Raw genomic sequence first — 55644 nt, 5'->3', positions numbered from 1 at the left:
TTCCGCCGGGTGTGGATGAAGCTGCCTACGTCAAAGCCGCCTTCCTGTCTGCGGTAGCCAAGGGTGAAGCCACCTCGCCGCTGCTGAACAAGGTACGCGCCGTTGAACTGCTCGGCACCATGCAGGGTGGCTACAACATCGCCACCCTGGTGGAACTGCTGGATAACGAAGAACTGGCCGCCACCGCCGCCGAACAGCTCAAACACACCCTGCTGATGTTTGATGCCTTCCACGACGTGGCCGAACGGGCCAAGAAGGGCAATCAGTACGCCAAAGCCGTGCTGGAGTCCTGGGCCGCCGGCGAGTGGTTCACCGCCAAGCCCGCAGTAGCCGAAAAGATCAGCCTGACCGTTTTCAAGGTCCCCGGCGAAACCAACACCGACGACCTGTCGCCTGCTCCTGACGCCTGGTCGCGCCCCGACATCCCGCTGCACGCTCTGGCGATGCTGAAAATGTCCCGCGACGGCATCGAGCCGGTCGAGCCGGGCGTCATCGGCCCGCTGAAGCAGATCGAGGAAATGAAGGCCAAAGGCCTGCCGGTTGCCTACGTCGGCGACGTGGTGGGTACCGGTTCCTCGCGCAAGTCCGCCACCAACTCGGTGCTGTGGTTCTTCGGTGACGACATCCCCTATGTGCCGAACAAGCGCGCCGGTGGCTTCTGCTTCGGCACCAAGATCGCCCCGATCTTCTACAACACCATGGAAGACGCCGGCGCCCTGCCGATCGAATTCGACTGCACCAACCTGAACATGGGCGACGCCATCGACGTCTACCCGTACGAAGGCAAGGTATGCAAGCACGGCACCGATGAAGTCATCACTACCTTCGAACTGAAGACCCAGGTCCTGCTCGACGAAGTACGCGCCGGCGGCCGTATTCCTCTGATCATCGGCCGTGGTCTGACCGAGAAGGCGCGTGCCGAACTGGGCATGGGTCCCTCCGACCTGTTCCGCAAGCCCGAAGCGCCTGCCGAAAGCAACAAGGGATACACCCTGGCACAGAAGATGGTCGGCAAGGCCTGTGGCGTCGAGGGCATTCGCCCCGGCACCTACTGCGAGCCGAAGATGACCACCGTCGGTTCCCAGGACACCACTGGCCCGATGACCCGCGACGAGCTGAAGGACCTGGCCTGCCTGGGCTTCTCCGCCGACCTGGTGATGCAGTCCTTCTGTCACACTGCCGCCTATCCGAAGCCGATCGACGTCAACACCCACCACACCCTGCCCGACTTCATCCACAACCGTGGCGGTGTCTCGCTGCGCCCGGGTGACGGCATCATCCACAGCTGGCTGAACCGCATGCTGCTGCCCGACACTGTCGGCACCGGCGGCGACTCGCACACCCGCTTCCCGATGGGCATTTCCTTCCCGGCCGGTTCCGGTCTGGTAGCCTTTGCCGCTGCCACCGGCGTCATGCCGCTGGATATGCCGGAATCGGTACTGGTGCGCTTCAAGGGCGAAATGCAGCCGGGTATCACCCTGCGTGACCTGGTCCATGCAATCCCCTACTACGCCATCCAGGAAGGCCTGCTGACCGTCGAGAAGAAGGGCAAGAAGAACATCTTCTCCGGCCGCATTCTCGAGATCGAAGGTCTCACCGGGCTGACCGTTGAGCAGGCTTTCGAGCTGTCCGACGCCTCTGCCGAGCGCTCTGCCGCAGGTTGCACCATCAAGCTGCCGGAAGAGGCGATTGCCGAGTACCTGAAGTCCAACATCACCCTGCTGCGCTGGATGATCGCCAACGGCTACGAAGACGCCCGTACCCTGGAGCGTCGCGCTCAGGCGATGGAAGCCTGGCTGGAGAAGCCGGAGCTGCTGGAAGCCGACGCCGACGCCGAATACGCTGCGGTCATCGAGATTGATCTGGCCGACGTCAAGGAGCCCATCCTGTGTGCGCCGAACGATCCGGACGACGCCCGCCTGCTGTCCGAGGTACAGGGTCGTCAGATCGACGAAGTGTTCATCGGCTCCTGCATGACCAACATCGGTCACTTCCGCGCTGCCGGCAAGCTGCTGGAGAAGAACAAGGACGCCCTGCCGACCCGTCTGTGGCTGGCTCCGCCGACCAAGATGGACCAGTGGATGCTGACCGAGGAAGGCTACTATGGCATCTACGGCAAGGCTGGCGCGCGCATGGAAATGCCCGGCTGCTCGCTGTGCATGGGTAACCAGGCACGCATCAAGGCCAACTCCACTGCGGTCTCCACCTCCACGCGGAACTTCCCGAACCGCCTGGGTGACGGCGCCGACGTGTTCCTGGCCTCCGCCGAGCTGGCCTCGGTAGCGGCGATTCTGGGCCGTCTGCCGAACGTTGACGAATACATGAGCTATGCCCGCGACCTGGACAGCATGTCCAGCGAGGTGTACCGCTACATGAACTTCAACGAGATCGAGTCCTACCAGAGCGCTGCAGCCAGCATTCCGGTGGTTGAAGTCTGATTATCCATAATCAGTGAAAAAGCCCCGCCCGGGTAACCGGAGCGGGGCTTTTTTGTGCCTGATCAGGTGTGTAGAGAAGCCATGGCGCGACGGATGGATTCTGCATCGGTGGGCCTCACCAACCGCCCCACCTCTTCGCCGTCACGCAGGAAGATGAGTGTTGGCCAGAGCTTTACCCTGAAGGAGCGGCCCAGCCGACGGCCGGGGCCATCTTCCACCTTGATATGGTGCAGTTCGGGATAGTCGCTGAAAGCCTTCGCCAGATGGGGCTGGGCCGCCTGGCAATGGCCGCACCAGTCGGTGCCGAATTCCAGCAGCGCTGGTCCCCGTAATGCGTCCACATCATCGCGGGTGGGTGCGTTGTCTGAATAGTTGGTCAGCATCGGCATGGGATCCTCCTAAGCATGAACAGAGTCGTTATCCGTTGGACTTTACCCTGCTGTGGAGGTGCCGTGCCCTTTTACGCCGGGAACACCCAGTCTGCGACACGCCGTGAATACGTCCCTGTAGGCTCATTGATGCCATCCATGGCATCAAACGGTCGCAGACCGGGTGCTCTCGGCGTAAAGGAATGAGCATCGGCAGGGCTGCTATTAAACCATCAGCAACGCGGGACTATCCGGGTGAGGGTGGTCGGCAGGGGTGTGCCGACCGTCGGTTGTCAGGGATGACAACCGCGAGCTTACATGGACGTACTTGCAGCGTGTCGGCACGGCCCTGCCGGCCAGCCCCACCCCTGCACATCCCCACAATTCAGATGGCAGGTTATACCAGCTCCGCCCACAGATCATACTCATCAGCCGCAGTCACCCGCACACTGACGATATCCCCGGGATTCAGCGGCTCCTCGGTATCGATGTATACATTGCCATCGATCTCCGGCGCATCGGCCATGGAACGGGCAATCGGCCCCTCCTCGTCCACCTCATCGATCAGCACCTGAATCACCCGGCCGATCTTCTGCTGCAGACGCGCAGCAGAAATGGCTTGCTGGTGCGCCATGAAGCGATCCCAGCGCTCCTGCTTGATCTCGTCTGGCACTGCCTCCAGCCCCAGCTGTTCTGCGGGGGCTCCTTCCACCGGGGAATACTGGAAACAGCCCACCCGGTCCAGCTGGGCTTCGGTCAGCCAGTCGAGCAGATACTGGAAATCCTCTTCGGTCTCGCCCGGGAAGCCGACGATGAAGGTGGAGCGAATGGTCAGTTCGGGACAGATCTCGCGCCACTTGCGGATCCGCGCCAGAGTCTTGTCCTCGAAGGCGGGACGCTTCATCGCCTTGAGCACCTTTGGGCTGGCGTGCTGGAAGGGAATATCCAGATACGGCAGGATCTTGCCCTCGGCCATCAGCGGGATCAGTTCATCGACATGGGGGTACGGGTAGACGTAGTGCAGGCGCACCCAGACGCCCAGCTCGCTGAGCGCTTCGCACATCTCGGTCATGCGCGACTTGACCGGGCGGCCGTTCCAGAAACCGGTGCGGTACTTGATGTCGACGCCGTAGGCACTGGTGTCCTGGGAGATGACCAGCAGCTCCTTGACGCCAGCCTTGACCAGACGCTCGGCCTCGCTGAGCACCTCGCCCACCGGCCGACTGACCAGTTTGCCGCGCATGGAGGGGATGATGCAGAAGCTGCAGCTGTGGTTGCAGCCTTCGGAAATCTTCAGGTAGGCATAGTGCCGCGGCGTCAGCTTGATCCCCTGGGGCGGTACCAGATCGATCAGCGGGTTATGCTCGGTGCTGGGCGGTACCACCTCATGCACTGCATTGACCACCTGCTCGTACTGCTGCGGCCCGGTGACCGCCAGGACGCTGGGATGAACGTCACGGATCGCGCCTTCCTCCACGCCCATGCAGCCGGTGACGATCACCCGCCCGTTCTCCGCCAACGCCTCGCCGATGGCATCCAGGGATTCCGCCTTGGCCGAGTCGATGAAGCCGCAGGTGTTGACCACCACCACGTCCGCCCCTTCGTAGGTGGGGACGACCTGGTAACCTTCAGTGCGGAGCTGGGTGAGAATGCGTTCGGAGTCAACGAGGGCCTTGGGGCACCCCAGGGAAATGAACCCGACGCTGGGGGTTTTGGCGGGGGGAGTTGCGGTATCAGTCATCAGCTAGCCACGGAATAGGAAAAAACGTGGCGTATTCTAGCCGGCGACCTACCGCGGCGCTATAGCCGCGGCAAGCCGCCGGTCAGCGGTTATCTCCTTTTCCTGCGCAGGCGATCCATGAGCACGCCCCGCTCCCGCCATATCGCAATCTGCCGATCAAGAAACTGCAGATAGGCCCGTCTCCGCGCACGTCGTCGGCGGGATTTGCGGCGTATGCGTGAGCGTCGCAATCTTGGCATGGTTCATCGCCTCCGTGGTCAGCAGAATGTCCTTATACAGACCTGATGTGACAGATCAACGCTCCTTGATCTCGCGGATTTCACTCTGCGGCACCTGGTTCATACGGCCGCTGTGATCCTCGTATTCGATCATGCCGGTGTCCTCGTCGATCTCCGGCTTGTCGTCTGCCTCGATGAGCTGACCGTCGCTGGTGCGGATCAGGTGATCGTTGGAGCAGCCGACCAGAGTGAGCATGCCGGTAACGCAGAATACGGCCATCAGCCAGTTTTTCATGATGTACCCTCTTGTTTGCGACAGGTTTCCTGCCAGTACGCAAGTGTGACAAGAGTTTTATCGAACCGGTTCCGCCAGTTTCGCCATTGCCGGAGCGCGGGGCATCCGGCGGGCCTGAACTATCGGCCCTGCAGGAAGGTGGCCACAGCGCGGATGTCGTCATCATTCAGTGCGTTTGAAATGGCGATCATCACCGAGGCGTCCTGTGCAGGATTCTGCTGCTGGAAGCGACGCAGCGCGGTCTCCAGATATCTTGCCGGCTGGCCGGCCAGGCGTGGCATGTTGCTCACCCCCTGGGCCTCCGGACCATGGCAGGTAGCACAGGACCGGCGATAGAGGCGCTCACCCGCGGCCGTCTGCACCGGGTCTCCGGCCGGTCGTGGGGCAACCACCTGCTGGCTGAAGTACACCGCCAGATCGATGCGCTCCTGCAATGACAGCGATCTGGCCAGCTCGGTCATGACCAGATCATTGCGCCGGCCATCACCGAATTTCTCGAACTGCTCGAACAGGTACCGGGGGTGCTGGGCAGCGAGGTTGGGAATGTAGTCCCGCCGGCTGTTACCGTCCTCACCATGGCAGTACCCGCAGTACAGCATGCGCTCCTTGCCCGCCGCATAGCTGGCACGGAGTCGGTTGGTATCTGCCATGATGCGCTCGAGCTCATGCAGTGCCTGTCCGACGCCGTCGGCCTGGATCACCGTGGGCGAGCCAAACATCAGAGCGGCGAGCAGCATCAGCCTTTTCAGGGAAACAATGGGGTTCATCGGCGTCCTGTCCTGACAAAAGGCAGGATTATAGGTCTCCGCCACCCCAGAGGATTGAGCTGGATCAATATCGGGTCAGATATTATCCATGCGCTATGGGCAGCCACCAGATCAGCAACAGCGGGATGAACAGGAAGGACAGCAGGGTCGAACAGATCACCAGGCTGGCGACTGTTTCAGGCGACCGGCCGGCCCGGACCGCAAACAGATAGTTGAATACCGCCACCGGCATCGCCGACTGCAGCACCAGCACGCCCTGGGCCAGCGGCGGCAGGTCCAGGGCCAGCGCAATGCCCCAACCGATGCCGGCACCGCAGAGCATTCGTGCGCCACCCAGCCACATGCCGCGGCCCACCTGCCTGATACGGATGCTGGCCAGCGATACACCCAGGGTCAGCAGCATCATCGGTATGCTCATAGCCCCGAGCAGGCCGACCGTGTTATCTATCCAGCGCGGCAGCTGCAGTTCGAACAGCACGACCACCAGTGCGATGGAAAGGCTGATGATCACCGGATTCAGCAACAGGCGGCGCCAGGACTGGGCTGCGCCGGAGAGCACCAGGCCGACGCTGAAGTGGCCTACGGAAAGCACGACGAAGAAGGCCACCGCCAGGGCCAGACCCGGCTCACCGAACGCGTACAGGCTGATGGGCAGCCCCATGTTGCCGGTGTTGGGAAACATGTAGGCCGGCACCAGCACCCGGGGGTCGGTGCCGATGGCGCGACTCAGCATCCAGCCGACGGCGGCCATCAGCGCGCAGATGACGACACAGGCCATAGCCATCTGGCCGAACAGGCCGAGGTCTACCTCGGCGCGGCTCAGTGTAGACAGCACCAGACAGGGCGTACTGACGTTGAGGACCAGGCGGGTGACGAAGTCTGTCGGATAGGGCTGCCCGGAGCGGGCCCAGCCGTAGCCGATACCAGCCACGATAAGAACGGGCGCCATGACTGCGAACAGCTCGACCAGCATGTGGACTCCTTGATGCAGGGTTAACGATCAGCCCAGCGAGCGGCTGCGCATGTATTCGTAGCCGCTGCGCGTCAGCAACACCAGATGCCGTGTAGCAGGATAGATCCGCCCGCTGCGCCTGAGCTCATCAATGAGCGCTGCATGCTCGTCGGCTGGGAGGTAATGGTAGTCCCTGCCCTCTTCCAGCTCGGCTTCGCAGGCCTTGAACCAGCGGAAGCTGCTGCCCTTGGGCAGACCGTTGAGCTCGTCAAGCTGACGCAGACTGAGTGTCTCGTCACCGGAATGGAAAATGGGCTCAACTGCAGACATTCTGATTCCCCGCCAACGTCAGGCTGCACACCTTACCAGAATCCGACCGTTTCCGGTCCGACAGCCGGATCGGGGCGCACTTTTCCGTGCCGCTCCGGTCTGAAACTCTGACGACTTCTCATGAGGAACACGACGATGGGCACAAGCAGGGTAATGGGTATCGTACTTCTGGTGGTGGGTCTGGTGTTGCTGTACTTCGGCTGGCAGGCGTCCCAATCGGTGGGCGACCAGATCACCGAAACCTTTACCGGGCGTTTCACCGACAGCACCATGTGGTTTCTGATCCTGGGTGCCGCCGCTGCGGTAGGCGGTTTGTTGCTGGCGGTGGTCAGACGCTGAAACGTGCTGCGTCTGTTCAGATGGCTGGTGCTGGCTGCATTGGCAGCTGCCGTTCTGCTCGGACGGCCATGGCAGTATCTGCCGCCGCAATGGAACCCCTGGGAGCCGCTTGCCGTCGATCATCCAATGACCCCGGTCACCCAATGGAAGCTCCAGCGATTGGGAGATGACGCCGAGCAATGCCAGGCGGTATTGGAGGCCGCTCCCGAAGGTGCGCTGGATTACACGCCGCTGAGGGACTATACGCCAGTGGAGGGTTGCCCACTGGTCAATGTGGTGCGCATAAGCCGCACCGATGTGGAATTCAACGCCAGCTTCACTGTTACCTGCCCTGTGGCGGTGGCCTGGGTGATGTACGAACGCCAGCAGTTGCAGCCGCTGGCGGCGTCGCTCCTTGGAAGCCGTCTGCAACAGGTCGAGCATTTCGGCAGCTTTGCCTGTCGCAACATCTACCACAGGGCTGATGCCAGGCGCAGTCAGCATGCATTGGCCAATGCCTTCGATGTAGCGGCCTTCAGGATGGCGGACGGGACCCGGATTTCAGTACTGAAGGACTGGAACAATGATACCGAGCCCGCCAAGTCGGAGTTTCTTCGGCAGGCACATTCACAGGCTTGCAGATACTTCCGCACCGTATTGGGGCCGGATTATAACCAGCCGCATGAAAACCATTTCCATCTTGAGGGAAGTGGTTTCGGCTTCTGCCGTTGAAGGCAGTTGATCCATATATATATAAAAGAAGGCCGGCCTCATTGAGACCGACCTTCTGTTTCAACGCCTGTTAATAGGGGCAGTTGCCACGGTATTCGGAAATATTGCGATCCGAAGTGTGGCTGGGGCCGCAGAGGAACTGGCTGTAACGGGTGTCTTCATCCAGGAAACGCTTCATCCAGGATACCCCCAGCCGGCCGAGCACGGCGTCGTTCAGGCCGCCCCCGTTGGCACAGTAGTGGCTGCCATTGTTGATCTCCACATAGGCCTTCTCAATGTCGCTGGGCAGACGGTTGTAGAGCGGCGAAGCATGTGAACGCACCGGTGCGATGAGATCGCTTTCACAGGCGAAGATCAGTGTCGGCGCCTGAGCACGACCGGCATAGGTGGTTACCGTATCCCAGGGCGCCAGCGGAATGGCAGCCTTGATGCGGCCCTCGCTGGCGACCCGGATGGTGCCGCCGCCGCCCATTGACCAGCCGATGACACCAAGACGATTGGTGTCGATCATGCCCTGCACCGGGCTGGTGCGACTGGTATTCTGCTCTACCAGATAGTCCAGCGCATTGTTGATCTGGCGTGCGCGGCTCGGCGGCTGGTCAAAGCCGGTATTGGTATCGATGGTCATCACCACGAAGCCATAGGACGCCAGCTTCGGCCCCCACCAGTCGATCGACGATTCGGCCGATACGAAGCCGGGAATGACCACTACCGCACCCATGGTGCCTTCCACCCCGGTCGGGTAGTGAATGGTACCGCCGCCAAACCCGCTGACCAGACTGGAAACACGACTGGTACGGGTGCTGTACGGCCCGCTCCGTGCCTCCAGGAAGGAAACGGTCGGATCCGGGCCGCGTGCGTAGGGTGAGTCGCCGCCAGGTGGCGGATCAACCGGCGGGTTGTTTGCCATGGCAGCAGAGGACAGCAGAAGTGCACCAGCCGCCAATACGGAGGCCAGGGACTTGGGCAGGAAGGTATTAATCATTATTACTCCAGATTGTTAGTTTTATTTTTTGGTGTACGCATCTCGCGGACGTCAGGAGTATTTTGCCCATTCATGGTAACGTCAATGCCGTCCGGGCAAGTTCACCCGCACGGGTTATCTGTTTTAATCGACAGCTCACGCTTATGTGTTAATGGCCATTTACAACTGAAAGAGTAGTTGAATATAAGGACATATATGGAATGCACAGCACTGTTCAATCCGCCGGCCAGCCGCTCGGCCATGACACTGCCAGCGAAGCCGGCGCCGACAATCAGATAATCAAAGCTCCGGGCTCTTACATCAGGCATCGGCTTTTCGCTTCCCACAGGCTGTACCACCGGTAAAGACAAGCTGCGCCCTGCGCAGCAGCACGCGGCATGAATTGACGCATGGAGGGCCTTCAGCAGATGATGCGCCCCTGATCAGAAAACAGGTGTGGTACATGTTTGAAAATATCGATTGGCTTCCCGACAACTTTGTCATCTCGGACGCAGTGCTGAGCCTGCTGGCCAGCTCTGTGATCCTGATCGTGGTGGTGATGGTGCTGCGTGCGCTGGCCGCCCGCTTCATCCTCCGTACTGTTCAATCGCCGGAATTGCGGGGCAAGTGGCTGATCAACTCGCGCAACGGCTTTCTGCTGCTCATGCTGCTCGGTCTGGTGATGATCTGGGGCGAGGAGCTGCGCACCCTGGCCCTGTCCATCGTCGCCATCGCGGTGGCCTTCGTGGTGGCGACCAAGGAGCTGATCCTGTGCGTTACCGGCTCGATCCTGAAGAGCGGGTCACGTTCCTTCGCGCTGGGAGACCGCATTCAGGTCAAGGAGCTGCGCGGTGACGTGATCGACCAGACGCTACTGGCCACCACCATTCTCGAGGTGGGCCCGGGCAAGCACCTGCATCAGCGCACCGGCCGGCGCATCGTCATTCCCAACGCCCTCTTCGTCTCCGAGCCGGTGGTCAACGAGAGCTTCACCACCCATTACGACTTCCATGTATTCACCGTACCGTTCAAACGGGAGGAGAACTGGCAGCTGGCGCAGACCGCACTGCTGGAAGCCGCGAACCGGCACTGCGCCCCCTATCTGGAGCTGGTGCGGCGCTACATGAGCAAGCTCGGCAATCAGCGCGGCCTGATGATGCCTACCGTCGAGCCAAGGGTCACTCTTCAGGTGCCGGTGGCAGGCGAGATCCACCTGACCGTACGGCTGCCGGTCAAGGTCGGCGAGCGTAACTTCATCGAGCAGAACATTCTCAACGAAGTGTTTTCCCAGAACGACTTCTCCCCCGAGAGTCGGAAGAAGGCAACGGCGGCGGCCGCTGCTGTCGGTCAGAGCGGGGAGTAATCATGTACAAGTATGTTCTGGTCATCCATATTCTCGCCGCCACGGTCTGGACCGGCGGCCATCTGGTGCTCGCGCTGGCCTTACTGCCCCGGATCCTGCGCGAGGGATCGGTCGAGGGGCTGCTGGCGTTCGAAGGTGCCTATGAAAAATGGGGTATGTCGGCCCTGATCATCCAGGTAGTGTCCGGCCTCTGGCTTGCCTGGTTCCGCCTGCCCGATGTGGCTGCCTGGCTTGCCGCGGACAGTTTCGTTGCCCGTCTCATCCTGCTCAAGCTGCTTCTGCTCGGCCTTACCCTGGCGGTCGCCATCGATGCCCGCTTGCGGATCATTCCACATCTGTCGGTGCAGACGCTCCCGGCCATGGCCCGGCGGGTCCGTCTGGTAACCCTGCTGGGGGTGGCTTTTGTGGTGGTGGGCACCAGTTTCCGTACGGGGCCCTGGTGGTAGCCCTGGCTCATATCTGGAAAGGAGGCACCGCGGGTGATATGATTTGATTCCATTCGATTGAATCCAAATCATTAGCCATGCAACCACTTTCCCCTCGGGACCGGTTCGGTATCCGGTTCTCCATGTTGTCGCGCCTGTGGCGCCGGACCATCGACCAGCAGATGGCCGCTGTCGGCCTGGCTGATATCAGTTGGTCGCCATTGATCCACCTCGCCGAATCCGGCGATGGGGTCAGTCAGAAGGATCTGGCCTCGCTGGTCGGCATCGACGGCTCCAGCCTGGTGCGCCTGCTCGATACACTGGAGGCGCGCGGTCATGTTCAGCGCTGCACCGCCCCGGATGATCGACGGGTCAAGCTGGTCATGCTTACCGAAGCAGGCAAGGCGGCGGTCATCGATATCCGCCGCCATCTTCTCGCCATTGAGCACGAGATGCTGGCAGAGCTCGATGATGCCGAGCTGAGCCGGATGCTCGACGCTCTCGAACGCATTCAGCAGCGTATCGGCATGCTCGGTCAAAGCGGCCCGTGATGACTGAGCCCGTGACCTCCCGACTGGCCCGGCTGGGCTTCGATGTACCCAGGCTGGGCTTTGGCCTGCGTACCGCCCTCGCCTCCTGCCTGGCACTGGTACTGGCATGGCTCATGGGCCTGGAACACCCCCAGTGGTCGGCCATGACGGTCTGGGCGGTGTCCCAGCCGGTGCGAGGAATGCTGGTGGAGAAGAGCCTGTTCCGGGCGCTGGGCACGGTAGTGGGGACCCTCTTCGGCGTGCTGCTGGTGCTGATCGCCGGAAACAATCTGCCGCTGATGGTCGTCAGCCTGGCACTGTGGATCGGCCTGTGCGTGGGCATCGGCAACCTGCTCAGCGGCCTGATCTCCTACGGGGCCCTGCTGTCCGGTTATTCAGCGACCATGGTGGCCCTGCTCAATACCCAGCAGCCGGCCGGGCAGATCTTCGCGCTGGGCGGCGACCGTCTTCTGACGGTGATGGCCGGTGTGGTGGTCGGGCTGGTGGTCGGCCTGATCTTTACGCCGCGCGACGCGGAGGATCAGCTTGCCGGGCGGGTCCGGCGCACCACCAGCGACATACTCCGCGCCATGGCCGCCGCCTTTGCCGGCCACAGCAGCGAAACCCGCACCGAGGCGGCACATCGTCTGCTGGCGGACATCGCCGGCACGGAGCAGCTGTTTGATACCCGTGCGGCCGGGTCGCTGCGCAGCCACCGCAGCATCCGTGCGCTGCGGGCGCTGGTCCAGGCACAGGTGGCTGCCACCTACTGGATCAGGACGGCCCACAACCTGCCGGAGGACAGGGCCTTGGGGGATGTTCTGACGATGGCCGCCGCGCGCCTGGAGGAGAACGCACCGGGGGAGCAGGTGCTGAGGTCATTGGAAGCCGCCCTGGCGCAGTGCCCGGAGCAATCCACAGCGACCGTACTGCGCCAGTTGCTGGACAGCCAGCGGGAGCATCTGGCGACAGAGGGCGAGCATTCCGGTCTGGCATCCATCCGCAACCGGGTAGTACTGCACCGGGACTGGGTCGGCGCACGGCACGCCTCATTGCGGGCCACCGGCCTGCTGCTGCTGATCGGAGCCGTCTGGATCGTCACCGGGTGGTCGGTAGGTGCCTATGTGATGCTCGGCGCCTCGGTAATGATCACGCTGTTCTCTACCTTCGAGACGCCGTCCCGCATCATGGGTCATATCTTCATCTGGCAGGCCATCGCCGCGGTGGCTGCGCTGTCGTGCCATTGGTTGTTGTGGCCTCTGGCAACGGCGGAGTGGCAACTGATCGCCCTGCTGAGTCCTTTTATATTGGCTATAGTGCCGTTCTTCGCTCATCCGAGGGTGGCCAGTGGTTCCATGGACTATGTCATGGCGCTGTTGCTGCTGTCCCACCCGGTATTGCCTCTTGAGCGCAGCTTTGCTGACTCGGTGGCGATTGCCGCCGCAGTGGTATCCGGCCCGCTGCTGGCGTACCTCGCGTTTCGCCTCATATGGCCGGCGGATGCACGCCGCCGGCGACGTCACCTGACCGGGATGATGCTCAACGAGATCAGCGAGATGGCCGGCAACCCGCTGGCACCGGTGCGGCATCAGATCTGGCGCGCTCGGCTGCATCATCGCCTGCTGAAACTCATCCAGAGTGTCAGCCGCAGCGCTGAATCGCTGCAACCGGTCACCAGTGGTGGGCTGGCGGTGCTGGCGGTGGGCGACGCCATCCAGCAGATGCACATGCTGACGCAGAATCAGCACCAGCCGCCCCGGCTGCGTCGCCGGACCACGCTGGCGCTGAAGCGCCTCCAGCAGCTGCGGCATGCGCCCCTGGCGGCCGCACGCAGCCTGCAGCGGCTGGCTGATCGCCTGCAGCAGGACCACCACCCTGCCGCCTGGGATGTCGAGAACGCCGCCCGGGCCATCAGCCTCAACGCCGAGTTCTTCAAGCACCCTGAGTAGGCCACCCGCTGTTGTGCCTTGTCCCTGCGCCGCCCCGTCTATCCTTACGTCAGGTGCATCAGCGAGGCAGCAAGCATGACCGGTGGATTGACCCGCGCGCTGCGCGTTCTATTGAGTTCCTATGTGGCCACCGGGGTATCCGCCGGCGTCGGATTGGCGCTCATCGCCGGAACGGCCTGGCTGCTGCTGGGGCAGTATGCTGCGTCCGTGGTAGCGGTGGGCGCCATCATCTGTGTTCCGCCGGATCATGCCATGCCTCGACGGGGCAAGCTCGGCAGCCTGCTGCCGGCAGCGGTGCTCGGCCTGCCGCTGTTTGCCGGAGTGCAGCTGCTGCAGGATCAGCCGTTGCATCTGGGCATGCTGCTGGTGCCGGCGACCTTCTTCGCTTTCCTCGCCGGCGCCTGGGGCGCGCGCGGATTGCCGGTGGTGATTTCGATCATGTTCGCCATGACCTTTTCCATGGCTGTACCCGGGCATCTCAACGACGGCAGCCTGCTTGCCACCTGCCTTTACTTCGGCAGCGGGTCCCTCATCTACGTGATCTATGCCACGGTCTCCAACGCCTTGCTCAATGGGCGCTACCGCAGCCAGCTGCTTGCCCAGTCGATGCTGGCGCTGAGCCGGCTCATGCGCACCCAGGCCGACCGATTCGACACCACCACCGATACTCCGCCCATCGGCGAGCTGATGCAGAAGCAGGCGCTGCTTGCAGAACAGCTGCAGGCAGCCCGTGACCTGCTGCTGGAGTCGCCACGTACCCCTCGGCGCCAGCAACTGGCAGCGATGCTGATCAATATCCTGGAGATTCGCGATCACCTGCTGGCAAGTGAACTGGATCTGGACCTGGTCAGATCCCATCCAGAGGCGCAGGCCGTGCTGGTAGAGATGCACGCTCTGCTTGACCTGATGGCTGATGAGCTGGATCGCCACGCCGATGACCTCCTGTTCTTCCGCCGCAGCGCGCCGCTGACCGACTGGCGTCCGGCGCTGGCGGCGCTCAACCGTATGCCCCAGGTCCAGGGCCGTGCGCTGCCGGAACAGGGCCCTTCCCTGACCACCCTGCTGCGCGGCCTGACCAACCGGGTCGGCCTGATCAACGACGAGATCCTGCGGGTCAACCGGCTGGCCCGCGGCAAGGTCGAACCGGACCTGACTGCGGTGCGCACCGCGTGGAAGCTCTTCGTGAGTCCCACCAGCTGGTCGCTGCGCCCGGCGCTGGTGCTGTGGCGCTGGGATGCGCCGCCCCTGCGCCATGCGATCCGGGCCGCGCTGGCGGTGGGTGCCGGCTACGGCCTGTCGCTGGCGATGCCCTGGGCAACACATGGCTACTGGATTCTGGTCACCATCGTGGTGGTGCTGCGCGGGAGCCTGGCGCACACGCTGGAGCGGCGTAACAGCCGGGTCGCGGGCACCATTCTGGGCAGCCTGCTGGCGGGGGCAATCCTGGCTACCCAGGCGCCTACGCTGGTGCTGCTGGTCATCGTGCCGCTGGCCCAGGCTGTCTCCCATTCCTTCGCCATCAAGCGCTATATCGTTACCGCAGTATCCGCCACGGTGCTGAGCCTGGTGCAGGCGCACCTCATCAGCGCCGCAGATGCCACCATGTTCAATGTTCCGGAGCGCATCGCTGATACGATTATCGGCGTGGGCATAGCCTGGGCCTTCAGTTATGTGCTGCCCTCCTGGGAGCGAAGCCAGATCCCCTCCCTGGTCAATCGCGCCCTGCAGGCACAGGCCCGGCATGCGCAGATTGCCCTCAGTCTCGGCCAGTTCACCGCAGTGGATGACGAGCCGGAGCTCGAATGGCGGCTCGCCCGCAAGGAGGCCTACGACAGCCTTTCCGCACTGGTACTGGCGACCCGGCGCTCTCTGGTCGAGCCCCGTGCGGTCCGGCCAGCCCTCGAGCCGCTGGAACAGTTGCTCAGCCACGGCTATCAGCTGCTGGCCCAGCTGACCACGGTAAAGACCATGCTGCTGATGCGCCGGGATGAAGATCAATCCGATATTCGACCGGCACTGCGGTTCGCCGCCGAAGAGATCAGCGGGGCCCTGCGCAATGAGGACAGCGGGGAGGAAAGCCCGCCCTTCGTGAGAGTGGAGTGGGGAAATGAAGAGGAATTCAGCGACCCCTTCGTGTACGACCTGAGGCCCTGGATATTACGCCGCCTGAGCCTGGCTCAGGAACTTGCGGACAGCATGCGGCTGGATGCCAACGCAGTGCTGAAGCCCGTCGGGGAACCGGACGGCTCCCCGGGACCGGGTTGAGATCAGACCAGTTCGGAACCGTTGCGCTTGGCTTCACGCACGTCGCGCAGTACCGCGCCAACGATCAGGCCGAGCATGATCAGGGTCAGAACGGGCCAGAACAGGATGTAGCTACCATAGATCAGAGTTTGCATGTGATGCTCCTTTATCGGATGCAGCCCGCGCTGCGGGCCGCATGTACCCTCAATGGGCAGTCAATGTACCTTCCAGCTTTTCGTCGTCCGACGGCTTGTTGTAGTCGCTGACGCGTTGCTGAATGGTGTCGAAATCAAAACGCTCCTTGCTCGCCAGGCTGATCGCCATGCACACCAGGGTGCTGACGCCATAGGCAGTGAGAGAGGAGAGCAGCACGGTGTACTCGCGCAGCTGACCAAGGCCGATCCAGCCGATCACGGCCGTGCCGATGAGGAACGCAATCAGCCCCACCCGCTTGCCGAAGAATCCGAAGGCCATCAGCCCTGCAACCACGCCCGCACCGATGGCGGCGAGCAGTTCAATACCTGCGGCCAGCACGCCCGTCATGGGCAGCAGCTCGAAACGCACCACACAGAACACCAGCAGCGCTGCAGCCACCGCCCAGGTGAAGGCCGCGTTGGTGACCCTGTCCCAGAAGCAGCTGGCAATGACCGGGAACACGATCGCTCCCCACAGTGCGCCGACGAATACCAGCATCACCAGGATGTCGAAGGACATGCTCGCCAGGATCATGCCGAGCACAGTGGCGACGATCATGGTGGTGCGGCCGATGATCAGCATCTTTTTGGGATCGGCCTTGTTTCGGGCGATGTTCTTCCCATACACATCCGCCATCATGATGGCGGACAGCGCCGACAGATCCGAGTCCGCCGTGGAAGACAGCGAGCCGATCACCAGAATGAAGAACAGGCCGATGAAGAAGGGCGGCAGGTACGTCGATACCATCTGCGGGATCAGGTTGTTCATGTTGCCGTCCAGCGGCTGGATGCCGACGGCCAGAGCCATGAGCCCGATCATGCCCAGACCGATCACGATCGCACCGTAACTGATGGTGGCCGTGATGAAGGTTGGCTTGATATGCGCCTCGTTCACGGCGAACAGACGCTGGGAAATGGTCTGGTTACCGATGGCATAGGCCAGCACCGCAACAAAATAGGGTGCACCCTGATGGAGGAAGGCCTCCTTCGAGAACAGATTGGCCTGCTCGCTTGTCAGGTTGGACAGATTGCCCACCACGACCGAGGGGCCACCCATGGCGAACAGCACCGCAGGAATAATCACCACGGCGATCGCCATCATCGCGATCAACTGCCCGAAATCGGTGAATACCGACGCGCGGAATCCGGAATAGAAGGTGTAGCTGAGCACACCGAGTCCCGCGATGACGATACCCGCCTGGAACGACAACGGCGACAGCACCGATACCAGCGCACCCGCTGCCGTCAGGTTGACCATCAGGCTGATGACCGAGCCCAGCAGGTTGGAGAACGCCAGAATCAGCTGACTCGAGGCACCATGACGGGCATGGATCACCTCACCGAGGGTAGCGGCGTTGGGTGCCAGTTCGCGGAAGCGGCGGCCGAACGGGTAGATGAACAGGATCATCAGCGCACCCCAGAAACCGTAATGCAGGGGCCCGGATACACCGTAGGTGTAACCCGAGGTGGCCGCCGCATAGAAGGAGGCCGCCCAGATCCAGGTGGCCGTCATGCTGGCGGCCCCCATGCCGTAGCCGATGCGGTGGTTGGAAATCATGAAACCGTCTGCATCGTTGGCGTCCTGCTTGATGCGTCTGGACAGCAGAAAGGTACCGCCGTAGAAAGCAAGCATCAACAGCAGAACTGTCGTAGTGGAAAACTGAAATAATTCGGAATTCACGGAATCGCCTATTCAATATTGTTTTGCGCACGAAGCATTATGACCCCATGCAAAGGGGGATGTACGTGCGGTCTGGGATTGAAAAAAGTGCCGGAAATGCCATGACAGCATGCGTCGGCTGGACCGGGTGAGCGCCGAAGGCGCACAGGCGGAGTCAGGCTATGTGTAGCCTCTGTAGGAAGAATGGTTGCGAATTATTGTTTTGTGGCTGATCGGTGCACTGAATGCGCCATTCAGGTGTTTTGAAATGAACATGGGTTGGCTCTCCGACCGTACTTTCCTGCCGCTCGCCGGCGGCCGCTGTACTACTCCTGAAAAAACGGATGTGAATACGTTGGGTTAAATATGGTCGACAAGGTTACAGCTCTAACAGTATTTAAGCAAACCCCCGGACCGCTGAATGGACACCCCGCACACGCCATGCTATGGTCGCCCACCTTCCGATTCAGCCCCTTGCCCTGTCTGGCAAGCCCGGTATTCACGAGGTTCAATCATGAGCGCGCTGCCCCATTGCCCTGCCTGCAATTCGGAATACACCTATGAAGACGGTATCCAGTATGTATGCCCGGAGTGCGCCCACGAATGGGCGAAAGATGGCAGCGCCAGGGCCACTGCAGATGAGCCGGTGATCAAGGATGCCCACGGTAACGTATTGCAGGACGGCGACACCGTTACCGTGATCAAGGACCTGAAGGTCAAGGGCTCCTCATCGGTGGTCAAGGTGGGTACCAAGGTGAAGAACATCCGCCTGGTCGGTGGGGATCACGACATTGATTGCAGAATTGACGGCATCGGAGCAATGAAGCTCAAGTCGGAATTCGTCAAGAAGAGCTAGTACGGGCGCAAATCAGTAGTTCAGGATCAGGGTCGCACCCCAGGCCACGATCATGGATGCAATGATTACCAGGCTGATGGGCCGGCGCAGCCGGATATACCAAGCCGGGGCCAATCCCTCTCTGACCGCCCAGATGTCAGCGAAGTACAGCGTTCCGAAGGCAAAGAAGAACACCGGGATTGCGAAGTTCGTCGGCAGGCTCAGGGCAAACCATCCCAGCAGCGGAGGGATGACCGACAGCCCCAGCTGCATCGGGGCCCGCTCGCTGCCCTCCTCGGCACGCATCGCCAGCCCCCAGTGAATGGCCCCCATGAAGGCCAGTATCACCGCCGCGAATGCAAGAAACTCCCGCATTACCCATTCGCGCCACGCTTCGGGTGTGAGCCAGAGGCCGAGGGCACCGGTAACAAAGGGCAGCAACCCGGCCAGGGCGATACCTACCGCCAGGCCGGGTGGACGTGTCGCATTGAAAGGATGCATCGCAGTTCCCTGGCTGATTGATCAACGCAAAGGTTACCGTTCCTGCGGCCTGCCAGGCAAGCTCGCCAGACTGGTCGGTCGCGGCGGCCTGCGGCGCGGGAGTACCCGCAGCAGCGCTGCCAGCCGCTTCGCCAATAGCCGGCTGGCGTGAGAGGCATCGCTCCCGGTCGGGCTGGCGTAGGTCAGCTCCACATAAGTGTCCATGAAGGCCGATATCTCTTCCTGCTGTCGCGGTAATGCCTCGACCAGTCTCGCCTGCCAGGCCCGCGGCCCCTCACCGGTACGGGCCTGCAGCTGCAATCGTGCAAGGCGCCGGTTGAGCTTCTGCCAGGCCCGCTGTCGGTAGCCCGTCGGGCGACGGGCCGGGCGCAGGATCCACCAGGCCACCGGCACCATGCAGAGCAACAGCGCGCCCAGGGAAATGAGCCCTATGCGCTGCCAGTCTGCGGTACCCAGCCAGCGGCGGAAGAAGTCCATCTGCCGGTCGCTCTGGTAACCCAGCACCCGCAGCTGCCACTGATAGTTCACATCATCCCAGAACAGCCGGGCGCTGTTGATCCAGCCGATATTGCGATAACGCACCGCCGAAAGCGGCGAATCCTCCAGAAAGCTGCCTTCTCCCTGCAGCGCCGACTGAAGGCCATCCTCGATCCGCTCCGGAGCCACCTGAAAGGTCGGATCAAAGGACACCCAGCCCTGCCCGGGCAACCAGGCTTCCACCCAGGCGTGAGCATCGAACTGATGCACCAGCACGTAGTTGCCGCGCGGGTTCACTTCGCCTCCCTGATAGCCGGCCACCACCCGCGATGGAATACCCGCAGCGCGCAACAGGAAGGTCATGGCACCGGCATAATGAGCGCAGAAACCGCGGCGGGTATCGAACAGGAACTCGTCAATGCTGTGCCTGCCCAGGGTCGGCGGGCGCAGGGTGTAATGGAAGGGCTCGTGGTTGAAGTAACGCAGCAGCGCCCCGATCAGATCGGCATCCTGCGGATACTGCCGACGCAGTTCCGCGGCAAAGGTTCGGCTGCGGGGGTCGAAACCCTCCGGCAGCTGCAGAAACATCCGCCTCTGCAGCGGGTCGAGCCCCCCGGCCTGCAACAGGCTGTCGGGGCGGGAGGTGGCGCGATAGGCAATGCCCTGACTCAGCGGTCGGCGGGCCTGGAGCATGAAGTCGCTGTTGAGCAGCAGACGCTCGTCGTCGCTGTCGGCGCCCCGCAGGCTGAAGACCCAGGGTTGATGACTGGCGCCGGTGATGATCTGGTAGCGCAGAGGCTCACCCCGGGGCTCCCAGTTTGCGGCGGCCCCGCCACCCACGGCCGAACGACTCCAGCTGTGGCCATCAAACTGCGTCAGGGTCAGGGCGCGCCAGTACAGGGTCGCCTGCGCCGGCAACGCACCGTCGAAGGCGGCACGAAAGACCAGATCGCCGGACCGGGCCAGGTCCGCCACATCCCCCGGAGCCATGCTTTCGGCCAGGCCGGTGCGTGCCTGTCCGCCGGGGGCGTTCACTGCCCATAATGGCCCCAGCCGCGGGAACAGCATGAACAGCACCAGCATCAGCGGTACGGCCTGCAGCAGCATGACCCCCGCGGTACGCATGGCGCGGGCCGGGTCGTTGCGGCTCTGGGTCTGCTGCAGGCCAACCAGCGCCGCCACCAGTATCAGCAGCGAGAAGCACTGATATACCGCGAGCGGGATGCCCTGATTGAACAGGAAGGCCGTTGCGACGATGAAAAATCCCAGGTAGATAACCACCAGTGCGTCCCGGGGTTTGCGCATCTCCAGCAGTTTGAGCATGAACAGCAACAACAGCAGCATCACTGCCGCATCCAGCCCTATCAGCGTTCCCTGGGCAACGAATACGCCCAGGGTGACCGCCGCCAGGGCCACGATCTGCATCAGCAATCCGGGATAATGCCAGCGCATGCGCTGTATCTGGACCCGCCATAACGCACACCCGATCCATACCCCCGCCACCCACAGGGGCAGGCGCGGCAGATGGGGTACCAGGACGACGACCTGTGCGGTCAGCAACCAGACCAGCGCATTGCGCGGGATCAATGCATGCGCCGTATTCATTCCGCCACTCCATACAACGCCAGCGCACGCAGGCAGACATCCCGGTGCGACTCTCCGGTGGCAGGCTGGATGCGCACCCCCGGCAGCTCCAGACCGTAGGGCTGGCGTTGCTGTTCCAGCTGCAGGATCCAGCCGGCCAGGCAGCCCAGCTGCTGATCGAGATTCAGGCCAGGGGCCTGGCTCAGGGTCAGCCAGCGACTGTCATGCTGCGGCTCGGCAAAAACCTTGCTGTGCAGCCCCTGGCCTCGAGACCAGGCGCGCCAGTCCAGTCGCCGCCGGGAGTCGCCGGGCTGATATTCACGCAACCCCTGAAAGTCGTCCACCCCTTCCACCAGAAACTGATCGCCCCCCCCTTCACCGTGCCCGCGCATCGCGGGCAGAGGCAGTCTGATCGGCTTTGGATATATCAGTACCCGCCAGTCCAGGTCCACCAGACTCCAGGCCACAAACCAGCCCAACGGATAGCGGGTCTCGACCCGCAGCCGCGCCGGCCGCATCCAGCCGCGCTGTTCAGCCGGATGGTAGAGCGTCAGATTGGTGCTCAGCCCCGCCGCCACATCGGTACGCTGCGGCAGGCTGTCCGACCAGCTCAGCACGATAGCCTGGTGCTCCCGGCGCTCCGAGACCAGTGTCAGCCCGAAGCGGGCGTCCTCCCCGCAGAAGACCGGAGGACTGCCACCGGCATGCAGTTCCAGCCCGGCGAGATTGCGGTAGGTATGATGCAGCCCGACCCAGAACAGACTGCCAAGGGTAAATACCACCGCGTAGACCAGACTGTTCTGATAGTTGATCGCGCCGATCAGCATGATCGCCAGCAGTATCAGCAATCCCATGCCGGCCCGCGTCGGCATGATGAAGATCCGTCGATGGTTCAGACGCACCTGGCTGGCAGCAGGGATGCGTTGCTTCAGCCAGCGCTGGAACATCCCGCTGGTCTGTCCGGCCATGCGGCTGATCAAACCGCAGCCACTTCGCTCAGAAGCCGCTGGACCAACGAGCCGCCGCCATGCCCGGCGGGATCTTCGCTGGCACGAAGGCGGTGGCCGACGACCGCCGGCAGCACTGCCTGCACGTCCTCGGGAATGACGTACGCGCGGCTTTCCAGCATCGCCCATGCCCGAGCGGCCGCCAGCAGCCCCAGACTGGCCCGAGGGGACAGCCCGTAGGCGCACTGCTGACTCTCCCGGGTACGGGTAACCAGACGCAGGATGTACTCCACCACAGCCTCGCTTGCGGTGACCCTGGGCACCAGCGACTGTATGGTCCTGAGCTGCTGCCGGGTGAGCACCGGCTGCAGCGCATCGAGCCGAGCCCGCCCGGTCTCACCCAACAGCAGCATCTTCTCCGCCGCCGGGGCTGGATAGCCGAGCGACAGGCGCATCAGGAAGCGGTCAAGCTGGGACTCCGGCAGGGTGAAGGTTCCGCCCTGGGTCGCCGGGTTCTGGGTAGCGATGACAAAGAACGGATCGGGCAATGGGCGGGTGGCTCCGTCGATGGTCACCTGCCCTTCTTCCATTGCCTCCAGCAAGGCGCTCTGGCTTTTCGGCGTAGCCCGGTTGATCTCGTCCGCCAGTACCAGCTCGGAGAAAATCGGCCCGGGGTGAAAAACGAAGCTGCCCGACTCACGATCGAACACCGAGGTACCGAGGATGTCTCCCGGCAGCAGGTCGCTGGTGAACTGGATGCGCTGATAGCTCATCCCCATTACTCTGGCCAGCGCCTGGGACAGGGTGGTCTTGCCCATCCCGGGCAGGTCCTCGATCAGCAGATGCCCCCGGGCCATGATGCAGGCCATCGCCAGCTTGACTGCCTGGGGCTTGCCCAGCAGCACCTGATTGATGGCATCCATGGCCTGTTTCAGAACGTCCTTCATCACTTCTCCTTAGGGGTGCTGCATGCGAATGTCAGGCCGTGCTGCACGGCGGGGAACTCCCGAACCTCGACGGAACCGGCACCGTGACGTTGTTGAGCATAGGCCAGCGGCACATTCTTTCACAAACCTTGCAAGAAGATTACATTCTGGTACTGTCTATCCATGCCGATGTCCTGTCGGTTTCTGCTACGCATCCGTTTACCGATTTTTGAATTTTTACGTTTATTGTCTTTCCACAAGGAGCAATGCTGTTCGCCATGAGCAAATCCCCCTCTATCGTGCTCACCCGCCTGGATATCCAACGCCTGGACGAGGTGCTGGATTCACTGGATGGGCCGATCGACCTGATGGAAGCTCTCGAGAACGAGATACTCCGGGCCAAGGTCGTCAGCCATAACAGCGTTGGTCCGGACGTGATCACCATGAACTCGCGTGTGCGTTTCGTGGATGAAAGCAGCGGCCGCGAGATGGTGCTGACCCTGGTGTACCCGGACAAGGCCGGCGCCGAAGGCACCATTTCCGTGCTGGCCCCGGTGGGCATCGCCCTGCTCGGCCTGAAGAAAGGCCAGAGCATTGACTGGACCGGCCCCAACGGTCGTCTGTTGAAACTCAAGATTCTCGATATCGAATATCAGCCCGAAGCCAGCGGCGACTTCCACCTGTAAACGGCCGGCGTTCTGCCGGGCCGTTCCTCTCATTTCAGCTCAATCGAATCCGCCGGTACATCGTGGCCGAGTTCAAGCTCGGCACGATCGGTCCACTGCTCGCCAAGTTCGGCCCTGACCGAGACGCCCAGTTCCTTGAACTCGCTGACCTGCTTGACCAGGTTGCCACGCCCGCTCACCAGTTGGCTGCAGGCCTTCTGGTAAGCGTCGGTAGCCTTCTCCAGACTGCTGCCGACGGCGTCCATGCTGCCGAGGAAAGTGCGCAGCTTGTCGTAGACCCGACCTGCCCGCTCCGCGAGTTCGGCCGTATGGCGGTTCTGGTCCTCGAAGCGCCATAACTGGCGCACGATATTCAGACTGGTCAGCAGCGTTGTAGGGGTCGCTACCAGCACATTCTGTTCGATGGCCTTCTGGAACAGGGTTTCGTCCGCCTTGAGCGCTTCGACGAAAGCCGACTCGATAGGCACGAACATGAACACCATCTCGGGCGCATTGAGCCCTGGAAGTTCGAAGTAATTGCGGTCGGCCAGCTCCCGTATGCGCTGACCGAAGGCATGGACATGTTCAGCCAGCGCAAGCTGCCGCTCCCCTTCTTCCTCACTGTTGATGTAGCGGGTGTAGGCGTTGAGCGACACCTTGGCATCGATGATGAGGTGCTTGCCCTGGGGCAGGTAAACCAGCACGTCGGGACGCTGGCGCTGGCCTTCCCGCGTGGTCATGCTGACCTCTCGCCTGAAATCAACCCCCGACCGCAGCCCGGAGCGCTCCAGCACATTTTCCAGAATCAGCTCGCCCCAGTTGCCCTGGGTCTTCTTCTGGCCACGCAGGGCCGTGCTGAGGTCGTGGGCTTCCCGGGTAATCTGCTGATTCAGCTCCTTGAGGTGCAGCAGCTCCTGCGCCAGCGCCGCCTGCTGCTGGGTGTCCTTGTGATGGATATCCTCGACCTTGCTGCGAAACTGTTCGATCTGTTCACGGAAGGGCTTGAGCAGAGCGTCAAGGGACTGCTGGCTGGTCTGGGTGAACGTCTGCCCCTTGGCCTCGAAGATGCGACTGGCCAATTGCTCGAACTCCAGCTTCAGCTGCTCGCGGCTCTCCTGCAACAACTGCTGCTGCTCGTCGAAATGCTGCTGGCGCTGCTCCAGGCTGGCCTGCAGGGTGGAATGCTGCACCCGCAGCTCCTCGTGCCTGTTCTGCAATTGCTGCAAGCGGATTTCCAGACGGTCCTTTTCCCGCCCCGTCCCGTTCAGCGCCTCCTGAAGCAATTCGATCCGGGTGCTCAGGCTACGCTCGCTGGCGAGCCGATCCTGGCTCTGGAGCTGAAGCTGGTGAAACTCCCGCGTGACGTCGTCGAGTCGCTCACGCAGTCGGGTACTGTTACGCAGTTGCAACCAGCCACTCGTCAGCCAGCCGGTAAGAAGCACTGCTGCAAGCGCCATCCAAAATATCTGCAAACTGGCCATCACGTTCTCCTGTGTAGCCCCTTAGCTTACTTATCGGGGCAGCGCACGCAATGGTCACATTTCTGACGCATTATGTATAACCCCCTACAAAAGCGACGGTATTTTGTTGTCCAGTGTCAGCCTTGTGCTATGTTTCTGGATGTTTCTATTCCATTGATGAAGGGATGCATGGTGGACACTACTCCCGTCCCGCTCCGTCGGCTGTTGTTGGTGGACCCCTGCGACGAGTGCGCGAGCCTGAATACACACCTACCGGCCGCGGGCTGGAAGATACAGAGCGTGAAGCTGGACCAGTCCAGCCTGCCCGACTCCGATCTGGGCATGCTGCGCCTGCATCCCGAGCATCTGGACGACCTGAACAAGGTCAAGGCCCTGATAAACCGGACCGGCATCCAGTGGGTGGTGGCGGTGCCGCCGTCCATGCTGCAGTTGCCGGTGGCATCCAGGTTCATCGCCGAATGGTTTCTCGATTACCATACGCTGCCCTTCGATACCTCCCGCATCCATATCGCTCTGGGTCGGGCCTGCGGTATGGCACATCTGCGCCGCCGACACCTTCATCCCGCGACCACCCGCGAGGAATTCGTTTTTGGCGACAGCGAGCAGGCCCGAGCGCTACAGAAACTCATCGCCCGCGTCGCCAATACGGATGCTCCAGTGCTGGTGCGGGGTGAAAGCGGCTCCGGCAAGGAGCTGATAGCCCGCTCGCTGCATGCCCAGTCCCTGCGTCGCGGGGCACCCTTCGTGGCGGTTAATTGCGGTGCCATACCGGACCAGTTGATCCAGTCCGAACTGTTCGGCCACGAGAAAGGCGCATTCACCGGCGCCCATCAGCGCAAGATCGGCCGCATCGAGGCGGCTGATGGTGGCACGCTTTTCCTCGACGAGATCGGCGACCTACCGTTGGAGCTGCAGGCAAATCTGTTGCGCTTCCTCCAGGAAAAGCAGATCGAGCGTGTCGGTGGCCACCAGACGCTGACAGTGGATGTGAGGGTGCTGGCCGCCACCCATGTCGACCTGGAAGCCGCGATAGCGGATGGCCGCTTCCGTGAAGATCTCTACTATCGCTTGAATGTGCTGGAAGTACGCACCACCCCGCTGCGTCAGCGCAGGGAAGATATCATTCCGATGGCTCGCCACTTCGCTCAGCTTTACATGGCCGAGATAGGTCGACGACCGCGCAATTTCAGCGCCGGCGCCATTCAGGCACTGTTGCAGCATGACTGGCCGGGCAACGCTCGTGAACTGGCCAATCGCGTACGCCGGGGTATGGCGCTGGCAGACGGCAGGGAAATCGAGGCTGCCGATCTCGGCCTAGCGGTATCATCAACGGCCGCCACAGGCACCGAGAGCCTTGAGACCAGCCTGTTGCGCGCCGAAGGCGAGGCTCTGCGGGCTGCGATAAGTCACAACCCGGGCAACATGAGCAAGGTGGCAGCGCAGTTGGGTATTTCCCGCCCTACCCTGTACCGCCTGCTGCGCAAACACCAGATCCGCCGGCGGGCTCAGAAGTAGTAGGGAAACTTCAGGCTCAGACTGAAATCCGGGGCATCGGGTGTCAGTCCCATCGACAGGTTCGGCACTACCGTCAGATTGTCGCTTACCGCCCAGGTCATGCCGATGTTGAAATAGGCTGCGTTCGCATCGCTGCCATTGACCGTCTGCCAGCCTCCGCCGTCATACTTGATGCGGGTGCTGCGACTGATCAGCTCGGAAAATGACATGGACATGCTCATTCGCTCGTTCAGCGCGAAGGCCATCCCCAAGCCGAACTGGAAGTGATCGCCGAGGTTCACGGTACCCGGAACGCGGATGCCGTCCTGTGGGCTGATGTCGCTGAAGTCCCGCTCGAAGTTATGGGTATAGGCCAGATTGGCGAATACCACCGCCGGGTCCAGCGTCTTCACCACAGCCAGGCCGGCGGTTGCCGCCCAGACACCGTTGCCGGTGGGCAGCGTCTCGGGAATGTTCAGGTTATCATTGTCAGGCTGTCGTTGCAGCTTTATGCCGTAGGGGTGTTTCCCCGTCGGCGATTTGATCCGCAGGCTGAATACCGCATCAGGGCGGGAAACACCTTCATCAAGAAACTTGTAGGACACCCCGAAGCTGATATCTCCCAGATCCGGCCCCTTGGTAACCGTAGCTTCGCTGTAGGTGGTGCTCGCTCCGCCCGCTCCGGCGGATTGATAGGTCGTTTCTCGATAGATGTAAGGCACGTTTACATCGAATTGCCAGCGCTGACGCCAGTTGTAACGGGCAGTGAGATCGAAGGTGAACGTATCGGCATTGATCTCGTCGACCCCGAGGTTGCCGAGAAATATCGCATCCAGTGCCAGGAAACCGTTCAGAAATAGTTGTCGGGTGTCATAGTGACTGTAGGTCAGGCCCGGCTCGATGCTGAAACGCCCGCCACCGAAGAAGCCGCTGGCCTCCTGATACAGCGCCTCGACGCTCGGCGCTGCTTCGGAATCATCTCGCAGCGCCTGCCCATATCCTGAACCGGAACCGCCAGCGGTGTTACTCGCCACCTGAGCCGGCGACCCTGGCTGCCCTGCCGGCCGGGCGGGTTGCGCCGCAGCGCTGCTGGTGCCTTCGAGCTGGCGCAACCGCTGCTCAAGAATCATCAATGCATTCTGTTGCGCTTCAAAACGCGCCCTGAGAACTTCCACCTCCCGGCGCAATGCTTCTTCCTCGCTGCTCTGGGCAAGGGCCGGAACACTGGCGCCCAATGTCAGGACAAGTGCCCATCCTGCAGATCTGCGCATGATGCATCTTCCTTGTAGTGATTACGTTATTCAGAATCCGACGGGGCGCAGGGCCCGCAGTTGCTCGAGTGTGCAGTTGGCAAAGTCCTGACCCAGGGGCAGCTCCTTCAGCCCAACGCTGAGGGTGACAAGGTTGCGTACGCTGTTGAGGTCGCCGGTGAAACTGGCCTGCTGCACCACCTTGCCCGTTCCGATCTGCTGCATGGCCGAGCCCTGGGTGCCGGCATCAAGCATGACCTTCAGACCACCGCCCTGGCGATCAATCAGCACCCTGCCCACCTCATTGGCAAAGCCGGTGCTGCCGGCCCAGGGGGTGGAACCGCCCGCCGGAACGTCGGCTTCACCGCCGCGCGATACCACGATTTCCAGATTGTTGAGACCGTTGTTGAAATCGCCCGCGCTGCGCACGCTCTGGGAAATGCCGCGCACATCAGTAAGTCCGGCCCCGCCTACCAGAGTGCCGGTACCCGGGCTCACCGTTCCCTCGGTGCCGGACAACTGGCTGGAGAGGTCAGTGACGTGCAGGCTCGGCTCCGCCCTGCCATTGACGTTGAAGGTCACGGCAGCGCCCACCGTCTGGCCAGCTCCGTTCTCCCAGACACTGCTCATGGTCACGCCAAAATGAATGATGCGATCAGGCATGACATAGCGTCCGCGCAGCTTGCTCAACTCCATGTCGCTCAGTTCGGCGGCCCGGAACGGATTGGCCCCGTGGGCGGGAAGACTGCATACGACCAGTAAAGCCATAAGGCATATGAGGGTTTTCATGGTCCTGCTCCCGGCGTTTGCCGTGCTCAGAAAAAATCGCTCTGGAGAAAGCCGAACTCCATCAGCTCTGCGTCCTTGACTGGACTGAACCTGTCGAGCCGGTGCCTGGCGGTCAATGGCTCCGGTGGCGTCAGGAGCGCGTTCTCCCGGTTGTAGCCCGGGCCTATGACGGCGAACACGATGCCGTTCCAGCCCCGGGCGAAGTCCTCAAGGGTCATCTTCTTGTGTCCGAGTACCGGATCACCGATGTACACCCAGTTGTCGCTGCTTACCTGCATGACGACGAAATGCTTGTATCCGCGGACATCGATCAGCACGATCGAAGGCACCTTTACCTGCGCCAGCTGCGCTGGCTGCAGCCGATAACCACGCGCCCGCAGGCCCAGTGACTCGGCATATCGCTTCATGTCCAGCATGGAAAACCCCATGCGGTGTACCAGTTGCGGATCAGCGCCGGCCAGCATGCCTTCGATGACCTGCTCCTCGGTGAAGTCCCAGCCGTAGGCTTCATTGAGCAGAGTGGCCATGGCGGCAGCACCGCAACTGAAGTCGGTACGCTGCTGTACCAGGTTGGCGAAGCGACGTTCGCGCATGCTCTGCAGCGGCTTGAAGGCCAAGCCACCACCCGGCAGGATCGCCAGTGGCTTGGGTGATGCCAGTGCGGGGAAAGGCGCTGACAACATCATCAGTGACGCCAGCACCATCCCCCACGGAAACCGTCGTTTCATATCCATATGCTCTGGTTGAAAAAGAGCCCGGGATCGCTCCCGGGCCCCTCAGCCCTTACGGACAGCCGCTGCAGCCTGCGGCGATGGACAGCGTATTGCTCTGCTGGTTGGTACCACCGGCGGCGATGTTCACCCCGGCATTGCCGGAGAAGTCATTCAACGAGCCGATCAGCGTGGCGTGGTTGTCTACGTCATTGTTCTGGGTGGGCCTGCCGGGTCCGCCATGGCCCGGACGACCATAACCGGAGGCCACCAGGCTGAGCGCACTTTCGCCAGCTTCGACACCGTTATAGGTATCGCTGGCCGCTGCGATCTGCAGAACCTCGATCGAAGCTTCGGCATTCTGGGCTTCGGTAGCGTTGGCAATGGCGGCATCGTTCTTCTGCTGGTTGAACGCGCCGGCAGCAACGTTCAGGCCCAGATTACCGGAGAAGTTGTTGGCTGCGTCTTCCACGGTAGCGTGATTCGAGACATCCAGGTTGCTCAGCTGGTTGCCGGCATTGAGCTGCCCGACGCCGACGCTGGCAGTGGCGCTGTGACCGAATACGAAGTCAGCGTCAGCATCTGCGGTGGAGATGGACAGGGCGTTCGCCTGCTGGTTGGTGTCGCCGGCGGCGACGTTGACGCCGGCATTCCCGCTGCCGTCCTGGATAGCATCATTGACGTAGGCATCATTGGTGGTGCCGTCATTCTCCACGGCGTTCAGCAGGCTGACCTGGACATCAGTCACCGATGCGCTGGATGCCGACGGATCCGGAGTGGGATCCGGCTTGGGCCCGGGCTTGCCCCCGGCCAGTGCGCCCATGGACATGGATGCGGCAACAACAAAGGCGATTGCGGTAAGTTTGTGCTTGGTTTTCATGACCTGAATCCTTGTGTGGCTTCGATTGTTTGTACTACTCCAGGATACGGATGCCGAGATTGTTGACCATGCGATTGCCAACCCCGGCAGCCTGATTCAGCTGGACTACGCCCCGACTGTCGCTGAACGCCCGGTCATCTATCTCGACCCGGCGGTCACCCGTCAGAGGAGGTTCTGCTGAATTCTGCGGCGACAGCGCAGCGGCCTGCGCCAGGCTGCTGTCGTCCAGGCTTTCGGGGCGCACACCGGCACCTATGCGAAAGCCATTGATCTGTTGGTTGGCTGCCCCGGCGCTCTGGTTAACCCCCAGCACACCGCTGCCGCCGCTGAACGCGTCTCCCTGGATACTGGCCTGGATCGCTGACGTACCGCGCGCTGCCGGCACCCCATCACGCTCCTGCCGGACGTTGATCCGCGGCATGTCGCCTGGCGCAACAGCCCGAGCATTGGCCTGTTGATGGGCATCGCCTGCGGCCTGATTGAGCATCAGGTTGCCCTGATAGCCGGCACCGCTGGAATCGATCACAGCGTTGTCAGCCATGGCAGGCAAACAGCACAGCAGGGAACAGATGATCAACAGATGACGAAGCCCCATGGTCATTTCCCCAGGTTCTGGAGTGGACGCAGACCCTGCTGGACACTGCGGTTGACATCGTTGCCGATACGAGCGGTGCCGCCGCCGGCTCGGGCGCCCCCTGCCCCTGCAGTGATTCCGAGCCCGCCTGCTCCGCGCAGATTGTTGTGCTTCTGTGCTCTGGTCTGATTGAAGACCTGCACCCCCCTGCCCAGGCTCGTACCGCTGGTCACGTTGGCAAAGTCGCGATCGGAAATTTCCATCGGATTCCGGGCGCTGCGGATGTTGTTGCGGATCTGCGTGGAGTGTTCGGGGTTGACGACTTGTGGGTTGGGGTCCGGCATCAACTCCTGACGAGCTGCGGCGCGGGGCTGGACCTCCCGGGAAATGAGGATGTCACCGTCGGCTGCCCGGGCCTGAAACTGGGTCAGAACGCAGATCGCAAGACCGATCAGACAGATCAGCAATTGCGACACGAGCGACGAAAGGTGGGTGACCATTTGGCGTATCCCTTTTGAGGCCTGAACAGGTGCATCCGCTTGTGATCAAGTCAGAGCAATCCCCGTGCCACCTGACCTAACCGCTTGATAGTCAAGGGTTCCCAACATCTGCACGGCGAATGGAAAAGGGAGGTGTGTCAACGGCGTTACAGGTGACCACGGCAAGGCCGCTGATCAGGCTGGGCTGAGGCCCGCTGGGTATCAGGGTCTCAGGACAAATGGCTGCCGATGGTCAGGGTGTATCAGAACTGAGAAAGGTCATTGGCGACCCGGAACTCATGGCTCTGGGACAGAGCGAGTGTTTCAGAACAGAGAAATGAAGGATGCGGAATGATCGGAAGGGAAAGTGAAAAGGCAGGAGCATGCTGCATCGACCGGGTCGATGCAGCATCGGATCAGCTCAGCCGCACTTGCTGTCGCCGCAGGCCAGGCAGGTCAGACAGCCGTCCATCTGTACCGCCGCCTTGGTGTGGCACTTGCCACACAGTTGTGCACCGGCCGGATAGTCTTCGGTACTGTCATCGCATTCGGCGTCGGTCTGGCTCTGGGCAGCGCGGCCGGTGAACTCGGCACGCTTCTGTTCCAGATAGGCGCGCTGGTGCTCATCCACTTCGTCCTTGATCAGGCCGATGTGCTTGAGATGCTGTTCGAGCACATCGCCGATCTCTGCTACCAGTGAAGGCATCCAGCGGCCCCCACGCTTCATGTATCCCCCCTTGGGGTCGAACACGCTGCGCAGCTCCTCCACCAGGAAGGTGCAATCACCTCCCTTGCGGAACACGGCCGAGATAATCAGCGTCAGCGCGGAAATCCACTGATAGTGCTCCATGTTCTTCGAATTAATGAAGATCTCGAAGGGCCGGCGCACCTCATGCTCACTGCCACGGTTGAGCACCACATCGTTGATGGTGACGTAGATCGCGTGCTCCGAGGTCGGGGTCTTGATCTTGTAGGTACAGCCTTCCAGATGCTCGGGGCGCTTGAGCTTTTCGTGCATCACCACATAGTCGGGCTTGGCCGGGACCTCGGCAACGACGGCCTGCTCGTCCGGCTTTACCACGGAGTAATCAACGATTTTCTTGCTGATCTTGATGGACATATCGTTTCCCTCGCTCCGCCATGTGGCGGAGCCGTTCAAATTGGTTCGACGCTTCAGAACTTGCCGTAATAGCCTTCCTTGAGCGCGTCATACAGGTTCGCAGCGGTGTGCTTTTCACCGTCGTACTCAATCTCGTCGCCGCCCTTGGCTTCCACCACGGTGCCGTCATCCAGCTTGAAGCGATAGGTGGTGTTGGCCAGGTCCTCTTCCTTCACCAGCACCCCCTGGAAGGCCTCGGGGTTGAAGCGGAAGGTGGTGCACCCCTTGAGCCCCTTGTGATAGGCGTACAGGTAGATATCCTTGAAATCCTCGTAGGGATAATCAGTGGGTACGTTGGCCGTCTTGGAGATCGACGAGTCGATCCATTTCTGCGCGGCCGCCTGCACATCCACGTGCTGGGTCGGGGTCACCTCGTCGGCGGAGATGAAGTAGTCCGGCAGGTTGCGGCCCTCGCCCTGGGTCTGCGGCAGCGCGTCAGGATTGACGAACTCGCGGTAGGCCAGCAGCTCGAAGCTGAATACGTCGACCTTTTCCTTGGACTTCTTGCCCTCACGTATGATGTTGCGGAAGTAGTGGTGGGCAAAGCTCGGTTCGATACCATTGGAGGCGTTGTTGGCCAGCGACAGGGAAATGGTCCCGGTCGGGGCGATCGAGCTGTGGTGGGTAAAGCGCGCGCCCTTCTCGGCCAGCGCCTCAACCAGTGCCGGGTCCTCCGCCGCCACCTGCTGCATGTAGCGGCTGTATTTCGCCCAGAGCACCTTGCCCTTGACCTTCTGCCCGACCTTGAAACCGTCCTTTTTCATTTCCGGGCGCTTGGCCAGCATGGCACCGGTAACGGTGAACTCCTCTTCCATCAGCGGCGCCGGGCCTTTTTCCTCGGCCAGCTGCAGACCGGTACGCCAGCCCTGCATCGCCATTTCCCGGGAGACACGCTCGGTGAACTCCAGGGACTTCTGATCGCCGTACTTCATGCACAGCATGGTCATGGTCGAACCCAGGCCGAGGAAGCCCATGCCGTGGCGGCGCTTGCGGAAGATCTCGTCGCGCTGCTGTTCCAGCGGCAGGCCGTTGATCTCCACCACGTTGTCCAGCATACGGGTGAAGATATCCACCACCTTGCGGTATTCGTCCCAGTCGAAACGGGCCTTGTCGGTGAAGGGGTCGCGAACGAACAGGGTCAGGTTGATCGAACCCAGCAGACAGGCACCGTAAGGCGGCAGCGGCTGCTCGCCACAGGGGTTGGTGGCGCGGATCTCTTCGCAGAACCAGTTGTTGTTCATCTCGTTGACCCGGTCAATGAGAATGAAACCCGGCTCGGCGAAGTCATAGGTGGACGTCATGATCATGTCCCAGATGCGCCGCGCCTTCATGGTGCGGAATATCCGGCAGGCCACCAGGCCATCCTCGCGGGTGACATAGCGCTCGTTGTTCGGCCATTCACGCCAGATCACCTGCTCCGGATCGTTGATATCCACCTGATCCGCTTCCGCTTCCGCCTGGCTCAACGGGAAGGCCAGCTTCCATTCGCTGTCGGACTCGACCGCCTGCATGAACTCCTCGGTGATCAGCAGCGACAGGTTGAACTGCCGCAGACGTCCACCCTCACGCTTGGCGCGAATGAAATCCGCCACGTCCGGGTGACCGACATCGAAAGTCGCCATCTGCGCGCCACGACGGCCACCGGCAGAGGAAACGGTGAAGCACATCTTGTCGTAGATATCCATGAACGACAGCGGGCCGGAAGTGTAGGCACCCGCGCCAGACACGTAGGCGCCGCGGGGACGCAGAGTGGAGAATTCATAGCCAATGCCGCAGCCGGCCTTTAGCGTCAATCCGGCCTCGTGCAGCTTGGCAAGAATGTCGTCCATCGAATCACCAATGGTGGCCGAGACCGTGCAGTTGATGGTTGAGGTGGCAGGCTTGTGTTCCAGAGCGCCGGCGTTGGAGGTGATGCGACCGGCGGGGATTGCCCCGTGGCGCAGGGCCCAGAGGAATTTTTCGTACCAGACCTCGCGCACTTCAGGAGCTTCCACCTCCGCGAGTGCCCGGGCAACGCGTTGATAGCTTGCGTCCACCGTCTGGTCGATGGCCACCCCATCCTTGGTTTTGAGTCGATATTTGGTATCCCAGATATCTTCCGAGGCAGGCTGCATGGGAATACTGCTGACCACGTTATGCAGACGCTGCACCTTGGCTGCTTGACTCATCATCTTCTCCTGAAATGCCGGTGATCCGCCTTGACTGCGCCCTTATGCCGCAGTCATCAAATCACTACCCGTTGTGCGTGGAGAAGAATGCTAGACCCACATATAGGGAATATCAACCATTAAATTTGGCCCCGGGGTCTTGACTTGGGCCGCAGCCCTGCGGCCCTCAGTCCAGAGCTGAATCGCCATCTATCGGAAAGAAAATCCCGCGGCTCCAGACGCCGGTGCGGGTCCGTCCTTGCCATTGATGCTCTTCGGCGAGCTCCGCCAACTGGTAGAACACGTTACGATGGAGCAGCGCCTCAAGGTTGTCCCGCAGCAACAGGTAAGGCGACGGCTCGCCGGTTCGCTCATCGATCTGAACCCGAATGGGATGCTCGTTACCTGCCACCACCTCGTGCTCGAGGCTGGTAAAGAAACGCAGTTCCTGCTCCCGTCCCCTGCCCTCCACTTCCAGGCGTACGATCACGAAAGGAACGTCATCCACGCGGATCGCCCACTTCTCGACCGGCGTCACCAGGTAGTAGCGTCCGTCCTCCTCCAGTCGCAGAATGCCGGAGAATAATTGCGCCAGTGCCAGCCGGGTGATGGGCTCGCCCTCGTGATACCAGGTCCCGTCACGGGCGATGTGCATGTCCAGCTCACCGCTCAACTCCGGATTCCAGAGGTGAACCGGTGCGGGCTCGCGGGCCGCACCTACGGTCGATTCGGGAAGATGCCTGAGCAGTGATTGTGCCGGGGGTTGTCGGGTGTCCATCCTGTGCTCCCTGTTGCAGTGACCGTGTTTCAGCGATTGCCCAACAGTTGACGTGTATAGGTCTGCATGGGTTCCCTGAGCAGATCCTCCGGACGCGAGCGGCTGAAATCGAGGAATCCGGTGCGGTTTTCGATGGTGACGAAGTCCACCAGCCGACCGGTGCCCGTTTCCATCAGCATCAGTTGCAACACCACCTCATCCCGGCCCACGTGCCCGTCCCGTACGCGCTCCTGATCCGTGCCGCCACTGGCGCGCGCGCTGGCGAAGCGGGTGTACAGCAGATAGTCCATGCCGTGCTGGCGAGCACTGCTCAGCGCCTCGTCCAGCCCCTGCGGCTGCGGCGCCCGGCGCACCATGGGGAATACCTGCACGGCGGCGCCAAAGGCTTCCTCGGCAAGGAGGTTCGGCCTGGCATGAGCGTGGCCGACAGGGTCGAAGTGGCTCTGGGCAATGTACATCCGCGAATCCGGCTGCAGCCGCCAGTTGCCGCTGCGCTGGATCTGCACACTGTCGATCAGCCGTGCATCACTCAGCAGCTGGCGCCCCTCATCGCGCATATGCGAAGGCGTGCATCCGGCGAGCCCCAGGGCGATCAGCGCCGCCAGCAGGCGGGGCGTCACAGGCCACGCATCCATTCGGGGCGCAGGCCGGCATGGGCTGGACGTTCCACAGCCTCCCGCACCTGCGCCAGCATACGCGCCTTGTCCCGCCCCAGCGTGCCCTTGAGCACCAGATAATTGGAAGCGTGATCGCTGCGAAAAACGGTTTTCTCCAGCTCCAGCGCAGAGAGAAACTGCTCCATTTCGATAAACAGGCCTTGCTGTTCCAGCGGCTGAAAATCCGGGAACTGCTCGCGATAGCGATCCAGTCCGTTGGGGAAACTGACCACGAGCGTCGACAAGTAGTCAGGCTGGGTGAGATTCATCAGGCGGGCGGAGTTGGCGGCATGCTGTGGCGACAGCGACTGACCTCCCAGGCCATTCAGAATCATCACCGAGGTTCGCAGTCCCGCTTCCCGGGCCTTGATCAGGGCCTCGGCGGTGGAGTCGAAGGTCTCGCCCTTGTTCACCCGCCGCAACACCTCATCATCACCCGACTCGGCTCCGACATAGAGCATCTGCAACCCTGCTTCACGCAGCTGTCGCAGTTCCTCCACCGACTTGCGACGCAGATTGCGCGGCAGGCAGTACGAGGTCACCCGCGTCACTTCGGGCATGTGTTCGGCAATCGCCTGCAGGATGCGCAGCAGCCTGTGTGTCGGCAGTACCATCGCATCGCCATCCGCCAGAAACACGCGCTGCACGATCATCCGCTCGCCGCAGCGGCGGATTTCCTCCAGCACCTGCTCCTCATCCCGGGCGCGAAATTTCTTCTGCGGCGCGGTGTACATGTCGCAGAAAGTGCACTTGTTCCACGAACAGCCATTGGTGACCGGCAGGATAAGCGAATGCGCTTCGCTCGGCGGACGGAACACCGGCTCGATGTAGTCGATGGGGAATTGAATCCTGGCAGTCATGTAACTCTCCAATCGTGACACGGCAACAGTCTACAGGATTACGCCCGCCGGGGGATGCGAGCGACTGCTTCTCTCACCCTTTTGGGGTTTGGCGTGGGCCGGAACAGTTCCTTTAATGTGCGGATACGGAAGGTAACAGGCCACTGGCCATGTACACGAAACAAGGAACAACAATAATGCACAGCCCCATCAGAACCTCTCCCGCGCGCCTGGTCATCTCCTCCCTCTCGGCCCTCGCCCTGGCAGTCAGCCTCAGCGGCTGCCTGTCCGGTGGCGGCGGCTCCAGCAGCGACTCCGGCTCGCCGGCAGACAATCCGCTGCGAGTCTCCACCCAGCAGGGTGACTATACCGGCATCAGCGAGTCGGGCATGCGGGTCTTCCGCGGCATCCGCTATGGCCAGGCAGAGCGTTTCGCCAGCCCCTCGTTCCCTGCCGCCCATGACGGAGTGATCGAGCTGGATGAAAGCTTCGGTTCAGCCTGCCCGCAGATCGGCAGCAATTTTGGTGAGGCCAGCGTCAACGAGGACTGCCTGTTCCTCAACGTATACGCACCCGAAGAACCCGGCGATTACCCGGTCATGGTCTGGATACATGGCGGAGCCTTCATCTACGGCTCCGGTGGCGCCAGCTACGAGCCCGAGCGACTGGTCGAACAGGGAGTGGTGGTCGTCACACTCAACTACCGCCTCGGTGCCCTCGGCTTCCTGCCCCTCGCCGCGCTGGGCGACCCCAACTTCGGCCTGCAGGACCAGCAGCTGGCGCTGCAATGGGTGCAGGACAACATCGCCGAGTTCGGCGGCGATCCTGACAATGTCACGCTCTTCGGTGAGTCCGCGGGCGGCCACAGCGTCATGAGTCAACTGGCGTCGCCGGCGGCAGCCGGTCTGTTCCACAAGGCGATCGTGCAGAGCGGCTCCTACAATGGCGATCAGCTGCCCCTCCCCATTGGACAGGCGCTGTTCGGTAATCCAACCGTGGCCGCCACCACCTGCGCCGGCTCGGCAGATAATGAGGCTCTGGTCAGCTGCCTGCGCAGCCTGTCAGTCGAGGAACTGCTGGACGCCCAGGCGGGCAGCGCACTGCCGTCCACTGGCACGCCCACCCTGCCCCTCTCGATCAACGATGCCCTGGCCAGTGGCGAGTTCAACCAGGTGCCGGTGATCATGGGCAGCAACCTCAATGAGGGCAGCCTGTTCACACTGCTGGCGCTGGCGGAAGATCCTACCGCCTTTGCCTCTGCAGAGGCCTATCGCGATGCGGTAGCCGACCTGCTCTCCGAAGACCCGAGCCTGAATGCCAGCGATATCGCCAATCACTACCTGGGGCGGTTTGCCGGCGATCCGGCTATCACCGTAACTGCCTACAGTGCCATAGGCACCGACTGGCGCTTCAACTGCCCCAACAGCGCCCAGTGGGACCTGCTCAGGGACCAGGTGCCCACCTGGGGCTATTGGTTCACGGACGAAGATGCTCCGCTGCTGCCGGGGCTGCCTCCCGTGATCGAGATGGGAGCAACCCACACCGCCGAAATCCAGTTCGTGCTTGCTTCGGAGGAAACCCTGAGGGCGCGTGGCGCAACCGAGGAACAACTGCAACTGGCTGAACACATGGCCCGCTACTGGACCAATTTCGCCCGCTATGGTGATGACCCGGCGATCGGACCCAATGGCACCGATGGTGCTGCTGAAGCGGTGGAGTGGCCGAGACTGGCGGCCAGTGACCAGATCATCGAGCTGGATTCGCCCCGCCCCGGCGTCGTGGCGAAGGCCTCCTTCGATGACACTCACAACTGCAGTTACTGGCGCGACCAACTGAACCCGCGCTGACAGCCCCTGGAGGTGCTCCAGGGCACCTCCATCCACCTCACTCCCTGTCCGGGTTCCGGGGCAGCACCGCCAGGAAGTTGTCCCGTGCCACCCGGTGCGCTACCGGCTCGGAAAGCGCGTCGAGAAAAACGTCGAAGGCGGTCATGTGCTCGCCGAGGCGCTTGAAGCTCCCTACCACATCCGAGCCGATCATGAAGCGCTCCGGGTGACTCTCGACCAGCTGAACCCACTGCGGCTCCGGCCGGCCCTGCGAGTCCAGCAGGTAGGGCTCGAGCATGGTCCAGGACAGGTCGATATACAGATTCGGATAAAGCCCGAGCATTCTCTCCAGCTCCTCGAAGAGGAACGTCAGCTTCTCCTGATGGCGATGGATCTCCTTGCTGGTGCCGGCATGGGCCCAGATGAAGCGCACCTTCGGATGATCGCGCAGGGCTTCCTCCAGCTCGGGCAGGTACAGGGGATTGCGCTCGCGCTTGGAGGTGATGTTGCTGTGGATCATCACCGGCAGGTCGAACTCCTCGGCCAGGAAATAAATCCGCCGGAGCGCCTCGCTGTTGGCCCTCGGCGTCTCGCTGTAGGTAAGTGCGGTGAGGTCATCATGACGGGTGAAGATTTCACCGATGCCCTTCCACATGCCCGGATACATCTTCAGCAGCCGGCGCACATGCTCATCGGCATTCTTGTCGTTCGGGTTGAAGCCCGTGAGAAAGGGATGGAAGCGCTTGCGCTGCTCGGGCGTCAGCTGCTGGAGCGCATGGGCAACGATATGATCGGTTGCGCTGTACCAGTAGGCCCCGGCGTCATCCCCGGCGTAGTAACGCGGGCGGCGGGGCTCGTCCTCGTGCCACTTCTTGGCAACCGAAATGCCGGTGAGCATCACATGCTCGATGTCGTGTGCGTCCATCTGTTCGAGCAGGCTGTCCATGCCGTCGCTTTCCTGGAAGAAGTCGACGTAATGCAGATGGGCATCGGTATAGGTGTAATCACGGGCGTGTACCTGCCACGCGCCCAGCGCGACCAGCAGGCAAAGCAGTCTAGGAAAAAGCGGCAAGCGGTAAACTCCTGATTCGGCGGATCACCCCGATAGACCGGGGCGCCGCCGTCGAGTTCACCGGCTGCTCAGGCGGGGTCTGCATCCCGGCGCCGACGGGCCCGATTGCCCATGCGCACGCCGATATCGGTGAGAAACTGCATGTAGCCTTCCTTGTCCTCGATGACCTCCTGCCAGAATGGCGAGTGGTACATGGACATGGCGCCGTGGACCAGCGCCCAGGCGGCGCAGTAATGGAAATAGGCCGGCACGTCTTCCAGCTTGCCCTCGTCGATGCGCTGCTGGATGACGCCGGTAAGGTGGTTGAAATTGGAAGCGCGAATACCATGCAGCTGTTCCACCAGCTCCGGCATCTGGTTGCCCTTGACCACCTTCTCCTCCAGGCGGTCGAACAGACGGTAGCGTTCCGGATCGCTCATGCGAAAGGCGAAGTACTCACGGGACAACGCCGCACGGTCCTTCTCTATATTTTCCGAATGCAGCAGCTCGGATAACTCGCGTTCGTAGTCCAGCATCAGCCGCAGATAGATCTCGGCCTTGGATTTGAAATGCTTGTAGATGGTGCCCTTGCCTATGCCCACTTCATCCGCAATCATCTCTACCGTGACACTGTCTTCCCCCTGCTCCAGAAACAGGCGCAATGCTGCTGTGAGAATTTCCTGTTCGCGCCGGCGGAATTCGCGGACCTTGCGTGATTCTTTCTGCATGAGCTTTCCTGCATTGCGTGACGGTTTCGCCGCATTATGCCAATTTCATGACCATTTGCACAATTCTGGTACTTATATGACTGCAAATTCATGCATCCCCCACAAACCGGCGCAGGCTGGGTTATGATCCGGTACAACTCGACAGTTACAGGATCACCAGGAATGCTTCATGACGTTCAGTGGGATGAGGAATTTCCCCACGCGCCCGACATCTGCTATCTGAACCACGCTGCCGTCGCCCCCTGGCCCCGGCGGGCAGCCGAGGCGGTTGCCGCCTTCGCTCGGGAAAACATGCACCAGGGCGCCCGCGACTATCCGCGCTGGGTGCAGCTGGAGCATGAACTGCGGGGCCAGTTCAAGACGCTGCTCAATGCACCGAGCAAGGGTGACATCGCGCTGGTCAAGAATACCTCCGAAGCGCTGTCGATCGTCGCCATGGGCCTGGAGTGGGCCGAGGGCGACGAGGTCCTGCTCAGTGATCAGGAGTTCCCTTCCAACCGCATTCCCTGGCAGGCTCTGGAAAATCAGGGTGTGCGGGTACGCCAGGTAAGCTTGGACGGTGAGGATCCGGAGTCGGCACTGATTGCCGCCATGGGCCCGGCCACCCGCCTGCTCAGCATCAGCTCGGTACAGTATGCCAGCGGCCTGCGCATGGACCTGCAGCGGCTGGGAGAGGCGTGCCGCCAGCGCGGCATTCTCTTCTGCGTTGATGCCATCCAGTCCCTTGGTGCCCTGCCGCTGGATGTCCAGGTCAGCCAGTGCGACTTTGCCATGGCCGATGGTCACAAATGGATGCTCGGCCCGGAAGGTCTGGGGGTTTTCTACTGTCGGCGGGAAGTCCGTGATCGGCTGAAGCTCACGCAGTTCGGCTGGCACATGGTGGAAGCACTGGGCGACTATGACCGCGAGGACTGGACGCCCGCCAGCACCGCACGCCGTTTTGAACCGGGCAGTCCCAATACCCTGGCCCAGCATGCGCTGTCAGCCAGCCTGGAACTGCTGCTGGAGACGGGCATCGAGCGTATCCAGCAGGCGTTGCAGCAACGAACCGCGTATCTGTTGCAATCCATCAGCGCACTGCCCGGGGCGCGGCTCCTCAGCCCGACGGCGCCCGAGCGTCGGGCGGGCATTGTCACCTTCACCTTCCGCGGGATAGACAATGGCTGGCTGCATGCGGAGCTGATGAAGGCGGGTGTCATCTGTGCTGCACGGGGCGGCGGGATACGCTGGTCTCCGCATTTCTACACGACTCAGGAGGTGCTCGACCGCGCACTGGGGATTCTGCGGATGAAGGTCGACGAAGCCACCAGGTCACGATAAATGAGGCGGGGTTATTCCAAATCCGTTTAAGATATCCGACCTTTCGCCTGGCATTGTGCAAAAAATCATCAATACTTCAGTCAACAGGCACCGGTCTCCCCCAAGCGCCGGGGTCTGGCAGAATCGGCTCAGCCCGTTTCTGTATCACTCCTAATGGTCTTGACCCGAATTCTTCCCCCGGAATTCGGGTCTTTTTTTGGCAGGCCGCGCCGGCGTATCAGTGACTTGCCAGCGGAAACAACCGATGGAAGTTGGCCGTGGTGTTCTCCCAGAGCGCTTCCACGGCTTCGCCGCGAATCTCGGCCAGGGCGGCAGCAACTTCACAGACAAATTGCGGCTCGTTCGGCTTGCCCCGATGGGGCACCGGCGCCAGGTAGGGAGAATCGGTCTCCACCAGCAGGCGATCCGCGGGGATGCGGCGCGCCACTTCCCTGAGCTCTTCCGCGTTGCGGAAGGTTACGATGCCGGACAGGGATATGTAATAGCCCATGTCGAGGGCTGCGCGGGCCATGTCCCAGTCCTCGGTGAAGCAATGCAGGACACCGGCGTTGGGCAGATCCGCTTCGCGCAGCATATCCAGGGTGTCGGCCCGGGCCTCGCGGGTATGGATGATCACCGGTTTGCCGGTCTGCCGGGCCGCCTCCAGGTGAAAGCGGAACGACTCCTGCTGCAGCTTCGCGCCCTCCGGCTCGTAGTGGTAGTCCAGCCCCGTCTCACCGATGGCCACGACTCGGGGATGGTCGAGCTCTTCCAGCAACCAGGGCAGGTCGGCGGGCTCGTTGCGGGAGAGGTCCAACGGGTGGATACCCACACTGCACCAGACATCCTCGTGTTGCTCGGCCAACCGCTTCACCACCGGCGCGTTGGCGGCATCCACGCCGATGCAGAGAAATTTGCCGACACCGCGGGCGCGGGCCGCATCAAGCGCATTGTTCAGGGAGCCGCCATGGGCGCTCAGATCGAGCCTGTCGAGATGACAGTGGGAATCTATCAGCATTGATTACATCGTATGGGTTGGGCGGTCGGACTTCAGCGCTCCGGCCAGATAAGTTTCAATCTTGCTGCGGGCGGTATTGTCCTGATCGCTGAACTGGACACCGATACCCGCCGCACGGTTACCCTGAGCGCCACGGGGCGTAATCCACACTACCTTACCGGCCACCGGAATCTTTTCCGGTTCCTCCATCAGGTTAAGCAGCATGAAGACTTCATCGCCCAACCGGTAGCTCTTGTTGGTGGGAATGAACATTCCGCCATGCTTGATGAAGGGCATGTAGGCCGCATACAGCACCGACTTGTCCTTGATGGTCAGTGAGAGAATGCCGTTACGGGGGCCTGCGGTGGCAGTACTCATGGGCGTTATCCTTGTTTAAAAGCCAGTCTGTTGTCCCGGTGACCGGGCCAGATTAGCGCTTTTCCATCAGCTGTTTCCACTGGATCAGCAGGGTTTCGATAAGCATCACGCGGTTCAGATTGGCCTTGCCGAGAATCATCCCACGGTGCTGCAGCAACCAGTCCTGCCACTCCATCAGAGCCGGCACCGTTACATGCCGCGCCATATAGGGTAGCACCTTGTCCATGTCGCCGTTCAGGGGCCGCTCTACAGCGCCGGTCTTGAGACGCAGCAGATCCAGCGTCCAGTCGCAGAACCAGTCCGCCAGCAGCTCCAGTGGCACGGCAGTCCATGTTTCGGCCAGCCGGGAGGCGGACTCTTCCCGCTTGAGGAGACTCTTGACGCCCTCCACGACCTGACGCCGCAGAGCAGCCGCATCCATTGTCTGCAGCTGCAGGGCGCGCAACGGTGCCCCCCCCGCCATCAGCAACAGGGCGTCGTGCTGCCCGGTATCCAGCTCCGGCAGCTGGGCAGCCAGCCAGCTCCTGGCCTCGGCATGGCCCGGCGCTGTCAGGCTCAGGACCTGACAACGGCTGCGAATGGTGGGCAGCAGTCTGCTGGGCTGGTCGGTGATCAACAGCAGGTAGGTCTCTGCGGTGGGCTCCTCCAGGGACTTGAGCAACGCGTTGGCGGCATTGAGATTCATTGCCTCGGCCGGATGCAGCATCACCACCTTGCGCCCGCCCTGCTGCGCAGTCTGGGCCATGAAGTCGGCGAGCTGGCGCACGGCGTCGATGCGGATCGCCTTGCCCTCCTCCTCCGGCTCGATCAGCAGCCGATCCGGATGACTGCCGGCCAGCCGCAGCTGGCAGCTGCGGCACTCGCCGCAGGCTGCGCCCGGGCGGGGCTTCAGACAAAGCAGCCAGTCGGCGAAAGCCTCAGCGAACCGCCGTTTGCCTATGCCCGCTGGCCCACCGAAAAGGAAGGCGTGGGGCTGCCGGTCCCGGGTGGTCAGCGACTGCCAGACCGGTAGATGCCATGGGCAGATCGCCGCCGGATCAGCCACCGACGCGCTCCAGCACTTCTTCGATGACCGGCTGCATTTCCCGGTGCACCTGTTCCAGATTGCCGCTGGCATCGATTATTCGGTAGCGCGCAGGATCAGCCGCCGCGCGCTCAAGATAGGTATTGCGGACCTGCTCGAAGAAAGACCGGTGCTCCTGTTCGAAACGGTCCAGCTCGCTTCGCGCCCGGGCGCGGGCGATGCCCACGTCTACCGGAACGTCGAACAGCAGCACCAGGTCAGGACGAAGCTCACCCTGCACCCACGTCTCGAGCGCAGCAATACGTCGGGGGTCGATGCCTCGGCCACCGCCCTGATAGGCGTAGGTCGCATCAGTGAAGCGATCACTGATCACGATGCGACCCTCGGCCAGCGCAGGCCGGATCAACCCATTGAGATGCTGCGCCCGGGCGGCAAACATCAACAGCAGCTCGGTATCGGCATGCATCGGCTCATCATGAACGCTGAGCAGGACCTCGCGGATGCGCTCGGCGACAGGTGTGCCACCCGGCTCGCGGGTGGTCAGCGGTGCATGGCCTGCCTGGGCCAGCGCCTGGGCAAACACCTTGATATTGGTCGATTTGCCCGCACCTTCAGGGCCTTCGAATGTGATGAACAGTCCGCTCATTCAGCCCCTCCGTTGGCATCGCGCTCCGCCGGCGGTGGACTGGAGCGATAGTCGGCTGCCCGATTGATCTGGTAATTGCGTACCGCTCGGTTATGTTGCTGCAGGGTTTCCGAGAATACATGGGAGCCATCCCCGCGGGCCACGAAATAGAGACTCTTGCCCGGCGCAGGGTTCACCGCAGCGCGCAGCGCCTCCCGGCCCGGCATGGCGATGGGCGTCGGCGGCAGACCATCAATCGTGTAGGTATTGTAGGGCGTGGGGCGTCGAAGGTCGTCACGTCGGATCCTGCCCTGGTAATTCTCGCCCATGCCGTAGATCACCGTCGGGTCGGTCTGCAGGCGCATGCCTATCTGCAGGCGACGCGTGAACACCCCGGCTATCTCTCCTCTTTCATGGGCCATGCCGGTTTCCTTCTCGATGATCGATGCCAGAATAAGCGCCTCGTAGGGCGTGCTGATCGGCAGTCCGTCGGCACGCTGTTCCCAGGCGTCCGCCAGCTCCTGCTGCATGCGCTGATGGGCGCGGCGGAGGATGTCCCGGTCCGACATGCCGAGCGTATAAAGATAGGTATCAGGAAAGAACAGTCCCTCCGGGTGCGACCGGGAAAGGTCCAGCTCTGCAGCTACCTTCTGGTTGCTCCACTCACGGGGCAGGGTCTGCTCGAGCCGCTCCGCGCCGGCCAGCGCGTCACGGAACTGACTGAAATTCCACCCTTCGACCAGGGTGATGCTGCGCTGAATGACGTCGCCGCGCTGCAGCCTGTCCAGTAACGCCCTGACATCCATGCCCGGCTCCACGCGGTATTCGCCCACATGCAGAACGGTGTCAGCCATCTGCCACTGCCAGTAACGTCGGACCCAGCCGGCGCGCTCGATGATCCCGCGCTGCTCCAGACTGGAGAACACCCGGGCCGGCGTGCTGCCCGGTGGAACATCGAGTACGTCGACAACCTCGACCTCCAGCGGCTGGTTCAACGCCGATTGCAGAGTGAAAAAGCCCCATGCCGCTACGGCGCCCGCAAGGCACACAATAAAAACAAGAAGATATACTGCAGTCTTGATAATTGACTTCAACTCAGAACCTGCTCTGAAAATACCTGTAGTCGTCGCGCCCCAGGCCCAACGGCCCACTTCCGATCACCCAGACCAACCACCGGCCACACACCGAAAACGCTGTTGCAGCATACAAGCTCGTCGCATGCCAGCAGCTCGTCGAGGGTGACACTGCGCTCAAGCACCGGCTCGCCTTCGGCCGCCAGCTGGTCCATGAGATAGTCACGCATCACTCCGCGCACGCCACAATGGCGGAGATCGGGGGTGACCCAGCGGCCGTCCAGACGCAGCAGCAGATTGCTCATGGTGCCCTCCACCGGGTGCCCGGCCATATCGCACATCAGCCCCTCTGCATGGCCGCTGTCCTGCCACTCACTTCGCGCCAGCACCTGCTCGAGCCGGTTGAGGTGCTTGAGACCTGCCAGCAACGGCTGATGTGCCAGACGGGTGGCACAGGGGAACAGCCTGATCCCCTTGAGCGTGTGGGCTGCGGGATATTCCGGCGGGGGCAGGAGCTGAAGAATGCGGGTAGGCTCGGCGATGGCAGGCATGGCATAGCCCCGCCCTGCCTCGCCGCGGGTAACGATCTGCTTGAGCAATCCTTCGCCCAGCTCGACGGCGGCCGCCTCGAGCTCGCTGCGCAGCGACGTAAGAGGCATCTCGATGCGCAGCACCGACATGCCGCGACCGAGACGGCCCAGGTGACGTTCCAGCAGTGTGGCACGCCCATTGACGACCCGTATGGTTTCGAACAGCCCGTCACCGTAAGCCAGCCCACGGTCCCTGACGGAGACCAGATCATGCGGATGGCCATTGACCCGATAGCGGACCGTTGAGCTGGAAGCCATCCGGATACCCTCCATCAGGGCCGGCGAAATACCAGACTGCCGTTGGTGCCGCCGAAGCCGAAGGAGTTGGACATCGCCACCGTCAGGGTGCGCGCCTGGGCTTCATTGGCAACATAATCCAGATTGCAGCCTTCGCTGGGGTTCTCCAGATTGATGGTCGGTGGCGCCACCTGGTCGCGCAGTGCCAGCACCGTGAAAATGGCCTCGGCCGCTCCGGCTGCACCCAGCAGGTGGCCGGTCATCGACTTGGTCGAACTCATGGCCAGCTTGCCGGCATGGTCGCCGAACACACTTTCGACGGCACGGCTTTCCGCGAGGTCTCCGGCCATGGTGGAAGTGCCGTGGGCGTTGATGTAGCCGACGGCCTCCCGCTCGATGCCCGCATCGCGCAGAGCGTTGCTCATGCACATTGCCGCACCGCGGCCATCTTCAGGAGGGGCAGTCATATGGAACCCGTCACCACTCATGCCGAAGCCGATCAGTTCGGCGTGGATATGAGCGCCACGGGCCACCGCATGCTCGTATTCCTCCAGCACCATTGCCCCGGCACCGTCGGAAAGAACGAAACCGTCACGCTCACTGTCCCAGGGCCGGCTGGCCTTCTGCGGATCATCATTGCGGGTGGACAGTGCCCGGGCGGCACTGAAGCCGCCAAGCCCCAGCCCGGTGGTAGCCATCTCCGAACCGCCGGCGATCATGACATCCGCTTCGCCGTAGGCGATATTGCGGGCGGCCATGCCGATGCTGTGCGTACCGGTGGTACAGGCGGTGGTCAGCGCGTAGTTGGGCCCGCGCAGGCCGTACTGGATGGACAGGTAACCGGCAACCATGTTGACGATCGAGCCGGGGACGAAGAACGGCGATATGCGTCGCGGCCCGCTGTTGAGCAGCAGCGCGTGGTTGTGCTCGATATTGGTCAGCCCGCCGATGCCCGATCCCATGGAGACACCGATGCGATCGCGGTTGGCGTCAGTGATTTCCAGACCCGACTCGTTGAGCGCCTGAATGCAGGCAGCGATGCCGTACTGGATGAACAGATCCAGTTTGCGCGCTTCCTTGGCGGTCATGTAGGGTTCGATATCGAAATCACGGATCGAGCCACCAAAGCGGGTATTGAAAGCACTGACGTCCATATGCTCGATGGGGCCGATACCGCTTCTGCCAGCCAGAGCGGCCTGCCAGCTGCTTTCAACCGTATTGCCGAGCGGGCTCAACATGCCCATGCCGGTTACCACGACGCGTCTACGCGACAAAGGAGACTCCTTAATTCAACTCTTGCGACAGCGGGCTATTGTCCGCATAAAGACGCGGCACGGCAACTGCATGATGACATGCATTGGTCACCTTGCATTTCAGACCCGCCTCGCATGTGCCCTGCCGAAGACCCGCTTCGAGTCAGTTGGATAGCTGCCCACAAAAAAGCCGCAGTACTGGACCAGGACTGCGGCTTTCTCAACCTGCAAGCAGACTGCGTGATTACTTCTGGTGAGCGTTCACGTAGTTGATGGCTTCTTGCACGGTAGTGATCTTCTCGGCTTCCTCGTCGGGAATCTCGGTCTCGAATTCCTCTTCGAGAGCCATGACCAGCTCTACGGTGTCCAGGGAGTCAGCGCCAAGATCTTCAACAAAGGAAGCACTGTTGGTTACTTCTTCTTCTTTAACGCCGAGTTGTTCGGCAACGATTTTCTTGACGCGTTCTTCGATGGTACTCATACCTTGATCTCACTCCTGATTTGCAGTTCCGATAAGCCGGACTGCGGGTAGTTTATAGAAAGCATTCCAGAGTTTTCAAGCTGGAAAACACTTCCGGTCCAAAACGCCCGGCGCAGACAGCTTCCGCCAGGACCGTTCAGGGGCCTCAGCCCATGAACATGCCGCCGTTCACCGGGATGGTTGCGCCGGTGATGTATCCAGCCGATTCGCCGGCCAGGAAGGCAACGACCGAGGCGATTTCCGCGGCCTGGCCGAGGCGCCCCAGTGGGATCTGTTCCAGCATGACCGAACGCTGATTGTCGTTCAGTGCCCGGGTCATGTCCGTATCGATGAAGCCGGGGGCCACCGCGTTCACGGTAATACCGCGGGAGCCCACTTCACGGGCGAGCGCACGGGCAAAACCCTCCATGCCGGCCTTGGCCGCCGCGTAGTTGGACTGTCCGCCGTTACCCATGCCTGCCACCACGGAACTGATGCAGATGATACGCCCCCAGCGGGCCTTGGTCATGCCACGCAGGACCGCCTTGGACAAACGGTATACGGAACTGAGATTGGTGCCGATGACGTCATCCCACTCGTCGTCCTTCATGCGCATCAACAGATTATCGGCAGTGATACCGGCATTGTTCACCAGGATAGCCGGTGCTCCGAACTGCTCGCCAATCCGTGCCAGCACCTCATCAACGGACGCCTGATCACGTACATCCAGCTTCATACCGGTACCCCGGTAGCCGGCGGCAGCCAGCTTCTCGGCGATCGAGGCCGCGCCTGCATCACTGGTCGCGGTGCCGACCACGATGGCACCCTGAGCCGCCAGCGCATGGGCGATGGCCTCACCGATGCCGCGACTGGCGCCGGTGACCAGCGCTACCTTCCCTTCAATACTCATCTCGATTTCCTCAGGCAAACTGGGTCAGGGCAGCGGCAAGTCCCGCCGCACTGTCCAGGTTATGAGTTGCCACACCCTTGGCGCAGCGCTTGTTGAGACCCGACAGGACCTTTCCGGGGCCGCATTCAACCAGATCGGTCACGCCCTGACCAGCCAGATATTCGATGCTTTCCACCCAGCGAACCGGGCTGTAGAGCTGCTCCACCAGCTGGTCACGCAGGGTCTGCATGTCGGCAGCGGGACGCGCACTGACGTTCTGCACGAGGGTGATGCGGGGCTGTTGCCAATCCAGCTGCTCGAAATCCTTCGCCAGCTGCTCGGCAGCGGGCTTCATCAGCGCGCAGTGGGACGGTACGCTGACCGGCAGCTCGATCGCGCGCTTGGCACCGGCCGCCTTGCAGGCGTCAATGGCGCGTTGCACCGCCGCGGCCTGGCCGGCAATCACCACCTGACCCGGAGCGTTGAAGTTGACCGCGCTGACCACTTCGCCCTGAGCGGCTTCGGCGCACAGCTGGGTAATCTGCTCATCGGCCAGACCCAGGATGGCTGCCATGGCGCCCTCGCCTGCCGGCACCGCCTGCTGCATCAGCTGACCGCGCCGCTCAACCAGACGCAGCGCGTCGGCAAGAGGAATGACACCGGCGGCGACCAGGGCGGAATACTCCCCCAGGCTGTGCCCGGCAACAAAGGCGGGGCGCACGCTGCTGTTCGCCGTCCATACCCGCCAGAGCGCGATGGAAGCAGCCAGAATCGCCGGCTGGGTGCGATCGGTGCGATTGAGATCGGCTTCAGGACCGTTCTGGCACAGCTGCCAGAGGTCGTATCCGAGGGCATCGGCAGCCTCGGCAAAGGTCTCGCCGATCTGTGGATGTTCTGCGGCAAGCTCACCGAGCATGCCTACTGCCTGGGAGCCCTGTCCCGGGAATACGAAAGCGAGGGTTTGAGTCATGCAACCTTCCTCATTATTTTCATCTGAACGGTTCGCCCTTGGATGGCCATCCGGCCACCCAGGTCACAATAGATCGCCTCGACAGCGCGCCAGGCGCGCAGCGATGCGCTGCGGCATATCCGACTGACAGGCGCGAACCGCCTGGCGAATGGCTGCCTCGAATGCCGGCTGACCGGCATTGCCATGGCTCTTGACCACCACTCCCTGCAGCCCCAGCAGACTGACCCCGTTGTACTGGTGCGGGTTCAGCCGCTCGGCCATGGGACGCAATGAGCGCCTGAGAACCGGGCTCAACAGGCGCAGCAAGAGGTTGTCAGCGAAGGCCCTGCGCATCTCGCCCTGCATATAGTCAACCAGGCCCTCGCTGGCCTTGAGCATCACGTTACCGACAAAGCCGTCGCACACCACCACATCGGCCCTGTCCTGAAACAGCTCGTTGCCCTCTACATGACCGATGTAATTGAGCGACGGGGAATCCCGCAACAGCTCGGAAACTTCCCGGACCCGCAGCGACCCCTTGTTGATCTCGCTGCCTATATTCAGCAGGCCGACCCGGGGCTGCTCGATGCCGGTCAGCTCCGCCACCGCCTCGGAGCCCATCACCGCGAATTCGAACAGCTGACGGGCAGTACAGTCCACGTTGGCGCCGAGGTCCAGTACATGGCAGAACTTGCCGGCCACGGGCAGCGCAGCCATGATCGCCGGTCGCTGAATACCTTCCACCGTGCCCAGCAGAGCCTTGGCAAGCACCATCAGCGCGCCGGTGTTGCCGGCACTCAGGCAGCCGTCGGCCCTGCCGTCACGCACCAGTTCGATGGCCACGCGCATGGATGAATCGCGCTTGCCACGCAGCACGCTGGCAGGCGCATCATCGGCATGAATGATTTCGGAGGTATGGATGAAGCTGACACGATCAGCGGGCAGCTGATGGGAGGCGCAGAGACTGGTCATCGGCTCGGGCGAGCCCACCAGAACGACATTGAGCCGGGAGTCCTGCTCGAGGCAGCGGGCAACAGAGGGGATAATGCAGCGGGGACCGAAGTCCCCGCCCATCACATCAACCGCGAGGCGGACTGACGCGGACAAGACTTATTCGTCGTTGTCCTTGTTCACCACCTGACGGCCGCGGTAGAAACCATCCGGGGACACGTGGTGGCGGAGGTGAGTCTCACCGGTAGTTTGATCTACGGACAACGCCGCGCTGGTCAGTGCGTCGTGCGAACGACGCATGCCACGTGCGGAACGAGACTTTTTGTTCTGCTGTACAGCCATGACTTTAAGCTCCTAAGCTCAGGTATCGCGTTTCAACTTGGCCAGCACACTGAAGGGATTGGGCTTTTCAGCTTCTTCCTCCGGCTCCGCTTCGTCAGGCTGATAGCCTGGCGGGTGCTGACATGTTCCCATCGGATGCATCGGAACCGCCGGCAACGCCAGCAGCAGTTCATCCTCGATCAGCTCGTGCAGATCGAGCGCCTCGTCATCCAGAATAACCGGTTCATAGTGCCGGGGCAGGTTCTTCGCCGCCTCGTCACTCGCCACAAACCCCACATCACACTCGGCATCCAGCTCAAGCACGACCCGCTCGAGACAGCGCTGACAGATCAACGCCACCTCGAGCTGGTAATGACCGTGCATCGCGCTGATGCCCTGCTCGTCCCGGTTGAAATTCAGTTCGACCTGAACCTCTCCGGCCGGAGCATCCAGCAGAGCGCTGAGGCGCGTCATCCTGGCAGCGGATACCGTCCCTTTCAGGGCGATGCCACGGTCTGCCAGGCGGCGGGGTTCGATGTGTGCAGGTATGGTTCCAGACATAAGCGCGCAATTCTAGGCACCCGCGGTGCCTCTGTCAAAACTATTTGGACGGAATCCCTGCATCTTGTGCCGCCACGCACATGGAAGGGTAGAATCGAGCGAATTCACAGCAGGAGGCACCCATGCCCGACCTCGTTCTCGCGTCCAGCTCGCCTTACCGTCGCACGCTGCTGGAGCGTCTCGGGCTGCCCTTTCAGTGGGCCGCCCCGGATATAGATGAAGAGCCACTGCCGGGAGAAACGCCCGAACAGCTGACCGAGCGGCTCGCATTGACCAAGGCGCAGGCTCTCCGGGAACGCTTCCCGACCCACCTGATCATCGGCTCCGACCAGGTCCTGCTGCTGGACGGCAAACCGGTGAGCAAGCCCGGCGATCATGAAGCTGCCGCCGCACAACTGAAGCACTGCAGCGGCAGAACGGTACGTTTCACCACCAGCCTGTGCCTGCTCAACAGCGCCACCGGCGACTATCAGCTGCGAAGCGAGCCCTTTGACGTGGTCTTCAGGGAGCTGAGTGATGCGAGTATCGAGCGCTACCTGCGCAGCGAACAACCCTACGACTGCGCCGGCAGCTTCAGAATGGAAGGACTTGGCATCGCCCTGTTCCGCGCATTACGGGGCGACGATCCGAACAGCCTGATCGGACTGCCATTGATCAGGCTGTGCGAGATGCTGCGTAACGAAGGGCTGCAACTGCCCTGAGCGTCAGCGCAGCTGGGGTGCAGCCAGCCCGAGATGCATGGCCAGAGTATTGCCGATGCTGGTACCCAGCTGACGGGAGAAGCGCTGAAACGGCGACTCGCGATGGGTAAAATCAACCATCTCTTCCACGCCGACCAGGTCGCGAGCTACTGCTGACGCACTGGACAGCCCATCAACAAGGCCCAGCTCCACAGCCTGCTCGCCCGACCAGACCAGCCCGCTGAACAGATCGGGGTTCTCTTTCAGCCGATCACCGCGCCCTTTGCGCACCTGCTCAATGAACTGCTTATGGGTGGTATGCAGCACGCCCTGCCAGAATTCCCGCTCATCGGCGCGCTCCGGCTGGAAGGGATCCAGAAACGCCTTGTGTTCGCCCGCCGTGTAGGTACGCCGCTCGATACCCAGCTTGTCCAGCGTCTCGACAAAGCCGAAGCCTGCAGCCGTCACGCCGATGGAGCCCACCAGACTGGCCTTGTCGGCATAGATCTCGTCGGCCGCCGCCGCAATATAATAGGCACCGGAAGCACCGATATCCGCTATCACGGCATAGACGGGGACATCGGGATGCAGTGAGCGCAGGCGCTTGATCTCATCGTACACGTAGCCGGCCTGCACCGGACTTCCGCCCGGACTGTTGATGCGCAGCACGACGGCGCGGGTCTGTTCGTCCTTGAACGCCCGCCGCAGACTGGTGACCAGGTTGTCAGCACTGGCTTCCTGGCGATCGGCGATGGTGCCGCGCACCTCGATCAGCGCGGTATGCGGCTTGCCTGCGGTGGACGCCCCTTCCAGATTCGACAGGGGCGACAGCAGAAACAGCGCCCCGATCAGGTAAAGAAAGGTCAGGCTCTTGAAGAATATGCCCCAGCGCCGCGAACGGCGCTGTTCCTGGACCGATGCCAGCAGGGTCTTTTCCAGCAGCTGCCAGGCCTTGCGGTCTTCCTTGCGCGCAGCCACTTCATCTCGTTCGATCATCGGGCCTTCCGTCCACGGGTCTTGTTGCATCTATAACGCCTCTGTCGTTTGAGTCGCCCTGAACTGGGGCTGCGCCCAGCTCTGGAATTCGTCGAAGGTGTCCACACAATGCACCGGCTGGCAGCGCAACAGCTGCTCCTGGGTCATGGCACCATAGGTCACCGCTACCGGGCGCACCCCTGCATTGTGCCCCATCAGGATGTCAAACTCGCTGTCCCCCACCATGCACGCCTGAGCTGGCGACACTTCCAGCTCGTCCAGAATCTCATGGAGCATCCGCGGGTCAGGCTTGCCCGCGGTCTCGTCAGCGCAGCGGGTGACGTCGAAGTAATCCTGCAGATCATGGGTGGCCAGCATGCGATCCAGGCCGCGGCGGCCCTTCCCGGTAGCCACGGCAAGATGAAAGCCCTCGGCCCGCAGCTCGTCCAGCGCCGCATGTACGCCGTCGAACAATGCCGACGGCTGCTGTTCCAGCGTCAGGTAATTGTCCGCATACGCGTCTATCACCTGCTGCGCAAACAGGGGGTCCTCGATATGCGGATACAGCACCGCAACGGCATCCGGCAGCGCCAGGCCGATGATGTCCTTCACCTGCCGCGCACTGCGTACCGGCAGACCGGTATCCTCGGCGGCGCGCTGCATGGCGGTAACGATATTGGCAATGGAGTCGGCGAGGGTGCCGTCCCAGTCAAAGATCAGGGTATTCATGTCACTCCTCTGCCAGACGGCGCAGCGTGCGCTCCCACATTTCACCGGGTTCAGCCTGCACCTGCAGACGCTCACCATCAGGCAACACCGCATCAAGAGAAACGGCATGCAGGAACAATCGCTTGCCACCCATCTCCCTGATGACCGCGGAAAACCCGTCATCCCCGTATTTGGGGTCCCCGGCAATCGGATGCCCGGCGTGGCGGGCATGCACGCGGATCTGGTGCGTGCGCCCGGTGATGGGTCGGGCTTCAACCAGGGTGGCGACATCACCGAAGCGCTGCACCACCCGGAACTCGGTCAGCGACTCCTTCCCTTCTGGGCTGACCTCGACCATACGCTCGCCCGAGCGCAGATTGTTCTTCGCAAGCGGCGCGTGAACCTTCCTGACCTGGGATGGCCAGCGCCCGCGCACCAGCGCGAGGTAACGCTTATCCACGCCATTGCCCGGACCGTCCCCACGCAGCGCGGCATGCAGATGGCGCAGCATGCTGCGCTTGCGGGCAACCATCAGGCAGCCAGAGGTATCCCGGTCCAGCCGGTGGACCAGTTCGAGCTGGTCCGCCTCACCGGGAAACAGCTGACGCAGCGCCTCGATCACACCGAAATTCAGTCCGCTGCCGCCGTGCACGGCCAGTCCGGCCGGCTTGTTCACTACCAGCAGCCCCTTGCTCTGATAAAGGATGCCCTGCTCCAGCGCGTTGAGGATGCCCTGCCCCACCAGCACCGGCGCATCGGCTTCCGGCAGGCGTACCGGTGGGATACGGATCAGGTCGCCGGCCCGCAGGCGATACTCGGGCTTGATCCGCCCCTTGTTGACCCGCACCTCACCCTTGCGCAGGATGCGGTAGATCAGGGTCCGGGGGGCGCCCTTGAGCCTGGTCAGCAGGTAATTGTCGATACGCTGGCCGGCCTGATCCTCGCTGATCAGGTCGGTCTGCACGGTTGAAGGCATGGGGGAGTCGGCATTGGTCATGCGTGCATGATACATTTTTTCATGCAATTGAAGCACTTGAATAATGCTGCTATAGTCCGACGAGCTGCGCAAAAGGCAGTCGGAGGCACAGCATTCCACCGAGTGTTGCATATCCTCCCAGAAATTGATGTAGAGCCTTCGTCAGGCCCCGACAACAGCGCCGACGAATCTCGAGAGGAAAGACTGCAGGCCCAGGCTGGCAGAATATTAACCCGCTCCGCGGTAGGCGATGGGCGGCACCCGATTCAGATAGCCAAGTGATTAGGTGGAGATGCACAGCTTCAGGATGATGTGACGAGCGTTGACACTTGTATTGGGTGTGTCCCCGTCCGCAGTCCGGCTGAGTCCTCCCTAAAGTAACGTTTCTCTGTAGCGCCACAGACAGAACCCACTGCGACTGCCCAAGGGCAGGC

General features: G+C 62.0%; 57 protein-coding genes (1 of these 57 running past the window's edge). 14 read left to right on the top strand and 43 right to left on the bottom strand.

The window, feature by feature from the left end; translation table 11 throughout:
- Positions 1-2438, top strand: the 3' portion of a protein-coding gene (acnB, locus tag IEW63_RS05135) for a bifunctional aconitate hydratase 2/2-methylisocitrate dehydratase (protein WP_188635577.1). Its footprint begins 157 nt before the window's first position; 2438 of the gene's 2595 nt are visible here — the last part of the coding sequence; its start codon lies off the left edge, out of view; its stop codon occupies positions 2436-2438.
- 62 nt (positions 2439-2500) lie between these two features.
- Here acnB and IEW63_RS05130 read toward each other — a convergent pair whose 3' ends face one another.
- The 6 genes from IEW63_RS05130 to IEW63_RS05105 form a co-directional block, all read right to left on the bottom strand.
- Entirely contained in the window at positions 2501-2821 is a 321-nt protein-coding gene (locus tag IEW63_RS05130; RefSeq protein WP_188635576.1) for a thioredoxin family protein, read from the bottom strand.
- A 382-nt stretch (positions 2822-3203) separates the two neighbouring features.
- The gene (gene rimO, locus IEW63_RS05125) at positions 3204-4547 is read right to left on the bottom strand and encodes a 30S ribosomal protein S12 methylthiotransferase RimO (RefSeq protein ID WP_188635469.1); all 1344 of its coding nucleotides are present in this window, start codon (positions 4545-4547) and stop codon (positions 3204-3206) included.
- Between the two features lie 294 nt (positions 4548-4841).
- Positions 4842-5060 carry a YgdI/YgdR family lipoprotein gene (locus tag IEW63_RS05120; RefSeq protein WP_188635468.1) on the bottom strand — a complete coding sequence of 73 codons (219 nt, stop codon included), beginning with the start codon at positions 5058-5060 and terminating at the stop codon, positions 4842-4844.
- Positions 5061-5179: 119 nt separating this feature from the next.
- Positions 5180-5797, bottom strand: coding sequence for a c-type cytochrome (locus IEW63_RS05115; RefSeq protein ID WP_229710326.1), 618 nt, complete (start codon positions 5795-5797; stop codon positions 5180-5182).
- A gap of 112 nt (positions 5798-5909) precedes the next feature.
- Entirely contained in the window at positions 5910-6800 is an 891-nt protein-coding gene (locus IEW63_RS05110) for an AEC family transporter (RefSeq protein ID WP_188635466.1), read from the bottom strand.
- A gap of 27 nt (positions 6801-6827) precedes the next feature.
- Positions 6828-7109 (bottom strand): hypothetical protein, encoded by a 282-nt coding sequence (locus IEW63_RS05105; RefSeq protein ID WP_188635465.1) that lies wholly within the window; start codon positions 7107-7109, stop codon positions 6828-6830.
- A 153-nt stretch (positions 7110-7262) separates the two neighbouring features.
- On the opposite strand from IEW63_RS05105, the gene IEW63_RS05100 reads away from it, so the two are divergent.
- Both IEW63_RS05100 and IEW63_RS05095 read left to right on the top strand, forming a co-directional pair.
- On the top strand, positions 7263-7448 hold the full coding sequence (locus IEW63_RS05100) for a DUF3185 family protein (RefSeq protein ID WP_229710324.1): 186 nt from the start codon (positions 7263-7265) through the stop codon (positions 7446-7448).
- A gap of 3 nt (positions 7449-7451) precedes the next feature.
- The gene (locus IEW63_RS05095; protein ID WP_229710323.1) at positions 7452-8159 is read left to right on the top strand and encodes an extensin-like domain-containing protein; all 708 of its coding nucleotides are present in this window, start codon (positions 7452-7454) and stop codon (positions 8157-8159) included.
- Between the two features lie 70 nt (positions 8160-8229).
- Here IEW63_RS05095 and IEW63_RS05090 read toward each other — a convergent pair whose 3' ends face one another.
- A complete protein-coding gene (locus tag IEW63_RS05090; RefSeq protein WP_188635463.1) occupies positions 8230-9144 on the bottom strand; it encodes an alpha/beta hydrolase family protein in 915 nt (304 codons plus the stop codon).
- 442 nt (positions 9145-9586) lie between these two features.
- Between IEW63_RS05090 and IEW63_RS05085 the strand changes: the two genes are divergently transcribed.
- From IEW63_RS05085 to IEW63_RS05065, 5 genes are all read left to right on the top strand, one after another.
- Complete coding sequence (locus IEW63_RS05085) at positions 9587-10486, top strand: mechanosensitive ion channel domain-containing protein (protein WP_188635462.1); 900 nt, start codon at positions 9587-9589, stop codon at positions 10484-10486.
- Between the two features lie 2 nt (positions 10487-10488).
- Positions 10489-10932, top strand: a complete 444-nt coding sequence (locus tag IEW63_RS05080; protein WP_188635461.1) for a CopD family protein — start codon at positions 10489-10491, stop codon at positions 10930-10932.
- A 77-nt stretch (positions 10933-11009) separates the two neighbouring features.
- Positions 11010-11462 (top strand): MarR family winged helix-turn-helix transcriptional regulator, encoded by a 453-nt coding sequence (locus IEW63_RS05075; protein ID WP_188635460.1) that lies wholly within the window; start codon positions 11010-11012, stop codon positions 11460-11462.
- On the top strand, positions 11462-13390 hold the full coding sequence (locus tag IEW63_RS05070) for an FUSC family protein (protein ID WP_188635459.1): 1929 nt from the start codon (positions 11462-11464) through the stop codon (positions 13388-13390). Before IEW63_RS05075 ends, IEW63_RS05070 begins: the two co-directional genes overlap by 1 nt.
- A 75-nt stretch (positions 13391-13465) precedes the next feature.
- Positions 13466-15655 (top strand): FUSC family protein, encoded by a 2190-nt coding sequence (locus IEW63_RS05065; RefSeq protein WP_188635458.1) that lies wholly within the window; start codon positions 13466-13468, stop codon positions 15653-15655.
- Positions 15656-15657: 2 nt separating this feature from the next.
- On the opposite strand, the gene IEW63_RS14620 is transcribed toward IEW63_RS05065, so the two are convergent.
- Both IEW63_RS14620 and IEW63_RS05060 read right to left on the bottom strand, forming a co-directional pair.
- Positions 15658-15789 carry a putative transporter small subunit gene (locus IEW63_RS14620; RefSeq protein WP_229710321.1) on the bottom strand — a complete coding sequence of 44 codons (132 nt, stop codon included), beginning with the start codon at positions 15787-15789 and terminating at the stop codon, positions 15658-15660.
- Positions 15790-15838: 49 nt separating this feature from the next.
- Positions 15839-17509, bottom strand: coding sequence for a sodium:solute symporter family protein (locus IEW63_RS05060; RefSeq protein WP_188635457.1), 1671 nt, complete (start codon positions 17507-17509; stop codon positions 15839-15841).
- Between the two features lie 493 nt (positions 17510-18002).
- Here IEW63_RS05060 and IEW63_RS05055 point away from each other — a divergent pair, with 493 nt between their 5' ends.
- On the top strand, positions 18003-18344 hold the full coding sequence (locus tag IEW63_RS05055) for a zinc ribbon domain-containing protein YjdM (protein WP_188635456.1): 342 nt from the start codon (positions 18003-18005) through the stop codon (positions 18342-18344).
- Between the two features lie 12 nt (positions 18345-18356).
- Here the strand turns inward: IEW63_RS05055 and IEW63_RS05050 are convergent, their stop codons facing one another.
- The 4 genes from IEW63_RS05050 to IEW63_RS05035 are packed head-to-tail and all read right to left on the bottom strand — an operon-like array spanning position 18357 to position 22779.
- On the bottom strand, positions 18357-18824 hold the full coding sequence (locus IEW63_RS05050; RefSeq protein WP_188635455.1) for a DUF3429 domain-containing protein: 468 nt from the start codon (positions 18822-18824) through the stop codon (positions 18357-18359).
- Between the two features lie 33 nt (positions 18825-18857).
- Complete coding sequence (locus IEW63_RS05045; RefSeq protein ID WP_188635454.1) at positions 18858-20906, bottom strand: transglutaminase TgpA family protein; 2049 nt, start codon at positions 20904-20906, stop codon at positions 18858-18860.
- Positions 20903-21853, bottom strand: a complete 951-nt coding sequence (locus tag IEW63_RS05040) for a DUF58 domain-containing protein (protein ID WP_188635453.1) — start codon at positions 21851-21853, stop codon at positions 20903-20905. The genes IEW63_RS05045 and IEW63_RS05040 overlap by 4 nt, the downstream gene beginning before the upstream one ends.
- A gap of 8 nt (positions 21854-21861) precedes the next feature.
- The gene (locus IEW63_RS05035; protein WP_188635452.1) at positions 21862-22779 is read right to left on the bottom strand and encodes an AAA family ATPase; all 918 of its coding nucleotides are present in this window, start codon (positions 22777-22779) and stop codon (positions 21862-21864) included.
- Positions 22780-23036: 257 nt separating this feature from the next.
- Between IEW63_RS05035 and rnk the strand changes: the two genes are divergently transcribed.
- Positions 23037-23444 carry a nucleoside diphosphate kinase regulator gene (rnk, locus tag IEW63_RS05030; protein WP_188635451.1) on the top strand — a complete coding sequence of 136 codons (408 nt, stop codon included), beginning with the start codon at positions 23037-23039 and terminating at the stop codon, positions 23442-23444.
- 29 nt (positions 23445-23473) lie between these two features.
- Here rnk and IEW63_RS05025 read toward each other — a convergent pair whose 3' ends face one another.
- Positions 23474-24904 (bottom strand): DNA recombination protein RmuC, encoded by a 1431-nt coding sequence (locus IEW63_RS05025; protein WP_188635450.1) that lies wholly within the window; start codon positions 24902-24904, stop codon positions 23474-23476.
- A gap of 168 nt (positions 24905-25072) precedes the next feature.
- On the opposite strand from IEW63_RS05025, the gene IEW63_RS05020 reads away from it, so the two are divergent.
- Positions 25073-26419 carry a sigma-54 dependent transcriptional regulator gene (locus IEW63_RS05020; protein WP_188635449.1) on the top strand — a complete coding sequence of 449 codons (1347 nt, stop codon included), beginning with the start codon at positions 25073-25075 and terminating at the stop codon, positions 26417-26419.
- Here the strand turns inward: IEW63_RS05020 and fapF are convergent.
- From fapF to IEW63_RS04965, 11 genes are all read right to left on the bottom strand, one after another.
- Positions 26410-27669, bottom strand: coding sequence for a fibril amyloid transporter FapF (fapF, locus tag IEW63_RS05015; RefSeq protein WP_188635448.1), 1260 nt, complete (start codon positions 27667-27669; stop codon positions 26410-26412). The two genes, IEW63_RS05020 and fapF, sit on opposite strands and share 10 nt — an antisense overlap.
- Before the next feature lie 30 nt (positions 27670-27699).
- Entirely contained in the window at positions 27700-28437 is a 738-nt protein-coding gene (fapE, locus tag IEW63_RS05010) for a fibril amyloid subunit FapE (RefSeq protein ID WP_188635447.1), read from the bottom strand.
- Positions 28438-28463: 26 nt separating this feature from the next.
- Entirely contained in the window at positions 28464-29123 is a 660-nt protein-coding gene (gene fapD, locus IEW63_RS05005; protein WP_229710351.1) for a fibril amyloid maturation endopeptidase FapD, read from the bottom strand.
- Between the two features lie 97 nt (positions 29124-29220).
- Entirely contained in the window at positions 29221-30027 is an 807-nt protein-coding gene (fapC, locus tag IEW63_RS05000; protein WP_188635446.1) for an amyloid-like fimbrin subunit FapC, read from the bottom strand.
- 34 nt (positions 30028-30061) lie between these two features.
- Positions 30062-30622 (bottom strand): fibril amyloid subunit FapB, encoded by a 561-nt coding sequence (gene fapB, locus IEW63_RS04995; protein WP_188635445.1) that lies wholly within the window; start codon positions 30620-30622, stop codon positions 30062-30064.
- A gap of 2 nt (positions 30623-30624) precedes the next feature.
- A complete protein-coding gene (gene fapA / locus IEW63_RS04990) occupies positions 30625-31101 on the bottom strand; it encodes a functional amyloid chaperone FapA (RefSeq protein WP_229710319.1) in 477 nt (158 codons plus the stop codon).
- Between the two features lie 400 nt (positions 31102-31501).
- Positions 31502-32200: a TSCPD domain-containing protein gene (locus tag IEW63_RS04985; RefSeq protein WP_188635444.1), complete on the bottom strand. Its 699-nt coding sequence runs from the start codon at positions 32198-32200 to the stop codon at positions 31502-31504.
- A gap of 53 nt (positions 32201-32253) precedes the next feature.
- The gene (locus IEW63_RS04980; protein WP_188635443.1) at positions 32254-34407 is read right to left on the bottom strand and encodes an adenosylcobalamin-dependent ribonucleoside-diphosphate reductase; all 2154 of its coding nucleotides are present in this window, start codon (positions 34405-34407) and stop codon (positions 32254-32256) included.
- 166 nt (positions 34408-34573) lie between these two features.
- Positions 34574-35164: a DUF1285 domain-containing protein gene (locus IEW63_RS04975; protein ID WP_188635442.1), complete on the bottom strand. Its 591-nt coding sequence runs from the start codon at positions 35162-35164 to the stop codon at positions 34574-34576.
- Positions 35165-35193: 29 nt separating this feature from the next.
- Positions 35194-35784, bottom strand: a complete 591-nt coding sequence (locus IEW63_RS04970) for a DUF4823 domain-containing protein (protein WP_229710318.1) — start codon at positions 35782-35784, stop codon at positions 35194-35196.
- Positions 35781-36680 (bottom strand): radical SAM protein, encoded by a 900-nt coding sequence (locus IEW63_RS04965; RefSeq protein ID WP_188635440.1) that lies wholly within the window; start codon positions 36678-36680, stop codon positions 35781-35783. Before IEW63_RS04965 ends, IEW63_RS04970 begins: the two co-directional genes overlap by 4 nt.
- 176 nt (positions 36681-36856) lie before the next feature.
- On the opposite strand from IEW63_RS04965, the gene IEW63_RS04960 reads away from it, so the two are divergent.
- The gene (locus IEW63_RS04960; protein WP_188635439.1) at positions 36857-38506 is read left to right on the top strand and encodes a carboxylesterase/lipase family protein; all 1650 of its coding nucleotides are present in this window, start codon (positions 36857-36859) and stop codon (positions 38504-38506) included.
- A gap of 37 nt (positions 38507-38543) precedes the next feature.
- On the opposite strand, the gene IEW63_RS04955 is transcribed toward IEW63_RS04960, so the two are convergent.
- Positions 38544-39557: an amidohydrolase family protein gene (locus IEW63_RS04955; RefSeq protein ID WP_188635438.1), complete on the bottom strand. Its 1014-nt coding sequence runs from the start codon at positions 39555-39557 to the stop codon at positions 38544-38546.
- Positions 39558-39625: 68 nt separating this feature from the next.
- Complete coding sequence (locus tag IEW63_RS04950) at positions 39626-40264, bottom strand: TetR/AcrR family transcriptional regulator (RefSeq protein WP_188635437.1); 639 nt, start codon at positions 40262-40264, stop codon at positions 39626-39628.
- 162 nt (positions 40265-40426) lie between these two features.
- Between IEW63_RS04950 and IEW63_RS04945 the strand changes: the two genes are divergently transcribed.
- Entirely contained in the window at positions 40427-41584 is a 1158-nt protein-coding gene (locus IEW63_RS04945; RefSeq protein ID WP_188635436.1) for an aminotransferase class V-fold PLP-dependent enzyme, read from the top strand.
- 217 nt (positions 41585-41801) lie between these two features.
- On the opposite strand, the gene IEW63_RS04940 is transcribed toward IEW63_RS04945, so the two are convergent.
- The 13 genes from IEW63_RS04940 to IEW63_RS04880 all read right to left on the bottom strand — a co-directional run bounded on the left by IEW63_RS04940 (position 41802) and on the right by IEW63_RS04880 (position 51871).
- Positions 41802-42581, bottom strand: a complete 780-nt coding sequence (locus IEW63_RS04940; protein ID WP_188635435.1) for a TatD family hydrolase — start codon at positions 42579-42581, stop codon at positions 41802-41804.
- A 3-nt stretch (positions 42582-42584) separates the two neighbouring features.
- Positions 42585-42938, bottom strand: coding sequence for a PilZ domain-containing protein (locus IEW63_RS04935; RefSeq protein ID WP_188635434.1), 354 nt, complete (start codon positions 42936-42938; stop codon positions 42585-42587).
- 52 nt (positions 42939-42990) lie between these two features.
- Positions 42991-43983 carry a DNA polymerase III subunit delta' gene (locus IEW63_RS04930; RefSeq protein WP_229710316.1) on the bottom strand — a complete coding sequence of 331 codons (993 nt, stop codon included), beginning with the start codon at positions 43981-43983 and terminating at the stop codon, positions 42991-42993.
- Positions 43976-44608, bottom strand: coding sequence for a dTMP kinase (gene tmk, locus IEW63_RS04925; RefSeq protein ID WP_188635432.1), 633 nt, complete (start codon positions 44606-44608; stop codon positions 43976-43978). Before tmk ends, IEW63_RS04930 begins: the two co-directional genes overlap by 8 nt.
- Positions 44605-45672 carry an endolytic transglycosylase MltG gene (gene mltG / locus IEW63_RS04920; RefSeq protein WP_188635572.1) on the bottom strand — a complete coding sequence of 356 codons (1068 nt, stop codon included), beginning with the start codon at positions 45670-45672 and terminating at the stop codon, positions 44605-44607. The genes tmk and mltG overlap by 4 nt, the downstream gene beginning before the upstream one ends.
- Positions 45673-45677: 5 nt before the next feature.
- Complete coding sequence (gene pabC, locus IEW63_RS04915) at positions 45678-46508, bottom strand: aminodeoxychorismate lyase (RefSeq protein WP_188635431.1); 831 nt, start codon at positions 46506-46508, stop codon at positions 45678-45680.
- Between the two features lie 14 nt (positions 46509-46522).
- Entirely contained in the window at positions 46523-47761 is a 1239-nt protein-coding gene (gene fabF / locus IEW63_RS04910) for a beta-ketoacyl-ACP synthase II (protein ID WP_188635430.1), read from the bottom strand.
- Between the two features lie 223 nt (positions 47762-47984).
- Entirely contained in the window at positions 47985-48221 is a 237-nt protein-coding gene (gene acpP, locus IEW63_RS04905) for an acyl carrier protein (protein WP_044499790.1), read from the bottom strand.
- Positions 48222-48366: 145 nt separating this feature from the next.
- Positions 48367-49110, bottom strand: coding sequence for a 3-oxoacyl-ACP reductase FabG (gene fabG / locus IEW63_RS04900; RefSeq protein ID WP_188635429.1), 744 nt, complete (start codon positions 49108-49110; stop codon positions 48367-48369).
- Between the two features lie 10 nt (positions 49111-49120).
- Positions 49121-50059, bottom strand: a complete 939-nt coding sequence (gene fabD / locus IEW63_RS04895; RefSeq protein ID WP_188635428.1) for an ACP S-malonyltransferase — start codon at positions 50057-50059, stop codon at positions 49121-49123.
- 63 nt (positions 50060-50122) lie between these two features.
- Complete coding sequence (gene plsX / locus IEW63_RS04890; RefSeq protein ID WP_229710314.1) at positions 50123-51145, bottom strand: phosphate acyltransferase PlsX; 1023 nt, start codon at positions 51143-51145, stop codon at positions 50123-50125.
- A 3-nt stretch (positions 51146-51148) separates the two neighbouring features.
- Positions 51149-51331, bottom strand: coding sequence for a 50S ribosomal protein L32 (gene rpmF, locus IEW63_RS04885; protein ID WP_074778555.1), 183 nt, complete (start codon positions 51329-51331; stop codon positions 51149-51151).
- Between the two features lie 18 nt (positions 51332-51349).
- Positions 51350-51871: a YceD family protein gene (locus IEW63_RS04880; RefSeq protein WP_188635427.1), complete on the bottom strand. Its 522-nt coding sequence runs from the start codon at positions 51869-51871 to the stop codon at positions 51350-51352.
- Between the two features lie 122 nt (positions 51872-51993).
- Here IEW63_RS04880 and IEW63_RS04875 point away from each other — a divergent pair, with 122 nt between their 5' ends.
- On the top strand, positions 51994-52572 hold the full coding sequence (locus IEW63_RS04875) for a Maf family protein (RefSeq protein WP_188635426.1): 579 nt from the start codon (positions 51994-51996) through the stop codon (positions 52570-52572).
- A gap of 3 nt (positions 52573-52575) precedes the next feature.
- On the opposite strand, the gene sppA is transcribed toward IEW63_RS04875, so the two are convergent.
- The 3 genes from sppA to rluC are packed head-to-tail and all read right to left on the bottom strand — an operon-like array spanning position 52576 to position 55231.
- A complete protein-coding gene (gene sppA / locus IEW63_RS04870; protein WP_188635425.1) occupies positions 52576-53547 on the bottom strand; it encodes a signal peptide peptidase SppA in 972 nt (323 codons plus the stop codon).
- A 30-nt stretch (positions 53548-53577) separates the two neighbouring features.
- Positions 53578-54255 (bottom strand): HAD-IA family hydrolase, encoded by a 678-nt coding sequence (locus IEW63_RS04865; protein ID WP_188635424.1) that lies wholly within the window; start codon positions 54253-54255, stop codon positions 53578-53580.
- Position 54256: 1 nt separating this feature from the next.
- On the bottom strand, positions 54257-55231 hold the full coding sequence (gene rluC, locus IEW63_RS04860) for a 23S rRNA pseudouridine(955/2504/2580) synthase RluC (protein WP_373288211.1): 975 nt from the start codon (positions 55229-55231) through the stop codon (positions 54257-54259).
- Between the last annotated feature and the right edge of the window lie 413 nt (positions 55232-55644).

The organism is Halopseudomonas pertucinogena, assembly GCF_014646575.1.
Taxonomy (GTDB): domain Bacteria; phylum Pseudomonadota; class Gammaproteobacteria; order Pseudomonadales; family Pseudomonadaceae; genus Halopseudomonas; species Halopseudomonas pertucinogena.
Note: the sequence above shows the minus strand (reverse complement) of the source record. Positions and strands in the feature narration are given on the sequence as shown.

Excerpts from the sequence above, each read along its gene's own strand:
- IEW63_RS05065 (WP_188635458.1), top strand. The coding sequence starts at position 13,466 with ATGACCGGTGGATTGACCCGCGCGCTGCGCGTTCTATTGAGTTCCTAT.
- IEW63_RS05070 (WP_188635459.1), top strand. The coding sequence starts at position 11,462 with ATGACTGAGCCCGTGACCTCCCGACTGGCCCGGCTGGGCTTCGATGTA.
- IEW63_RS04960 (WP_188635439.1), top strand. The coding sequence starts at position 36,857 with ATGCACAGCCCCATCAGAACCTCTCCCGCGCGCCTGGTCATCTCCTCC.
- IEW63_RS04880 (WP_188635427.1), bottom strand. The coding sequence starts at position 51,871 with ATGTCTGGAACCATACCTGCACACATCGAACCCCGCCGCCTGGCAGAC.
- IEW63_RS04980 (WP_188635443.1), bottom strand. The coding sequence starts at position 34,407 with ATGAGTCAAGCAGCCAAGGTGCAGCGTCTGCATAACGTGGTCAGCAGT.
- IEW63_RS05025 (WP_188635450.1), bottom strand. The coding sequence starts at position 24,904 with ATGGCCAGTTTGCAGATATTTTGGATGGCGCTTGCAGCAGTGCTTCTT.
- IEW63_RS04975 (WP_188635442.1), bottom strand. The coding sequence starts at position 35,164 with ATGGACACCCGACAACCCCCGGCACAATCACTGCTCAGGCATCTTCCC.
- IEW63_RS05115 (WP_229710326.1), bottom strand. The coding sequence starts at position 5,797 with ATGCTGCTCGCCGCTCTGATGTTTGGCTCGCCCACGGTGATCCAGGCC.
- fapE (WP_188635447.1), bottom strand. The coding sequence starts at position 28,437 with ATGAAAACCCTCATATGCCTTATGGCTTTACTGGTCGTATGCAGTCTT.
- IEW63_RS04865 (WP_188635424.1), bottom strand. The coding sequence starts at position 54,255 with ATGAATACCCTGATCTTTGACTGGGACGGCACCCTCGCCGACTCCATT.
- IEW63_RS05100 (WP_229710324.1), top strand. The coding sequence starts at position 7,263 with ATGGGTATCGTACTTCTGGTGGTGGGTCTGGTGTTGCTGTACTTCGGC.
- IEW63_RS05080 (WP_188635461.1), top strand. The coding sequence starts at position 10,489 with ATGTACAAGTATGTTCTGGTCATCCATATTCTCGCCGCCACGGTCTGG.
- tmk (WP_188635432.1), bottom strand. The coding sequence starts at position 44,608 with ATGAGCGGACTGTTCATCACATTCGAAGGCCCTGAAGGTGCGGGCAAA.
- IEW63_RS05090 (WP_188635463.1), bottom strand. The coding sequence starts at position 9,144 with ATGATTAATACCTTCCTGCCCAAGTCCCTGGCCTCCGTATTGGCGGCT.
- IEW63_RS05130 (WP_188635576.1), bottom strand. The coding sequence starts at position 2,821 with ATGCTGACCAACTATTCAGACAACGCACCCACCCGCGATGATGTGGAC.
- fabD (WP_188635428.1), bottom strand. The coding sequence starts at position 50,059 with ATGACTCAAACCCTCGCTTTCGTATTCCCGGGACAGGGCTCCCAGGCA.
- IEW63_RS04985 (WP_188635444.1), bottom strand. The coding sequence starts at position 32,200 with ATGTCCATCAAGATCAGCAAGAAAATCGTTGATTACTCCGTGGTAAAG.
- rluC (WP_373288211.1), bottom strand. The coding sequence starts at position 55,231 with ATGACCAATGCCGACTCCCCCATGCCTTCAACCGTGCAGACCGACCTG.
- IEW63_RS04940 (WP_188635435.1), bottom strand. The coding sequence starts at position 42,581 with ATGCTGATAGATTCCCACTGTCATCTCGACAGGCTCGATCTGAGCGCC.
- IEW63_RS04950 (WP_188635437.1), bottom strand. The coding sequence starts at position 40,264 with ATGCAGAAAGAATCACGCAAGGTCCGCGAATTCCGCCGGCGCGAACAG.
- sppA (WP_188635425.1), bottom strand. The coding sequence starts at position 53,547 with ATGATCGAACGAGATGAAGTGGCTGCGCGCAAGGAAGACCGCAAGGCC.
- IEW63_RS05110 (WP_188635466.1), bottom strand. The coding sequence starts at position 6,800 with ATGCTGGTCGAGCTGTTCGCAGTCATGGCGCCCGTTCTTATCGTGGCT.
- IEW63_RS05055 (WP_188635456.1), top strand. The coding sequence starts at position 18,003 with ATGAGCGCGCTGCCCCATTGCCCTGCCTGCAATTCGGAATACACCTAT.
- IEW63_RS04935 (WP_188635434.1), bottom strand. The coding sequence starts at position 42,938 with ATGAGTACTGCCACCGCAGGCCCCCGTAACGGCATTCTCTCACTGACC.
- pabC (WP_188635431.1), bottom strand. The coding sequence starts at position 46,508 with ATGGCTTCCAGCTCAACGGTCCGCTATCGGGTCAATGGCCATCCGCAT.
- IEW63_RS05020 (WP_188635449.1), top strand. The coding sequence starts at position 25,073 with ATGGTGGACACTACTCCCGTCCCGCTCCGTCGGCTGTTGTTGGTGGAC.
- acpP (WP_044499790.1), bottom strand. The coding sequence starts at position 48,221 with ATGAGTACCATCGAAGAACGCGTCAAGAAAATCGTTGCCGAACAACTC.
- fapC (WP_188635446.1), bottom strand. The coding sequence starts at position 30,027 with ATGAAAACCAAGCACAAACTTACCGCAATCGCCTTTGTTGTTGCCGCA.
- IEW63_RS05045 (WP_188635454.1), bottom strand. The coding sequence starts at position 20,906 with ATGAATACGGCGCATGCATTGATCCCGCGCAATGCGCTGGTCTGGTTG.
- fabG (WP_188635429.1), bottom strand. The coding sequence starts at position 49,110 with ATGAGTATTGAAGGGAAGGTAGCGCTGGTCACCGGCGCCAGTCGCGGC.
- IEW63_RS05035 (WP_188635452.1), bottom strand. The coding sequence starts at position 22,779 with ATGAAGGACGTTCTGAAACAGGCCATGGATGCCATCAATCAGGTGCTG.
- IEW63_RS05105 (WP_188635465.1), bottom strand. The coding sequence starts at position 7,109 with ATGTCTGCAGTTGAGCCCATTTTCCATTCCGGTGACGAGACACTCAGT.
- IEW63_RS05120 (WP_188635468.1), bottom strand. The coding sequence starts at position 5,060 with ATGAAAAACTGGCTGATGGCCGTATTCTGCGTTACCGGCATGCTCACT.
- rpmF (WP_074778555.1), bottom strand. The coding sequence starts at position 51,331 with ATGGCTGTACAGCAGAACAAAAAGTCTCGTTCCGCACGTGGCATGCGT.
- fapA (WP_229710319.1), bottom strand. The coding sequence starts at position 31,101 with ATGGTCACCCACCTTTCGTCGCTCGTGTCGCAATTGCTGATCTGTCTG.
- rnk (WP_188635451.1), top strand. The coding sequence starts at position 23,037 with ATGAGCAAATCCCCCTCTATCGTGCTCACCCGCCTGGATATCCAACGC.
- IEW63_RS05085 (WP_188635462.1), top strand. The coding sequence starts at position 9,587 with ATGTTTGAAAATATCGATTGGCTTCCCGACAACTTTGTCATCTCGGAC.
- fapD (WP_229710351.1), bottom strand. The coding sequence starts at position 29,123 with ATGATGTTGTCAGCGCCTTTCCCCGCACTGGCATCACCCAAGCCACTG.
- fapB (WP_188635445.1), bottom strand. The coding sequence starts at position 30,622 with ATGGGGCTTCGTCATCTGTTGATCATCTGTTCCCTGCTGTGCTGTTTG.
- IEW63_RS14620 (WP_229710321.1), bottom strand. The coding sequence starts at position 15,789 with ATGCAAACTCTGATCTATGGTAGCTACATCCTGTTCTGGCCCGTTCTG.
- IEW63_RS05040 (WP_188635453.1), bottom strand. The coding sequence starts at position 21,853 with ATGGCCGGACAGACCAGCGGGATGTTCCAGCGCTGGCTGAAGCAACGC.
- rimO (WP_188635469.1), bottom strand. The coding sequence starts at position 4,547 with ATGACTGATACCGCAACTCCCCCCGCCAAAACCCCCAGCGTCGGGTTC.
- IEW63_RS05050 (WP_188635455.1), bottom strand. The coding sequence starts at position 18,824 with ATGCATCCTTTCAATGCGACACGTCCACCCGGCCTGGCGGTAGGTATC.
- IEW63_RS05075 (WP_188635460.1), top strand. The coding sequence starts at position 11,010 with ATGCAACCACTTTCCCCTCGGGACCGGTTCGGTATCCGGTTCTCCATG.
- fapF (WP_188635448.1), bottom strand. The coding sequence starts at position 27,669 with ATGCGCAGATCTGCAGGATGGGCACTTGTCCTGACATTGGGCGCCAGT.
- IEW63_RS04875 (WP_188635426.1), top strand. The coding sequence starts at position 51,994 with ATGCCCGACCTCGTTCTCGCGTCCAGCTCGCCTTACCGTCGCACGCTG.
- IEW63_RS04965 (WP_188635440.1), bottom strand. The coding sequence starts at position 36,680 with ATGACTGCCAGGATTCAATTCCCCATCGACTACATCGAGCCGGTGTTC.
- IEW63_RS04945 (WP_188635436.1), top strand. The coding sequence starts at position 40,427 with ATGCTTCATGACGTTCAGTGGGATGAGGAATTTCCCCACGCGCCCGAC.